We start from the raw sequence: 55,894 nt of genomic DNA on the forward strand, positions 1-55,894 counted from the left end.
TTTCTCGGCGGATGGCGGCGAGGATTTCGCCAAGGCCGCGATGGCAATGAGCGTCGCGGCGATGAAAAGCGCCTTCGAGGTCGCGCACAAGGCCCGCTTCGGCTTCATCGACGAGAGCAAAAGCCTGATCGTCGAGGCGATTTCGGTCGAAGCCGTCGGCGGCGGCTCCACCATCGCGGAGACCGAGCTGGCGCCGGACGATGCGCCCTTGCCGGAGCCAGCCCGCGCGACCCGTTTCTTCTCCGATGGCGCATGGCGCGACGCCGTCGTCTACACCCGCGCCCAGCTCAAGCCCGGTCACATCGTCAACGGCCCCGCCTTGCTGATCGAGGACCACCAGACCGTCGTCATCGAGCATGGCTGGCGCGCCGAGCTCACCGCGCTCGACCATCTCGTGCTCGACCGCGCCGTGCCGCTCCCGGCCCGCACGGCCATCGGCACCCATGCCGACCCGGTGATGCTGGAGATCTTCAACAATCTCTTCATGTCGATCGCCGAGCAGATGGGCGTGACGCTGCAGAACACCGCCTATTCCGTGAACATCAAGGAGCGGCTCGACTTCTCCTGCGCCGTGTTCGACCAGAATGCCGCGCTCGTCGCCAATGCGCCGCACATGCCGGTGCATCTGGGCTCGATGGACCGCTCGGTCGAAAGCGTGATCCGCAACAACGCCGTCATCCGCCCCGGCGACGTCTTCGCCATCAACGCTCCTTATAATGGCGGCACCCATCTGCCCGACATCACGGTCTGCTCGCCGGTCTTCGACGATGCCGGCGAGACGCTGCTGTTCTGGGTCGCCTCGCGCGGCCACCATGCCGATGTCGGCGGCATCGCGCCGGGCTCGATGTCGCCGCTCGCCACCACCATCGAGGAGGAAGGCGTCTATATCGACAATTTCAAGCTGGTCGATCAGGGCCATTTCCGCGAGGCGGAGCTGATCGCGCTGCTGACCGGCGCCAAATATCCCGTCCGCAACGTCGTGCAGAACGTCAACGACCTGAAGGCGCAGATCGCCGCCAATGCCAAGGGCGTCGCCGAACTGCGGCGGATGGTTGCGCATTTCGGGCTCGGCGTGGTCGAGGCTTATATGGGCCACGTGCAGGACAACGCGGCCGAAAGCGTGCGCAAGGTCTTGGAGCGCCTTCCGGCGGAAGCCGCCTTCGCCTATGAGATGGACCAGGGCTGCGTCATCAATCTGCGCATCACGGTCGACCGCGAGGCGCGCGAGGCGACCGTCGATTTCACTGGCACCTCGCCCCAGCGCGACGACAATTTCAACGCGCCCGAGCCGGTCGCCCGCGCGGCGGTGCTCTATGTCTTCCGCGTCATGGTCGAGGACAAGATCCCGATGAATGCCGGCTGTCTGCGCCCGATCCGCATCGTCATTCCCGACGGCACCATGCTGACGCCGCAATGGCCTGCTGCAGTCGTCGCCGGCAATGTCGAGGTCTCGCAGGCGGTGACCAACTGCCTGTTCGGCGCGCTGGGCGCGCTCGCTGCCGCGCAGGGCACCATGAACAATCTCAATTTCGGCAATGACCGCTACCAATATTACGAGACCATCTGCTCCGGCGCGCCGGCAGGCGACGGTTTCTCCGGCGCCGACGCCATCCACACCCACATGACCAACTCCCGGCTGACCGACCCGGAAATCCTTGAATGGCGCTTTCCGGTCGTGCTGGAGGATTTTCATATCCGGGCGGACTCCGGCGGCGAAGGCCGCTGGCACGCCGGCAACGGCACCAGCCGCACCATCCGCTTCCGCGAGCGGATGGAATGCGCGCTGCTCTCCGGCCACCGCCGCGTGCGGCCCTTCGGCCTCGCCGGCGGCGAACCGGGCCAGCTCGGGCGCAACATCGTCCGGCGTCTCGATGGCCGCATGGAGGAGCTTAAAGGCGCCGACCAGACCGTACTGGAAGCTGGCGAGGCCATCACTGTCATCACGCCGACGGGCGGCGGCTTCGGGCCGAAATCCGGCGGGTGAAAGCGCCGGAAGGGCCGGTGGCTGACACCGGCCCGTCGGCGTATCACAATCTAACAATATTATGGCAAACAACGCCGCTGACTCAAATCGCCTTATGCAATCTAAAGTTGCCAACATCGCGCGTTTCTTGTAGCGACCTTTTCCATCTTGACAAATTCATCGATCCAACGTCTCTAGCACTTCTCATCAATGCAGAAGCGGAAGTAACATGTTGGTTCGCCAAGAGTTTTTTCTGTGCAGCACCTCGCAACGACTTGACGCCTCTGCAGAAAAATCTTCATTTACTGGCGGCGCAGATCGCTAAAATGGAGAGTCTCCCGATGTTCCAAGTCATGCCGAGGCGGATGTATTTTGGCCCGAGCCGGGCGACATCCATCGATCTGTGCGTCCGCGATCTCGTCCGTGCAAGCCGCTTTGCGCCCTCAACGCGCATCTTCGCCGAGCGGATCGAAGAACCGTTCGAGGGATTCGACCTCAGCTATTTTCCTACCAGCGTGCGCTCGCGGACCTATAGCCGCGCCAATTACATCGCCAAGGTGGCGAGGGAACAGCGGCCCGATGTGATCGTGGTGCAGGCGCACCTGCCGACAGCGGCCGCCATCGCCTGGCGCTGTCCCGATGTCAATGTCGTGCTGCACACGCATAATTTTCAGAAATCCAATTACAATCGGCGATCGATCCCGGGCAAGATCCACCGCGCGCTGAAGCTCGGGCGCTACCGGCGGCTGGCCGGCCTGATCCATGTCAGCGAAGCCTGCGCGCGCGATTTCGCCGCCGCCTGGCCCGACATCACCATCCCGCAGGCGGTCATCTATAACGGTTTTGACTTCTCCGAATGGCGCCCGGCCGAGATCCGTGAGCCGGAAATCCTCTGCGTCGGCCGCGCCATTGCCACCAAGGGCATCATCGACGCCGCCCAGGCCGTCGCCCAGGCATTGCCGAGCCATCCCGGCTGGCGCGCACGCTTCATCCTCTCCACCGTCAAGGTCGAGCCGGAATATTTCGAAGCCGTCCGCAGCGCGCTTGCCCCGCTCGGCGAGCGGGCGCAAATCGAGATCCAGCAGCCATTTTCCGTGGTCAAGGAAGCTTATGAACGCGCCGCGATCGCGCTAGTGCCTTCGAAATGGGTCGAACCCTTCGGCCGCACCGCACTGGAGGCGCATGCCGGCGGCGCCGCGCTGATCAGCTCCGGGACCGGGGGCCTTAGGGAGGCGAGCCAGGAGCACGCTCATTATCTTCACGATGTCAGCCCCGGCGCCATCGCCGAGGCGATCGACACTCTGATTGCCTCGCCCGAGCTACGCGAAAAACTGGGCCGCGACGGCGCCGCCTGGTCGCGGACCAGGTTTTCGACCGGGCAGCAGGCGGCGCGGCTGGACGAATTTCTCGGCAGTCTGCCCAGGGCGGCACGGAGAAATTGACGGATTTTTGGAGCGACGGACATGAGAGACCGGGCATGATCGAATCTGGCGTTGCCAAGGAGGTCGTGAGCCCGTTTCCATTGGAAGATAGCCTTGACGCGGATTTCTACCCGATCGATGACACCGATGGCGTCCTATCCCATGCAGATCGCCTCAATGCCTATCTGACAAGGTTCCTTGATACGCTCCCTAACATTCGGGGCGAAGACGGACGTCGGAGAGCTTTCGTCACGCTTTGCACGCCGGACTATTTTTTTGGGATCGTCGGCCTCGCCCGTTCGCTCAACAACAATTCTGCAATCCCGCTCATTTGTCTGACCGACTCCGAGTTCAATTTCTCCGAGACCGTGGATTTACCGAATGTTTATTTCGTCCGCATCCCCCGACTGATCAACAAAGCCTACAAGCCGGGCCGCAAGGAATTTAGTAACGTGCTTTCGAAGCTTTGGGTTTTCGGACTCCATGCGTTCGACAAGCTGGTCTTCCTCGACAGTGATGTTTGCGTGGTCTCTTCCATCGACGCACTTTTCGAGCACCCCTCGCCCGCCTTCGCGGCCGATTATGCGGATCACACCGGCACGCAGCGCTTCAACAGCGGCGTTTTCGTCATCGAGCCCGACCGCGAGAGTTTTCAGAAGCTGATGCGATTTGCGCGCGAGGGCTATTCCTATGACGGCGCCGATCAGGGATTATTGAACAGCTATTTCGAAGCGAAGCATCGCTGGCTACCCCGAAAATACAATGTACTGCGCCACCATGCATACTACAGTGCAGATATAAACATGAATATGGATGAAATCGCTATCATCCACTATGTCGTAAAGAAGCCATGGGAAATGAAATATCGCGAAGCGTGCGACGCGTTTCTTGCTGAGTTTGATGATATTTGGACGCAGCAACTCACCAAAGACGATTTGCTGAAGCTCATACGGTACTGGCGGAAAGACATTTTTGCGTCGCACGAAGGGGACATGGCCTCGTTGCGAAAAATCAAGAAATATGCGCGTTCGATGCGGCTGACATTGTTTGCGGTAATCGCATGCTCCATCGCGACGATTGCCATGATTGGGATCGTATTGAGCGCCGCCCATTGAAGTTGTTACGCCATGTCATTTCGAATATTTGTTGAATGCACCGCCATTTCAAAGAAGACGAAGATCACCGGAATTCCACGTGTGACCCTCGAATATTTGCGGGCCGGATACAGGTTCGGGCACTCGGAGAAGCTTTCCGTGGTGCCGGTAACCGTCACGGAGCGCGGAATTTTTGATGCCCGCCACAAACTGCCCGCCTGGTTCCGCCAATGCCCGGATTTTGACGCATCGCTGCGGATCAAGGACCGGATCACCGACTACCGCAATGCCCGGCTGAAACGGATATTCGGCTCGATCGGCGCTGCCCTCAGCCTTGTGGCGGCGGACATTCTCCCGTTGGCGTGGGGCAAGACGAAGCCGCGCCGTCTGGCCGAAAAACTGCGGGCTCGTTCCAAGGCGCGTCGCGAGGCCTCTCAGCTCGCATTGAAAATCGATCCGAAGCCGGGTGATGTCCTGTTCATGCCGGCCTGGTGGCATGACAATCCCCCGTCCGCGTACGCCTCGCTTCTAGCCGCTCGGATGATCGTCGTTCCGCTGGTGCATGACGCGCTCCCGCTGACCATGCCGCACCACTACCAATTGCCGGTGTGGTTCAGGGCGCATTTTCTGACGACGCTTTCGATGGCCTCTCATGTCATGCATGTATCGAGGCAAACGCGGGAGGACGTCGAAGCCATCATGATGGCCGAGAATCTGAAGATCCCAGAGGGAAGTATTGCATATAATGGCTACAATTTCTCACCGAGCAGCAACCGACGCGCAATTCGCGATGGGCTCAGCGCGCGGTTTGGCGGTGGCCGTATCAACATCATCATGGTCGGCAGCTTGGAGCCTAAGAAGAATTACCAATTCGTTCTGGATAGTTGCGAACGGCTGTGGCGCGCGGGCGCAACCTTCAACCTTCTGATTTTCGGGCGTAAAGCGTGGATGTACCAAGATCTGGTGAAAACCCTGAACACCCATCCCCGGCGGAATGGTCAGCTATTCTGGTTCTCCGATGCCTCGGACGTAGAACTCCAATTCGCCTATGAGAACGCCGATCTCTGCCTGTCGGCGTCCCTCGCCGAAGGGTTCGGGCTTCCCGTCGTCGAGGCCTTGGCGCACAAGCTCCCGGTCGTCATCAGCGACATTCCGGTCTACAGGGAAATCGCCGCCGCCTCCGCTTGCTATTTTGATCCGACTTCCGAGGCATCTTTTACGTCCGCGTTGACGAAGGCGATGAACGAGCCGGAGTTTTTGGCCGAACTCAGAGCGAAGGCCGAAAATTTCAGGTGGAAGAGTTGGGAGGAGTGCGGCGATGAGGTTTTCCGCAAGCTGAAAAGCCTGCATGACGGTCAGAATCTCGCCGGCTCGGGCCGCGACATCGCTTCCGGCCCCGAGATCGGGCCCGTGCCCGCTATTTCGGCGCCCGCTTAGCCAAGATCCTCTGCAGCGTGCGCCGGTGCATGTTGAGCCGTCTTGCGGTCTCCGACACGTTCCTGTCGCAGAGCTCGTACACGCGCTGAATATGCTCCCAGCGCACCCGGTCGGCGGACATCGGGTTCTCCGGCGGCAGTGCCTTCTGGTTCGGCGAAGCCAGCAGGGCGGCGCAGATGTCGTCGGCGTCGGCGGGCTTGGCGAGGTAGTCCACCGCGCCCAGCTTCACCGCCGTCACGGCGGTGGCGATATTGCCGTAGCCGGTCAGCACGATGGCGCGGGCCTCCGGCTTCAGCGATTTCAGCAGCGCGATCACGTCGAGGCCGTTGCCGTCCTCGAGGCGCATGTCGACCACCGCATAGGACGGCGGCGCGCTGCGGATCATCGACAAGCCGTCCTGCACGGTCTCGGCGACCCGCACTTCGAAGCCACGCAGTTCCATGGCCCGGCTCAATCGCGACGAAAACGACTTGTCGTCATCGACGATCAGCAGCGTCTTTTCCTGCTGCGGCGAAACCCCCCCGCTCACCTGGCTAACCACGGTCTTCTCCCTGCGAATGCGGCCGATAGTGCCATCGGCATGTCTGTATCATTCCATAACGGCTTTAATTTCTGCCTACCGCCCAAGCGGAATTCCAACCCGCCCGCTTTAAGGTCACCTCAACGGTGGCCCCGGTCGCGGGGGCGGGCCGATTATCCAGCTTCAGCGTCGCGTTATAGCGCTCGAGCAAGGTCTTCGCGATGAAGAATCCGAGACCCATCCCTTCGCTGCCCGCGTCCTGTTCGGCATTTTGCTGGCGCGCCCGCGTCGTCACATAGGGCTCGCCCAAACGCCCCAATATATGGGGTGCAAAGCCGGGTCCGTCATCCATGATTGCCAAATGAATGTCGTCTTTGTTCCAATCCGCGATGATTTTCACCTTGGAGGAGGCATAGTCGACGGCATTTTCCACCAGATTGGTGAGCGCGTAGAGCACGCCGGCATTGCGGGCGATGACCGGCTCCGGCTCGGCGGCCTGGCCGTTGCGGGCCGGCGGCGGGCGCAGCATCACCTCGATCTCGATATCGAAGATGCGATAGGGCTCGACGACTTCCTCGATCAGATGGCCGAGCGACATCTGCGAATACATGGCGTCGGTCTCGCCGGTATTCTCCGACAGCGCGCCGAGGATGTCGCGGCAGCGGGCCGCCTGGGTGCGCAGCAGCAGGATGTCGTCGCGCAAGGGGCTGTCGGCGGGGACTTCGCGCTCCAGCTCCTTCGCGACGAGGGCGATAGTGGAGAGCGGCGTGCCCAATTCATGGGCAGCGGCGGCGGCGAGGCCGTCCAGCGCGGAAAGCTGCTGCTCGCGGGCCAGCAAAAGCTCTGTCGCGGCGAGGGCGTCGGACATTTGCCGCGTCTCCTGGGCCGTGCGCCAGGCATAGGTGGCCATGAAGGCGATGCAGGAAACGAGCGCGGTCCAGATACCGATCAGATAGACCAGCGGCATCGGCTCGCGCCCGACCGCGTGCCAGGGCAGGGGCTGATGCTTCAGCACCAGCAGCGTGGCGCAGGCGACGGCGAGCGTGCCGAGCGCCACGGTGATGCGCAAGGGCTGCGTCGAGGCCGACACCGAAACCGGCACAACCATCAGCAGCGCAAAGGGATTTTCGAGGCCGCCGGTCAGGTAGAGCAGGGCGGAAAGCTGCAGCACGTCATAGCCGAGCATCAGCATGGCGTGGGTGCTTTGCAGGCGGTGGCTGGGCGGAAAAGCGCGCTGCAGGGCGATGTTGGAGAGGGCGGAGAGGCTGATGACAGCGAGGCAGGCGGCAAGCGGAAGCGCGAATCCAAGGCCGAAATAGACGCCAAGCACGGTCAGCGTCTGACCGAGCACGGCAACCCATCGGAGCCGGATCAGCGTTTGCAGCCGCAAGCGACTTTCGCCGAAATCTAAGCGTTCACGCGCCATGGTTTTGTGGATCTTCGCAGCGAATTTGCGCTAAGCAGCGGTACAAGCCGCGCTTCACAGTGCCTATCTTACGGGCTGCACTATAAATATCTCATCCAACGAATGCCAGCCGCTTTGATAGGCAGGGCTTATTCCCAGATCGCATAGCGGTCCCCGAAAGAGTGACGTTCATGAACGAGATGGCGCCGATACACGTCCGCAATCTGGTGAAGCGCTATGGCGACATCACAGCGGTCGACGGCATCAGCTTCTCCGTCGAGGCCGGGTCGGTGACGGCGCTGCTGGGCGGCAATGGCGCCGGCAAGACCACGACGATCTCGATGCTGCTCGGCCTGGTGCTGCCGACCAGCGGCGAGGTGCGCGTCTTCGGCACCGACATGACCCGCGACCGCTACCGCGTGCTGCACCGGATGAATTTCCAGAGCCCATACGTCAACATCCCGATGCGGCTGACGGTTCGGCAGAACCTGCGCACCTTCGCCGACCTCTACGGCGTGCGCGATCCCGCTACACGAATCACGGCGCTGGCGGAGGAATTGCGGCTGCATGAGTTTCTGGAGCGCCCGGCCGGCGATCTGTCGGCGGGACAAAAGACACGCGCCGCGCTCGCCAAGGCGCTGATCAACGCGCCCGACCTTCTGCTGCTCGACGAGCCGACTGCCTCGCTCGATCCGGACACCGCCGACTGGGTGCGCGGGGCGCTGCTCGATTACCGCACCGGGCGCGGCGCCACCATTCTGCTCGCCTCGCATAATATGCTCGAAGTCGAGCGCATGGCCGACCGGGTGTTGATGCTGGACAAGGGCCGAGTCGTCGAGGACGCGAGTCCCGCCGAGCTGCTGCGCCGCTATGGCCGCGCCAATCTGGAGGACGTCTTCCTCGACATCACCAGGGGGCGCGGGCGCGGGGGGCTGCCGCGGCCTGAGCCGGCCGAAGAGGCGGAGCTGAAGGAGACCGGCGATGCACTATGACACCGCGCTCGACGTCGACGGCCCAGCCGCCTCGCTGCGCCGGATCGCGGCCATGGTGCGCCGCTACGCCTTCCTGATCCTCGGCTCGGTGCCGCGCATGGTCGAGCTGATGTATTGGCCGCTGGTGCAGATGCTGGTTTGGGGCTTCCTGCAAATGCATCTGGCCGCGACGACCTCGCTGTTCGCCAATGCCGCCGGCCTGCTGATCGGCTCGGTGCTCTTATGGGATATCCTGCTGCGCGGCCAATTCGGCTTCTCGCTGTCCTTCCTGGAGGAGATGTGGTCGCGCAACCTCGTCAACATCCTGATGAGCCCGTTGCGGCCGAATGAATATATCGCCGCGCTGATGGTGATCAGCCTGATCCGGCTCGCCATTTCCATGGTGCCGGTGGTGCTGCTGGCCTATCTGTTCTTCGACTTCAACCTGCTCGGGCTCGGCCTGCCGCTGGCGGGCTTCTTCGCCAATCTCGTCATCTGCGGCTGGACAATCGGTCTCGTCGCCAATGGAGTCATCATCCGCTATGGCATGGGCGCGGAGTCCTTCACCTGGGTGGCGGTGTTCTTTCTTTTGCCGCTGTGCTGCGTCTATTATCCGCTATCGACGCTGCCGCCCTGGCTGCAGCCGCTCGCCGCAGCGCTGCCGCCGACCCATGTCTTCGAGGGTCTGCGCGCGCTGGTGATGCATGGGGAGTTTCATCCCGAGCAGATGATTCGGGCCTTTGCCTTGAATGTCGTGTATTTCAGCGGGGCCTATATTTTGTTTCACTACTGCCTGCGCCTGGCGCGCATCAAAGGCACGCTGATGCAGATCGGCGAATAGCCCGGCCGCCATCCTCGACCGCCAAGGAGTACCATGTCGCCCCGTTTGCTGATTCTGATCCTGGTCGCCTTCGCCATCGGCGCGGTGGTCGCGGTGAGCGTACAGCCGCCGATGCAATCCGGCGTGGTCAGGACCGGCAAGGCGCTGATCGGCGGGCCGTTCACGCTGACCAATCAGAAGGGCGAGCGCGTCTCCGACACAGATTTTCGTGGCAAGTATATGCTGGTGGTGTTCGGCTACACCTATTGCCCGGACATCTGCCCGGCCGAATTGCAGCTCATCTCCAGCGCCCTGGACAAGCTCGGCACCTCCGCCGACAAGGTCGCGCCGATCTTCATCACCATCGATCCCCAGCGCGACACCGTCGAGCAGATCCGCCAATATATCGCCAATTTCTCGCCCCGAATCGTCGGCCTGACCGGCACGGAGGAAGAGATCCGCGCGGCAGCCAGCGCCTACCGCGTCTATTACACCAAGGCGGACGGCCCAGCCTCCGCCGACAGCTATCTGATGGATCACTCGACCTTCATCTATCTGATGAACGAGCAGGGTGAGTACGTCACCCACTTTCCCTATGGGGTGACGCCGGAGAAGCTGGCCGAGGGCATCGCCAAAGCCGCCGGCTAACCGGCCCGCATGGCCGAATCACCCTTCCGTCAACGGCGCTGCCATAGTGGAACTAAAGCGTCGGCCCCCGCTTTATCCACCTGAGAATGTTGCTTGACTGCGCTTTCCAGTTGAAAGCTGGTCATTATTGCACGCCGAATGATGATTTCCGTTGCTGTGCAACATATCCGCCGCCATTTCAGTTTGGGGGCGTGTTAGTTACGATTCGCGTGATGTTGCAATCGGGACGGATGCCGTGCTCTATCAGCTCTACGAACTCGCCCAGACCGCCATGAAACCCACGCGCTTCGCCGCGGGGTCGGCCAAATACTTCTTTCGCAATCCGTTCAACCCGATGGCGCACACGGCGCTCGGACGCAGCACGGCGGCCGCCGCCGAGCTGATCGAGCGCACCACCCGCCGCTATCAGAAGCCCGTCTTCGGCATCAACCGCACGAAAGCGGGCGGCCGCATCGTCGGCGTGCGCGAACTGGTGGTGCTGGAAAAGCCGTTCTGCCGCCTCATCCATTTCAGCCGCGCTCTGCCCGACAAGGAGGTCGCCAATACGCCGCGCGTCCTCATCGTCGCGCCGCTCTCGGGCCATCACGCGACGCTGCTGCGCGGCACCGTCGAGGGGCTGCTGCCCAATCATGAGGTCTATATCACCGACTGGACCGATGCGCGCATGGTGCCGGCCAAGCATGGCAGCTTCGGCCTCGACGACTATGTCGACTACCTCATCGAGATGATCCGGCTGTTCAAGGGCGATGTCCACGTTATGGGCGTCTGCCAGCCCTCCGTGCCGGTGCTGATGGCGGTCGCCCATATGGAAGCCTTGGGCGATCCGGAAGTGCCGCGCAGCATGATCCTGCTCGGCGGCCCGATCGACACGCGCATAAGCCCGACGGCCGTCAACAAGCTCGCCGTGGAAAAGGGCATCGACTGGTTCCGCAAACACGTCATCACCACAGTGCCATGGCGCTATCCGGGGCGCGGGCGCCGCGTCTATCCCGGCTTCCTGCAATTATCCGGCTTCATCGCCATGAACCCGGACAAGCATATGAGCGCGCATCAGCAGCTCTTCTTCAACCTGGTTAAGGGCGACGGCGAGTCGGCGGAGAAGACGCGCGAGTTCTACGACGAATATCTCGCCGTGATGGACATGGCGGCGGAATATTATCTCGAGACTGTCGATCAGATTTTCATCCAGCACGCCCTGGCGCGCGGACAAATGCGCTATCGCGGCGCGCTGATCGACCCTAGCGCCATCCGCAATGTCGCGCTGATGACCGTCGAAGGTGAGAAGGACGATATTACTGGTCTCGGCCAGTGCCGGGCCGCGCATGGACTTTGCGCGAACCTTGCGGGCGGAATGCGAAAGCACCATCTCCAAAGCAAGGTCGGGCATTACGGCATCTTTAACGGTTCGCGCTTCCGTGCGGACATCGTGCCGGCGATCTCCGCCTTCACCCGCCGCCATGATCCGCGCGGCGGTTTGCTGAAGCGAGTCTTCATGCAGATCCAGGACGCCCGCAAGATCGAAGTGGCGCCGCTGCCCCTCGCCGCCGGCAATGGCGGAACGGGCCTACCGATTGCCGGCCTCGATCGCAAGATTGATTCGGATTTGCCATTGGCGAGACGCAATGTCGCATTAACTGTGATCTCAGCGCCACAGGATGCGGGTCTGGCCAAGCGTTTCGACGCACCGCGCTGACCCTTGGATAAACTGTGAATTGTTGTCGGCAGCCATTTTCGTATCGCTTTGTTTACCCTGCGACAATCACACTGTGGTGATGGAACTTTGGTTATGATTTCCTACGCACTGTTCCAGGGTAAGACAGAAGGCGTATGGCGTCGGTGGGGATTTGTGGTACCATCGAGGTTTATTTCTCATACTGTCGTGCATCTGCAACAGCGTTTCGTTTGTATACATGATAGGCTTTCTCCTTTCTGGGGATCGGTTCTAACCCGTTATGGGTATTGGGGAATTAGGGGCCCATGCTTTTAACGCAGCTACATACACCGGAAGCGCCGCTCAAGTTGAAGCTTGTTGGGGTCGACTGTCCGCTTGAGTTGCGACGCTCGCGCAGGGCCCGGCGCTTCTCGCTCAAGGTGAGCCACACCGAGCGCGCGGCCATATTGACCCTCCCCCAGGAAGTGAAGATCGAAGAGGCCGGCGACTTTCTCGCGCGCCATATGGACTGGCTCAAGCGCCAGATTGACCGGCTGCCGGAGCCCGTTCCCTTCGACAATGGCGCCGTCCTGCCCTTGCGCGGCGTCTCGCATAAGGTTTCCTATGTTGGGGCCGTCCGCTATCAAGGCGTGGTATGGGTCGAGGAGGCCGACGCGCTGATGCCGGCCGAAGGCTGGAACGCCGCCGCCGCCCCGTGCAAAATTCAACAAAATCCGAGCAATTGGATCATGAGCGATACGCGGGCCGTCCCGCGTATTTGTGTTTCTGGCGGCGATACGCACGGCCCCCGACGACTTGCGGACTGGCTCCGCGCCGAGGCCAAGGCGGACCTCACCCGCCGCACCTACCATCACGCCGCCAATCTCGGCGTCCGTCCCAAGCGCATCAGCGTCCGCGACCAGAGCACCCGATGGGGCTCCTGTTCCTCCACCGGCACCATCTGCTATTCCTGGCGCCTGATCTTCGCTCCCGAATTCGTCCTCGACTATGTCGCTGCCCATGAAGTCGCCCATCTGCGCGAGATGAACCATGGGCCTCGCTTCTGGCGCCTCGTGCGCGAGACCATGCCGGAGATGCAGAAAGCCCGCGCCTGGCTGAAGCAGAACGGCGCCGAACTGCATCGCTTCGGCGCTTCCTCGTAAACCTCCGCCGCTCACCGGCGCTTCATCACCCTAACCGAGCCACCCGCGCGCCACAGCGCCCCGCTACCCCCAGCGATGGAAAGCGGAATCGCTCTTCTGATCCCCCGACAGACCGAATAGCGGCCCGAACACGATGCCGATCAGCGCGAATATAAACCGCGTCGCCAGCACGAATCCGAGCATCACCAGCTTGTCGCCGCTGAGCAGGATATCGGTCCAGACCAGATAGCGGTCGGACAGTCCCAATTGCGCCAGATAGGGCGGGAGATGCTGCGCGAGGTCGATGAGCTGGCGCATGATGGTGGGAAATTCGATGGCGGTCGCGGCAAAGGCGAGGGCACCGATGACGAGCGTCGCGAGGAAAGTGAAGGAGGAAAAAAGGATCCGCATGGCCTGGCTCTCTTCGATGCTTAGCGTCCGCAGCGGGGACGGGGTGGGACAGGAGGTGCCTGCAATCTGAAAAAAGAGACAATTTTATATGTTTTGCCGCTTTGGCATCATTATGGCTCGGGGCTTCGCCAGCGGAGTGGATACGAAGCCTTTCGAAAATGCGCCGGCGCAACTATAGCAGAAATCAAGGCGGCGGAAGAGGGGGGATGCGGATGCGCGATATGGGCGGGGTGGCCCTGGCGATCATCATGGCGGGCGTATTTGTGGGCTGGCTCGGCGGGCTGGTGACGGGGGGCAGCGGTTTCGGCTCCAGCGGCAATATCATCGCCGGCACCGCCGGGTCGATTGCCGGCTTTTACCTGCTGGATGCTGTGGGGGTCGGCTTCGGCGGCGGCCCGGCGGCGGCGGGACTGATGGGCGCGATCGGCGCGCTGTCGGTGCTGTTCATCGCCGGACGTCTGCGGCGGTGAGGCCCCGCGCATTCCGTATTCATTTTTGCAACTGCGAAATGCTACGCTATGATTGCTGCGCTGCCCCAAGCATTGGGGCAGGCTGATCGCAATCGAGGCGAGGATCATTCATGAGTGCCGAGCGTCCCACGCGCGACAAACCTTGGCTGATCCGCACCTATGCCGGTCATTCCACCGCCAAGGCGTCAAACACGCTCTACCGCAACAATCTCGCGAAGGGCCAGACCGGCCTGTCGGTCGCCTTCGACCTGCCCACACAGACCGGCTACGATCCCGACCACCCACTGGCGCGCGGCGAGGTCGGCAAGGTCGGCGTGCCGGTCTCGCATCTGGGCGACATGCGGGCGCTGTTCGACAGCATCCCGCTCGCCGAGATGAACACTTCGATGACCATCAATGCGACGGCGGCCTGGCTGCTGGCGCTCTACATCGCCGTCGCCGACGAGCAGGGCGCCCCGCGTGGCGCGCTGACCGGCACCGTGCAGAACGACATCATCAAGGAATATCTCTCGCGCGGCACCTATGTCTTCCCGCCCGAGCCGTCGATGCGGCTGATCAAGGACGTCATCGTCTATACGTGGCGCGAAGTGCCGAAATGGAATCCGACCAATGTCTGCTCCTACCATCTGCAGGAAGCCGGCGCGACGCCTGTGCAGGAACTCGCCTATGCGCTCGCCATCGCCGAGGCGGTGCTTGACACAGTGAAAGCTTCCGGCGAAGTCGATGCGAAGGATTTCCCGGAGGTCGTCGGCCGCATCTCGTTCTTCGTCAATGCGGGCGTGCGCTTCGTCACGGAGGTCTGCAAGATGCGCGCCTTCGTCGACCTGTGGGACGAGATTTGCCTGAAGCGCTACGGAGTCACCGACGAGAAGCTGCGCCGCTTCCGCTACGGCGTGCAGGTCAACAGCCTCGGCCTCACCGAGCAGCAGCCGGAAAACAACGTCTACCGCATCCTCCTGGAAATGCTGGCCGTGGTGCTGTCGAAGAAAGCGCGCGCCCGCGCCGTCCAGCTCCCGGCCTGGAACGAGGCGCTCGGCCTGCCGCGCCCCTGGGACCAGCAATGGTCGCTGCGCGTGCAGCAGATCGTCGCCTATGAGACGGACCTGCTCGAATTCGACGACATCTTCGACGGCTCGACCGCTATCGCCGCCAAGGTCGACCAGCTCAAGCGCGAGGCGCGGGAGGAGCTGGACCGCATCGAGGCGATGGGCGGCGCGGTGGCGGCCGTGGAGTCCAGCTATATGAAGCAGCGGCTGGTGGAGTCGAACTCGGCCCGGCTGCGCGCCATCGAGACCGGCGAGCAGGTCGTCGTCGGCGTCAACAGGTGGACCGAAACCGAGCCGTCGCCGCTCTCGGCCGCCGGCGATAGCGGCATTCTCACCGTGCCCGAAGGCGTCGAAGAGGAGCAGGTCGCCCAGCTACAGGCCTGGCGGGCGGCGCGCGATTCGGATGCAGTCGCCCGGACGCTGGCGGATCTGCGCGCGGCGGCGCAGGACGGTCGCAACATCATGGAGCCCTCGATCGCCTGCGCCAAAGCGGGCGTCACTACAGGCGAATGGGGCGAAACGCTGCGCTCGGTGTTCGGCGAATACCGCGCGCCGACCGGCGTCGGCAAGGTGCGCATCGGAACCAGCGAGGGCATCGCGCAGGTGCGGATCGAGGTCGAGCGCGTCTCGGCCAAGCTCGGCCGGCGGATCAAGTTCCTGGTCGGCAAGCCCGGCCTCGACGGCCATTCCAACGGCGCCGAGCAGATCGCCGTGCGCGCCCGCGATTGCGGAATGGAAGTCGTCTATGAAGGCATCCGCCTGACGCCGGCGGAAATCGTCAACGCCGCGCTCGAAGAGGGCGTGCATGTCGTCGGCCTGTCGATCCTGTCGGGCAGCCACGTGCCGCTGGTGCGCGACGTCATGGAGCGGATGCGCGCGGTCGGCCTCGTGGGCATCCCGGTCGTCGTCGGCGGCATCATCCCGCTCGAGGACGAGAAGGCGCTGAAGGCCGCCGGCGTCGCCGCCGTCTACACGCCGAAGGATTTCCAGCTCAACGACATCATGGCCGGCATCGTCCGGCTTGTTGATCCGGAAGTCCGCGCGGCCTAGGCACCCGATTTCTCCGGCGTCACATCGATAGGCCTTGCGGGGGCTGGTGCCGCTGGTTAAAGCTTTTTCCAGCTCTCTGTATTCTGAATTTGTTTGTGATCATGCGAGTTGCCGCCGAAAAGCTGCGCCAGTTGAGCGCCCGCCTCAAATCGGCTGGTAACGCACTGGGCCGGACGGCCCGCTCCAATCTCCAGGACGCAAAGACCGGCCTGCAACGCGCCAAGTCCTGGCCGGGCGAGCGCTGGGCGGCGCGTAAAGGCGGAATGCCTGCCGGCGAAAGCCTCTGGGGCGACAGCCCCCCGCTCGCCGTACCGGCTTCCGCCGAAACGGCCATGCCCGCGTCTTCCCCCGTCACCGGCTGGCGCGCGCGCTATCCCGGGCTGGCCAAGGGACTGCGCTGGGCGCTGATCGCCATCGCCGTCTATCTCGCCGCGCCCTATCCGCTGATCCTGATCTACCGCTTCGTCGACCCGCCGATCTCGGCCCTGATGCTGCGCAACGCGCTGCTCGGGCGCGGCGTCGATCAGCAATGGGTCGATTTCGCCGACATCTCGCCGAACCTGCCCACCGCCGCCATCATCGCCGAGGATGCCGCCTTCTGCCGCCATTGGGGCGTCGACTGGACCGCCGTCAGCGAAGCGCTCGAGGATCTGGTCGAGGACGGCGACACGCCGCGCGGCGCCAGCACCATTCCGATGCAGACCGCGAAAAACCTGTTCCTGTGGCCGGGGCAGGATTATTTCCGCAAGGCGCTCGAAGTGCCGCTGGCCTATTTTATGTCGCTGGTCTGGCCCAAGCAGCGGCTGATCGAGATCTATCTCAACATCGCCGAATGGGGGCCGGGCATCTATGGCGCCGAGGCCGCCGCCCGCTACCATTTCGGCAAGCCAGCCTCGGCCCTGACCGCCAGCGAATCCGCGTTGCTGGTCTCGGCCCTGCCAAGTCCGCTGAAGCGCAATGCCGGCCGCCCCAGCGCGCGCATGCAGCGGCTCGCCTCCCGCATCCAGGGCCGCGTCAGCCGCGAAGCGCCGGACGCCGCCTGCGTTTTCGACCGCTAGGGCAAATCCCGGCCAATTCGGCACGGAAAAGGCTCGGGGCAACGTTTCTGCACTGGCAAAAGCGGCTTGACACCATTATAAGACGGCTGATCGACGTCCACTGACGGCGTCCACAGGATTCCAACGATCGGCTCGCCGGAGTTTTGGCTCCTGGCAGGCTTGGGTATTTTGAAGGTGTAAGACAATGGCCGTTCCGAAACGAAAAACCTCCCGGATGAAGCGCGGCACCCGCCGCTCCGCCGACGGACTGACCGCGCCGACCTATGTCGAGGACAAGGAATCGGGCGAGTTGCGCCGTCCGCATCATATCGACCTGAAGTCCGGCAAATATCGCGGCAAGCAGATCCTGGAAGCCAAGGGCGATCTCTAGGGCTTGGCGGTCAGGCGCGGGTGCTGTTCGGCTTGCCGCGCCTGTTGCATTTTAAGGGCTGTTTCGCGCCGCCGGACCGGAAGGGAAGCCCCGGCGTTCATGTTGAACAGATGATGATCTCGCCTGTTATGATTTAGCGCGATTTTTGGGGGTTTATCGGCATCTGTATCCCGGTCGCGCCCTTGAGATGGAGATTGAGCAATGATCCTGAGCATCCCGTGGCTTATCGTCGCGATTATCCTTTACAATGTAATCGCCTTTTCGGCGTCCTGGCCCCCCGCCGGCGGGCAGACGGTGTTCGATGACCGGCTGTTCTCGCTCGACATGATCTCCGGCGCGACCTGGACCCTCACCGTTGGCGATCTCGTCACCATCATCACGCTGGTGCTGCTCTTCGTCGAGATCATCAAGGCGACCCGCACCGGCGGTTCCTCGATCGTCGACCATGGCCTGTCGACCGTGCTGTTCATGTTCTGCTTGGTGGAATTCCTCGTCGTGCGCCAGGCTGCCACGTCGGTGTTCTTCTTCATCCTGACCGTTGCGCTGATCGACGTGATCGCCGGCTTCTCGATTACCATTCGCGGCGCCCGGCGTGACTTCGGCTTCGGCGGCGCCCAAGGGGAATAACGGGGATTTGCCCGCCCTGCGCGTAAATTTGCGATTGCGAGAGGGCGCTTTTTAGCGCCCTTTATTTTTTTGAGAGCATGCCCATTGCCAGCCCCATCGATCATAGAACCGAGCGCGCTGCCCATCCCCTTGAACGGTGAAGTCGCCGTCGAGATCGGCTTGACGGCGGCCATCGTCTCGGTGGATGGCGACAATCCGCGCATCCTGGTGATGCGGTCCGGCGATCCCGGCCAGGAGCGCCGCGCCGCGCTGCCCTTTGGCCTGTTCGCCCCGCTCGACCACCGCACGCTGGAGATCGGCCTGCGCGCCTGGGTGAAGGACCAGACCGGCCTCGAACTGGGCTATGTCGAGCAGCTCTACACCTTCGCCGATCGCGGCCGGCACGCGCGGGCAGGCGATGTCGGCATGCAGGTGGTCTCCATCGGCTATCTGGCACTGACCGGCTCGGGTGCCATCCGCGGCCTCAAGCATGGCGACTGGCAGAGCTGGTATCACTATTTCCCCTGGGAGGACTGGCGCGCCGAAAAGCCGGCCATCCTCACCGACGAGATGCTGCCGCGCCTTGGCGCCTGGGCGGAGAGCCCCGAGCCGGACGATGCGCCCTTGCGGCCCCTGACGCGCGGCGAGCGGCTCGGCATCTGCTTTGGCGGCGAGCTCGGCTGGGACGAGGAGAAGGTGCTCGACCGTTACGAGCTGCTCTACGAAGCGGGCCTCGCGCAGGAATCGCTGACGGATGGCCGCGAGGCGGCGCGGCAATGGCAGAACCTGCCGCCCTTCGGCCTGCCGATGCAGTTCGACCACCGCCGCATCCTGGCGACCGCCATGAGCCGGCTGCGCGGCAAGATCAAATACCGCCCCGTCATTTTCGAGCTGATGCCGGAAAGTTTCACCCTGTTCGAGCTGCAACGGACGGTCGAGGCCATTTTGGGCACCCATCTGCATAAGCAGAACTTCCGGCGTCTGATTGCCGCATCCGGGCTGGTCGAGGCGACCGGAGACGTGCGCACCGCGACCGGCGGCCGTCCCGCCAAGGCCTACCGCTTCCGGCGCGACGTGGTGCTGGAGCGTCCCTCAGCGGGGGTTCGGGTCAGGGGCGGGCGCGGCTGATCCAATTCGCGGCGTAAATGCGTCAAATTGCAAGATATCTGTGGAGTTTGTTGTTTTTTTGCGGTCGTGGCCCTTTCACCACGGCAATCCCAAGCCTATATTACAAGCCTTATGTTTGGAGGCGACGAGACGACGGCTGATTTTTAGGGCTGCGGAAATGCCTCTGGCTGATCGCCATTGTTAACAATGTTGCGCAAATGCCTAGCCTATCCCGCTTTTTACCCCGGCCGGTTAAGAGCGTGGCTTCCAAAAAAATATGAATGTGGTATTATCGGCGCCACAAAAGCACACGGTTGGTGACAAAGCGCGAAACTTCCCGCTGCGCGGGCAAGTGTCTTTCTGATTTTTGCGTCTGTGACGAGCGATCTCGTGACTGAGTCGCTGTTGATGCCATCTATGCATCCACTGAAGCCATCTGTGAGCTTTTCGGCGTAACGCGGCCATAGCCGGACGGGGGCAGATGGCTGGTCGCGAAACAGCGCGTGCGGGATCACGGGCTGTTCCCACTCATTTCGTCGGCGATGGCGGAGACGACGTAGTCAAAGAAGCTTTCGGCATCCGCGCCGGGAAAGAAACGTGAGAATGAGTATGGCTGCGAAGAAAAAATCGACACATCGGAACGGCTTCCGGAAGGACGAGTACATCGTCTACCCGACCCATGGGGTTGGCCGCATTGTCGGCATCGAAGAGCAGGAAATCGCCGGGTACAAGCTTGAACTTTTCATCATCAATTTTGAAAAGGACAAGATGACCCTCCGCGTGCCGACTTCGAAATGCGAGAGTGCCGGAATGCGCAAGCTTTCGGACGATTCCATCGTCACCCGCGCGCTCGACACGCTGCGCGGCCGTGCGCGCGTCAAACGAACGATGTGGAGCCGCCGTGCTCAGGAATATGAAACCAAGATCAATTCCGGCAATCTGATCTCGATCGCCGAAGTGGTCCGCGATCTGTACCGGTCCGACAGCCAGCCGGAACAGTCCTATTCCGAACGCCAGCTCTATGAAGCCGCGCTCGACCGCATGGCCCGCGAAATCGCCGCCGTGCAGGATGTCGACGAGGTCATGGCGCTGCAGGCCATCAACGAGTCGCTCAACAAGAGCACCCGTCTGGTCCGCAAGGAAGTGATCGAGGAAGAGGAAGAGCAGGCCCAGGACGAAGCGGCCTGAGCGAACCCGGGCCTCTGGTTTGGATGAAATGGCGGCGGATGCCTCTGGGCGTTCGCCGCTTTTATTTTGCTGTCAAACGCCCGGCAGGCGCGAGGTGAAGGTCGCCCGCGTCACCGAGACCTTGGTGCCGAGGTCGCTGCTCGCCACCGCCACCTGGGCGTCGAGCTGCTGGGCAAGCGCGTTGACGATGCTTGTGCCGAGGCCGCGCACGGCGCCGCCGCTGCTCTCGAGCGGCTTGCCGACGCCGTTATCGGCGACGATCAGCATCCAGTCGGCGCCATTGACCTCGTAGCGGACAGTGATCGTACCGCCTGCATTCGCCGGAAAGGCATGCTTCAGCGCGTTGATGACCAGTTCGGTGACGATCAGCCCGAGGCTGACGGCCTTGGCCGAGAGCGCCGCGCCCTCGTCGCAGGCGACGCTCAGCGTGATCGGCCGCGTGTCGCCGATCATGGAGGCGGTAAGGCTGCGGCAAAGTTTTGACAGATACGGCCCGATCTCGATCAGGTCGCCCCGCCCGGCGACCCGCAGATGCTGCTGCACCGCCGCCACCGACATCACCCGCTGATGCGCGTCCTGCAGATGCTGGCGCGTCTCCTCGGAGGTGACGCTGCGCGACTTCAGCAGCAGGATGCTGGCGATCAGTTGCAGGCTGTTGGCGATGCGGTGCTGCATCTCCTGGATCAGCACCTCCTTCTGCCGCAGCAGCTCTTCGGTATGGCGCAGGAAGCTCGCCTTCTGGCGCTCGGCCGTCCGCCGCGCCGTGACGTCCTCCAGAGACAGCAGCAGGGATTTGTACGAGCCATGCGCGTAAAACACCTCACGGGCATTGAGCAGCATGATGCGGTGGCCGATGGCGGGGAATTCGTGCTCGATCTCGAAGCCGTCGATGGCGGTCTGATCGGGAATGATCTTCTCCAGCAGAAGCTGAAGCACCGGAATGTCCCAGGCCGCGCCGAGCGCCTCGAGCCGTTTGCCCTCGACGCTGTCGGGCGTCAGTTGAAAAGTCCGATAGAAGGACCGGCTGGCGACGACGACCCGCAGCCCCTCGTCAAGCACGAGCAGCGGCTCGCGCACCGTATCGACGATCGCACGCGCCAGGGTCCGGGAATCATCGATGTCACTGAACGCGAGAGCCAAGGGGGAAAGCCTTTCTAGGCAATACTCAACCTAGGCGTTACCTATGACAACGGCAAGACAATCCGTTCATCATTCGTGTCTGAACCGGGTGTTTCGCTCAGATCGCGGTAATCGCGGACAATTTCGCGGCTTTTGACGCGGGAACCCGCCTCGTCTAAACAGGACGGCAAAGGAAACGCCCTCCATGTCCCATAATAGTTTCGGCCATCTCTTCCGTGTCACCACCTGGGGCGAAAGCCACGGCCCCTCGATCGGCTGCGTCGTCGACGGCTGCCCGCCCGGCATCCCGCTGAACGAAGCCGACATCCAGCCCTATCTCGACAAACGCCGCCCCGGCCAGTCGCGCTTCACCACCCAGCGCCAGGAAGCGGACGCGGTGAAGATCCTCTCCGGAATCTTCGAGAATGCCGAAGGCGTGCAAGTGACGACGGGCACGCCGATCTCGCTGCTGATCGAGAACACCGATCAGCGCTCCAAGGATTACGGCGAGATCAAAGATAAATACCGGCCCGGCCACGCCGACTACACCTATATCGCCAAATACGGCATTCGCGACTATCGCGGCGGCGGCCGATCCTCGGCGCGTGAGACGGCGATGCGGGTGGCGGCGGGAGCGATCGCACGCAAGGTCGTGCCTGGCCTCAGCGTGCGCGGCGCGCTGGTGCAGCTCGGCACGCAGCATATCGACCGGGCGAACTGGAATTGGGACGAGGTCGAGCGCAACCCGTTCTTCTCGCCGGATCATGCCAGCGTGCAGGGCTGGGCGGCCTATCTGGACGGCGTGCGCAAGAGCGGGTCGTCCTGCGGCGCGGTGGTCGAGATCGTCGCCGAGGGCGTGCCGGCCGGGCTCGGCGCCCCGATCTACGCCAAGCTCGACCAGGATATCGCCAGCGCCTTGATGAGCATCAACGCAGTCAAGGGCGTCGAAATCGGCGCGGGGTTCGAAGCCGCCAGCTTGTCCGGCGAAGACAATGCCGACGAAATGCGCATTGGCCCCGACGGAAAACCTGCCTTCCTTTCGAACAATGCCGGCGGAATTTTGGGCGGCATCGCCACCGGGCAGCCGGTTATTGCGCGTTTTGCGGTAAAGCCCACATCATCGATCTTGACGCCGCGCCGGACAATCGACAGCCTTGGGGCTGAGACCGACATCGCCACCAAAGGGCGGCACGATCCTTGCGTCGGGATCAGGGCGGTGCCGGTCGGCGAGGCGATGGTGGCGATCGTTCTGGCCGATCATTACCTGCGCCATCGGGGGCAATGCGGATCGGTTTAGCGCGTGCGCTGGCGGATCGCTTGGGGGAGCGGGAGATCAGCCGATGCAGACCGATGCGCAAGTGCCCGAGTTCGTCGAACGGGGCTACCACCTTGCCTACGGCAAGGATGCCGGCGATTTCCGCTTCAACGTCATGGCGATCATCGCCATCCTGTCTTTCGGCATGTTCGCCGCCACCGGCTATGACGCGCTGGCGGCGGTCGGTGCGGCGACCGGGTGCGTCGCCTATTATTTCTATCCGCTGAAGGAGCGCAAGCCGCGCATCGGCGCCGGGCAGTACGGCATCTTCATCGATGGCTTCGGCCTGATCGCCTGGCGCGCCATCGGCGACATCCAGCTCGTCACCCACGCCTCCCGCTTCTCCGAAACCGATGAATTGCAGATCCGCCTGAAGACGCCGCTCGACAACGCGCTGCTGGTCGACTGGCGCCGCCTGCCGATCTGGCGCCTCTTGATGAAGCTGCCCTGGATGATGACCTACGACAATGTCGTCCGCATCCCGCTTCCGCCCTTCGCCTCCGCTCCGCAGGACATCCACTGGCAGTTCCAGCGGCTGTGGAAGTATTACCGCTGACGCCGGCGGCGGATTCCGCTCCCTCGCGGTCGCCCCGGATCGGGACTGTTCTCCTCCCCCACCCGTCACTATGGCCAAAATAGCGCAGACCGATAGGCAACAGGGGCGTTGCCGAAGTGTCACCCACTCGTGACTGGCATTTGTACAGGCGGCGCATGATACTCTCGTCAAGTGAGTTTATGGGTGGGATGAGGTCCCGAGATTGCATAAGTGGTTCGTTTCCAGTGAGGCGCCCGCAGGCGGCTCGACTGCCATGACAGCGCCATCCCGGTTTTGGACGGTCCTGATGCTCGGAGCCGCGCTGATCTGGCCGCAGGCCGATCCCGCCGCAGCCAGCGAGCAGAAGCGCATGGATGTGCTCGAACTTTTCACCAGCCAGGGCTGCTCCTCCTGTCCGCCCGCCGACCTCCTGCTCGGCAGCTACGCCAAGCGGCCCGATGTGCTGGCCCTCAGCTTCCCGGTCAGCTATTGGGACCATCTCGGCTGGAAGGACACGCTCGCCAAGGACAGCTACAACGACCGCCAGCGCTCCTATGCCGAGGCGCGCGGCGACCGCGAAATCTACACGCCGCAGCTCGTCGTCAACGGCATGGTGCACGCGGTCGGCAGCCAGCGCGGCGCGGTGGAGGCGGCGCTGAAGAAGAGCAGTCACGCGCTCGCCGAAAGCTGGGTCCCGGTGTCGATGAGCTATGCCGGCGGCTCGGTGCAGCTCGACGCCGGTGCGGCCCCCGCCGGCAGCCCCTATCGCTCCGGTACGCTGTGGCTCGCCTTCTACAGCGACAGCGTCACGGTGCCGATCGTCCGTGGCGAGAACAATGGCCGCGAGATCACCTACACCAATGTCGTGCGCCAGCTTTTGCCAGCCGGTCCCTGGAACGGACAGGCCGCGCGATACGACGTGAAGATCCCCCGCGCCCTGCCCTATGACGGCTGCGCGGCCCTGCTGCAATCCGACAAGACGCAGATGGTGATCGGAGCGGCCAAGATCACCTCGCCCGAGAAATGACGCACACGGACGATCTATACTGCGCCGATTCATTCGCGCTTCCTGCGTCAATATAAATCTGTATAAACTTGACAGTCCTGCGTGCCGCGAGCGCGTGACTCACGTAGTCTCGCGCCGGTGGACATTCGCGAGCGCTGAGGGTAATGGCTTATTGGCTTTTCAAAACCGAACCAGGCACTTGGTCCTGGGCCGATCAAGTAGGAAGAGGCGAAACGGGCGAGGAATGGAACGGGGTGCGCAATCACACCGCCAAGCTCAACATGCTGGCCATGACGATCGGCGAGCTGGGTTTCTTCTACCATTCGGTCGACGAGAAGAGCATTGTAGGCATTATCAAGATTATTTCTAAAGCGCATCCGGACTCTAAGGATGAGACGGGTACTTGGTTCTGCGTGGATGTCGCCGCGGTGATGGCATTGCCTGAGCCGGTGACGCTCGGTGAAATCAAGGCCGACCCTCGCCTCGGCGACATGGCCTTGGTGAAACAGTCGCGTCTGTCCGTACAGCCTGTAACTGAAGATGAATGGGAGATTATTTGCGAAATGGCTGGATTGAAAAAAGCGCCTAAGAGCGCCCCGACGAAGGCGGCTTCCGCCGCTAAGCCGGCTGCGAAAGCGGCTCCGAAGGCCGCCGCCAAAGAGGCGCCGAAACCTGCTGCGAAGACGGCCGCGAAGCCGGCGGCTAAGCCTGCCGCGAAGGCGCCCGCGAAAGCTGCGGCGGCTCCGAAGGCTGCTGCCAAGGCTGCGCCCAAGCCGGCGGCAAAGACGGCAGCAAAGACGGCAGCAAAGCCTGCGGCGAAGCCCGCTGCAAAGGCTGGCAAGAAGTAGGCTGCGTAGTTTCACGGACCAGCGTTTTAAGCTCTCCTTTACTCCGTGCGCATCCTATTGATCGCGCGAGGATCGCTTTAGTGCCGCAGGTCACCTCTCCCAAAAGGAGAAGCCGGAATGCGCCAGTATTCCGGGTGAGGGGCTTATTCTTCCGCGTAGGTGTTCTCCCCTCACGCCCACTTTCTCGGTGAGAAAGGGCGTGGTGAAGTCGGCTTGTGTCGAGCGGTTCCGCTCTGGCGTGTTTACGGGAAAGTCATGTCCTCGCTAAGGCGGGGATGGTCGGTGTTTTCCGTCCGCGAACGCGGCCAGAACCATGAGCGAGCGAAGTCCCTGCTGCATTGATCGGCATGGAACGCTTGAGGCTACGCTGTGGTGCGAGAGGCTGGGCCATGGTCCGCTTGGGCAGAATTTTTGCCGTCCTGCTGATGCTCTCGGCGGGCGAGTCTTTGTCGTCGCTTGCGGCCGAGATGGCGGCTCTCGACGTCAGCATCGATGAAGCGCGGCTGATCCGACTCGAAGCGGATGCGGCGCAGATCATCGTCGGCAATCCTGCCATCGCCGATGTGGCGGTGCAGAATCCGCGCCTGCTGGTCGTAACCGGCAAATCCTATGGCGCGACCAATTTGATCGCTCTCGACGGCGCGGGACAAGAGATCCTCGCCGCGCGTTTTGGCGTGCGCGAAGGCGATGCCCGGCAGGTCACCGTCTACAAGGGCACCGTCCGCCAATCCCTGCATTGCGCGCCGGACTGCCAGCGCGTGCTCTCGCTCGGCGACGACAAAGCCCAGTTCGACGCTCCCGCCGAAACGGTGGCAAAAAAATTCGGCGTGGTGAATTCGGCGATCGGAGGGAATTGAGCGCGGTTAGTTGGAATGACGTCTCCTCCTCATCGTCCCGGACGGCCGTCAGGCCGAGCCGGGACCCAATCATCTATCCGCGAGCGCTGCAGCAAGTGGAGAGGCGAGGGAGTCTCGGCTCTGACGGCCGTCCGGGGCGACGAATGGGGAGCACGCGGATCAATCACTTCGCTGACAGCAACCGCTCCACATAGGCCGGCACCACTTCGGTCGCCCGGCCGTGGATCGTTTCGTGGAAATAAGAGACGCCTTCGGACGGCTCCAGATTGAGTTCGACCGTATGCGCGCCCGCCGCCCGCGCCTCGGCGACGAAGCCGGCCGCCGGATAGACCGTCCCGCTCGTCCCCACCGAGACGAACAGATCGGCATCGCCCAGCGCCTGGTAGATCCGGTCCATGTGATAGGGCATCTCGCCGAACCAAACGACGTCCGGTCGCAGCGCGCCGACGGCAGCGCAAGCCTCGCAGCGGCTGCCGACCGTGAGCTCCGCTTCGCCCCAATCCGCGCGCTGACCGCAGGCATTGCACAGCATGCGCCCCAATTCGCCGTGCATGTGGATCAGCTTCCGGCTCCCCGCCGCCTCATGCAGCCGGTCGACATTCTGCGTGACCACCACCACCTCGCCGCCATGTTCCGCTTCGAGACGGGCGAGGGCCCGATGCGCGGCATTCGGCTGCACGCCGCGGTTCTGGGCCCGGCGCATATTGTAGAATTCGAGTACCAGCGCAGGGTTGCGGGCGAAGCCCTCTGGTGTGGCGACTTCGCGATAATCATATCTGGCCCAGACACCATCCTTGTCGCGGAAGGTGGAAATGCCGGATTCGGCGGACAATCCCGCTCCGGTCAGCACGACGATGTTACGAAATGCGGGCATGGTCGCTCGGCAATAGCTCAGCTCGACGAGTTCCAGATTAGCGGAGATTGGTGATGCCGAACAGTTTCGAAGCCTATGCCCATCTGGCGAGCAAGACCGCGCGCACCGGCTGGTACGCCGCCGTCGCGCGCATCATGGGGCGGCGCGTGGCCGAGCTGAGCTCCGGCGCGCCGCGCTTCCAGCCGACCCGGCCGACGCCCGGCGAAGGGGCGCTGTTCCGCGCGGCGCTCGCCCTGCAGCGGCGCGATGCGGAGAATGTCCGGCGCGGCCTCTACCCGGCCATGGAGGACGAGGAGTCGCTCTCCGGCCATATCGAAGCGCTGCGCCGCATGTTCGCCGACCTGCCCGCCTCCAACGAGCGCCGCCTTGCCGGCCGCGCCGAGGAAGCCGCCGCCCTGCCCGAAGCCGAGGGGCTGCCGGACTATTATGCCCGCAATTTCCACTACCAGACCGACGGCTATCTCAGCGAGGAATCGGCACGCATCTACGACATCCAGGTCGACACGCTGTTCATCGGCACGTCGGGCACGATGCGCCGCCAGGCCCTGCCGCCGATCGCCGCCTATGTGCACGGCAAGGACCAGCGCAATCTCGCCATGCTCGACGTCGCCTGCGGCACGGGCCGCTTCCTCGGTCAGGCCGCGCAGGCGTTCCCCGCCATGCCGATGACCGGCATCGATCTTTCCGCCGCCTATATCGACGCCGCCCGCGAACACCTCGCCGACCGCCGCACCATCACCTTGCAGCAAGGCAACGGCGAGGCGCTGCCGCTGCCCGACGCCAGCCAGGACATCGTAACCTCGATCTATCTCTATCACGAGCTGCCGGGCGAGGTCCGCCGCAAGGTCACGACGGAAATCCTGCGCGTGCTCAAGCCCGGCGGCATCTATGTGCTGGTCGATTCGTTGCAATGGGGCGACGAGCCGCGCTATGACGGGCTGCTGGAAGCCTTCCCCGAGCGCTTCCACGAGCCCTATTACGAACATTTCCTTGGCGACGATCTGGCCGCCTTGTTCGAGGCTTGCGGCTTCGAGCGCGTTGAAACGTCGCTGGCTTTTCTCTCCAAGGTCGTAGTAGGACGAAAGCCGATTTCGCCCACCGCCTGATCCGGAGAGACAATGCTACAATATGTTGCGCTGGCGGCGATCGCCGGCTTCTTCCTGCCGCTGCAGGGGCTGCTGAACGCGCGCGCCAGCGTCGTGCTCGGCGGTCCGCTGATCGGCACGCTGATCAATTTCGTCGGCGGCACGATCATGCTGGTGGTGCTGCTGCTGTTCACCCGCACGCCATGGCCGACCTCGGCGCAATTCGGCCAGATGCCGACGCTCGCCTGGTTCATGGGCCTCGCCGGCGTCTTCTTCGTCGGACAGGCGGCGGTGACGATGCCCAAGCTCGGCGCGGCGGCGATGATCGCCGTGGTGGTCGCCTCGCAGATGTTCGCCTCGATCCTCTTCGACCATTTCGGCATCCTGCAGCCGCCCCACCCAGTGACGCTGCAGAAGATCGCAGGCGCGATCCTGCTGCTGGCCGGCGTGTGGCTGATCCTGCGGCCGGGGCAGTGAGGCGCGGCGGGTAGAGGCGGTGCGGATGTGACTGGCCTCGGCTTGCATCCCTCCCGTCGTCCCGGGCGGCCGTCAGGCCGGACCGGGACCCAATCATATTTCCGCTATTGCTGCGGCAAGTGGCGAGGCGAGTAGGCCCCGGCTCTGGCGGCGGGGGCGACGGAATTAGAGTCGCGACGTTTGCAGAGGGTCTCTAAGGGAAGAAAGCTAAGGGGAGGGTTCGTGCCTCTCTGATAGGCAACACCCCCTCTCCCGAATTCTGACGCGCGCCGCCCTCCCACCACGGAAGAGGGGCGGAGCGCGTAGTCCCTATGCCGCCGATGCCAGGCCGCGAAGCACGTAGTGCAGGATGCCGCCATTGCGGAAATAGCTCATCTCGTCGAGCGTATCGATCCGGCAGAACAGCGGCACTTCCCGCTGCGAGCCGTCGGCGAAATCGATCTTCGCCGTCAGCCAGGCCTGCGGCTTGAGGTCGGTCAGCGAGATCGACACGCTCTCATTGCCGGTGATGCCGAGCGTCTGCCAGGACGTGCCCTCCTCGAAGACCAAGGGCAGCACGCCCATGCCGACGAGGTTGGAGCGGTGAATGCGCTCAAAGCTCTGGGCGATGACGGCGCGCACGCCGAGCAGCGTGGTGCCCTTGGCCGCCCAGTCGCGGCTGGAGCCGGTCCCATATTCCTTGCCGGCGAAGATCACCAGCGGCACGCCCTCGGCGCGGTAGCGCATGGCGGCCTCGTAAATCGGCAGTTCCTCGCCGTCCGGATAGTGGACGGTGACGCCGCCTTCCGTGCCCGGCACCATCTGGTTCTTGATGCGGATATTGGCGAAGGTGCCGCGCATCATGACTTCGTGGTTGCCGCGCCGCGCGCCATAGGAGTTGAAGTCGGTCACGGGCACGCCGTGTTCGATCAGATAGCGGCCGGCGGGGCCGGTGCGCGAGATCGAACCGGCCGGGCTTATGTGGTCGGTGGTGATCGAGTCGAGGAAGAGGCCGAGCACGCGGGCGCTTTCGATGTCGGCGATCGGGGCCGGCGCGCCTTCCAGGTGCTCGAAATAGGGCGGGTTCGCCACATAGGTCGAGCCATCCTGCCAGTCGTAGGTCAGGCCGAATTGCGAGGCGCCGAGAGCCTGCCAGCGCTCGTCGCCCTTGAACACGTCGCTGTAGCGGGTGGTGAACAATTGCGGCGTCACCGTCTCACGGATGATGTCGGCGACCTCCTGGCCGGTCGGCCAGATGTCCTTCAGGAACACCGGATTGCCGTCCTTGTCGGTGCCGAGCGGATCGAGCACGAGATTGACATGCATCGAGCCCGCCAGCGCGTAGGCGACGACCAGAGGCGGCGAGGCGAGATAGTTCGCCCGCACGTCCTGATTGACGCGGCCCTCGAAATTGCGGTTGCCCGAGAGCACGGCGGCGGCGACCAGATCGTGCTGGTTGATGGCCTTCGAGATCGGCTCGGGCAGCGGGCCCGAATTGCCGATGCAGGTGGTGCAGCCATAGCCGACGAGGTCGAAGCCGAGCGCGTCAAGATCGGATTGCAGGCCGGATTTGGTGAGGTAGTCGGTAACCACCTGGCTGCCCGGCGCGAGCGAGGTTTTCACCCACGGCTTGACCTTCAGCCCCTTCGCGTGCGCCTTGCGGGCGACGAGGCCGGCCGCGACCAGCACGTTCGGATTGGAGGTGTTGGTGCAGGAGGTGATCGCCGCGATCACCACATGGCCGTCGCTGAGCTTGTAATCGGCGCCTTCGACCTCGCCAGATTTCTCGAGCTGGATGGCGGCGCCGCCTTCGGCCGTCATGCGCGCTTCCTCGCTACCGGGCTTATAGCCGCGGATTTCGGCGAGCGCGGCTGTGAAACCCTCGGCGGCATTGGCGAGCGCGACGCGGTCCTGCGGACGTCGCGGACCGGCAAGGCTCGGCTCGACGCTTTCGAGATCGAGTTCCAGGGTATCGGTGAAATCAGGGTCGGGCGTCGTGTCGTCGCGCCACATTGCCTGCGCCTTGGCGTAAGCCTCGACCAGAGCGATACGGTGGGCGTCGCGGCCGGTCGCGCGCAGATAAGACAGCGTGTCCTTGTCGACGGGGAAGAAGCCGCAGGTCGCGCCATATTCCGGCGCCATGTTGCTGATGGTCGCCTGATCCTCCAGCGTCAGCCGTCCCAGGCCCGCGCCGAAGAAATCGACGAACTTGCCGACCACGCCCTTCTTGCGCAGCATCTGCGTGACGGTCAGCACGAGGTCCGTCGCGGTGACGCCTTCGCGCAGGCGGCCGGTCATGCGGAAGCCGATGACTTCGGGAATGACCATCGAGATCGGCTGGCCGAGCATCGCCGCCTCGGCCTCGATGCCGCCGACGCCCCAGCCCAGCACCGCAAGGCCGTTGACCATGGTGGTGTGGCTGTCCGTGCCCACGAGGGTGTCGGGGAATGCCTGCGTGACTTCGCCGTTCGGCCCCATCTGGGTCTTGGTCCAGACGGTCTGCGCCAGATATTCGAGATTGACCTGATGGCAGATGCCGGTGCCCGGCGGCACCACGCGGAAATTGTCGAACGCGCCCGCGCCCCAGCGCAGGAACTCGTAGCGCTCCTGGTTGCGGGCATATTCCATTTCGACATTGGTTTTGAACGCCATGCCGTTGCCGAAGGCGTCGACCATCACCGAATGGTCGATGACCAGATCGACCGGCACCAGCGGATTGATCTTGGCCGGATCGCCGCCCATCGCCTTCATCGCGTCACGCATGGCGGCGAGATCGACCACGGCGGGGACGCCGGTGAAATCCTGCATCAGCACGCGGGCGGGGCGGAAGGCGATCTCGCGCTCGGACTTGCGCTCGGCGAGCCAGGAAGCCATGGCGCGGATGTCGTCGGCTCGGACGGTTTGGCCGTCCTCGAAGCGCAGCAGATTTTCCAGCAGCACCTTCAGCGAGAAAGGAAGCCGCGAAATGCCCGTCAGCCCGTTCTTTTCCGCTTCCGGGAGGCTGAAATATTCGTATTGTCTGCCCTCCACCTCGAGGGTGCGGCGGCAGTTGAAGCTATCGGCGGAAATGATGTCTTTTGCGGTCACGGAAGCGCCTCCAGGTCAGTGCGCGGACAACCGGGGAGCGCCCCGCTGGTCTCCAAGGTCTCAGTGTCATATAGAGTTGGCAGCGCGATTCAGCTATATACATGAACGTTTTCTCACATGATAACGCATCCCGCCATACGACTCATCGTCAATGATCTTTCGGCGGCACGCGGGGCTCGGCGGATTTTCCGTGGCCTCAGCCTGGACGTCGGCGCCGGCGAAGCGCTGACGCTTACCGGGCCGAACGGCGTCGGCAAGACCACGCTCTTACGGACGCTGGCCGGGTTCATCCCGGCGGCGGAGGGAAGCGTGGCGCTGTCCGGCGGCGACGCGGAGAAAAGCGTTGGCGAACAGGCCCATTATATCGGCCACCTGAACGGCATCAAGCCGTCGCTCAGCGTATTGGAGAACCTGGAGTTCTTTGCCGAATTCTTGGGCGGCGCGCCGGATGCCGCTTTGGCGGTCGCGGATCGCCTGGGGCTTGGCGCGCTGGAGGATGTGCCCGCCGCCTATCTCTCGGCGGGGCAGAAGCGGCGGCTTGGGCTGGCGCGGCTGATCTGCGCGGCGCGGCCGCTCTGGCTGCTCGACGAGCCCGCCGTCTCGCTGGACGCCGCATCGCAGGCATTGCTCGGCGGCATGGTGGCGGAGCATCTGGCGGGCGGCGGCATCGTCATCGCCGCGACGCACACGCCGCTCGGCTGGGTGGAGAGCCGCAGCCTCGATCTTGGCCAGATGGCCGATGCCGCTCCGGCGGCCGCATGATGGGGCCGTTCCTCGCGCTCATCCGCCGCGACCTGCGCATCGCCCATCGCCAAGGCGGCGCGCTGGCGACCGCGCTCGGCTTCTATCTGGTCATCGTCGCGACCTTGCCGCTGGGCCTCGGGCCGGACCTCAATCTGCTGAGCCGCATCGCGCCGGGCGTGTTGTGGGTCGCGTTGCTGCTGTCATCGCTGCTCGCCGCCGACCGCATGTTCAACGACGATTACGAGGACGGCTCGCTCGAGGTGATCGCGCTCGGGCCGCTGCCGCTGGAACTGGTCGCCTTCGGCAAGGCCATCGCGCATTGGCTGAGCGTCGGCCTGCCGCTGGTGCTGCTCGCGCCGCTGCTGGCGCTATTGCTAAATATGGACGGCCGCGCCTATGTCCCGCTGATGCTGACGCTGCTCGCTGGCACGCCCGCCGTCAGCTTCCTAGCGGGCATCGGCGCCGCGCTGACGCTTGGGATGCGCAAGGGCGGGTTGCTGGTGCCCTTGCTGATCCTGCCGCTCTACGTGCCGATATTGATTTTCGGCGTCTCGGCAATTGACGCTGTCGTGACGGGGCCGGGCAGCTTCACCGCGCCGTTCTCGATCCTTTGCGCATTGACGCTGGCCTCGGCGGTACTGACCCCGCTCGCGACGGCGGCGGCGTTGCGGCTGAATTTGTCTTAAGATCGCGGCGCTTTATTCCCGCAGCCCGGCCTCGACATTATTTCCGTCCGGATCGATCACATAGGCGGCGTAATATCCCGCCTCGCCGCGCGGTCCGGGGGCGCCATTGTCCTTGCCGCCGGCGTCGAGTGCCGCCGCATGGAAGGCATTGACCGCCTCCCGGCTGTCGGCCTGAAAGCATAGATGCATCGGGCTCGCCGAAACCTGATGCGAGGCCGCCCAGAAATTGGGCCTCGCCGTCCCGATCCAGATGAATGGCATTGGCGTCCGGGCATCGCGCGCGACTAGAAATGATTGCTCGCCATTCCCGATCACCGCCAGCCTCAGCGCTCCGGCGCATGCCGTGTAAAAGCGCCGCGCCTTTGCCAGATCCTTCACCGCAAAGCCGATATGATCGAACATGTCTGTCTCCTCGCGTTTTCCGATCAGGGTTAACGCTGTTTAGCGAAAAAATGCTCCGCGCCACTCGCGAGTCGTCAGTCATCATGGAAATGCCATGCGGCCTGGGGGCCGTCCGGCTTGCAAACTCTCGCCGTATTGCGCAAATATGTTTGGCCATGCTCAGTTTCGCGACGCTCGCCAATCCCAGCTTTTTCATGCGGCTCACCGACCGCGTCCTGCCATGGCTCGCAGGCGTCTGGATCTTGCTGCTCGCGGCCGGACTCTACATGTCCTTCTTCGTCGCCCCAGCGGACTACCAGCAGGGCGAGACCGTGCGCATCATGTTCATCCATGTGCCCTTCGCCTGGCTGGCGATGTTCTGCTACATGATCATCGCCGTCTCGTCGATCGGCTCGCTGATCTGGCGCCACCCGCTCGCCGATGTCTCCGCCAAGGCCGCCGCCCCGATCGGCGCCGCCTTCACTCTGCTCGCGCTCGTCACCGGCAGCTTGTGGGGGAAGCCGATGTGGGGCGCCTATTGGGTCTGGGACGCGCGGCTGACTTCGGTACTGGTGCTCTTCTTCCTCTATCTCGGCCTGATCGCGCTGTGGGAGTCCATCGAGGACCCGTCCAGGGCCGGGCGCGCCGCCGCCATCCTCGCCATTGTCGGCGTCGTCAATATTCCGATCATCAAATTCTCGGTCGATTGGTGGAACACGCTGCACCAGCCCGCGAGCGTCATGCGCGCCGGAGGCCCGACCATTCATCCGACCATTCTCTGGCCGCTGCTGGTTATGGCGGTTGCCTTCAGCCTGATGTTTCTCTGGCTGCATTTGAAGGCGATGCGCGCAGAAATTCTGCGGCGGCGCGTCGAGACGATGATGATGACCCGCGTCAGCAGCGCGGTGGCACTCAAAGCCGCCGAATAGGAGGTTTTATGGATATGGGACCGCACGCGACTTTCATCTGGACCGCCTATGGCCTCAGCGCCACCGTGGTCAGCGCGCTGATCTTGCGGGCGATGCTCGACGAGCGGCGCCAGCGGCGGGCGTTGGCCCGGCTTGAAGCGCAGGGCATCCGGCGGCGCTCGGACGTCGCCCAAGAGCGGCGCGGATGAGCATCGAGCTTCCCGCGCAGCGCAGGTTCAGAGGCGGCTATCTGCTGCCTCTCGCCATTTTCGCGATCATGGCAGTGCTGTTCTACGCCGCCTTGCATTCGGGCGATCCGTCGCGCCTTCCCTCGGCCCTGATCGGCAAGCCGGTGCCGCAATTCTCCCTGCCGCCGATCGAGAATGTCGCCGATACCGGCAAAGCCACCCCCGGCTTCGCCACCGCCGACCTGGCCAATGGCGAGGTCAGCGTGGTGACGGTCTGGGCTTCCTGGTGCGCCCCTTGCGTCGAGGAAAATCCGAACCTGATCGCGCTGAAAGCGCAAGGGATGCGGCTGATCGGCATCAACTATAAGGACGACCCGGCGGCGGCGCGGCGCTTCCTGACGCGCTACGGCAACCCGTTCGACGCCATCGGGGCCGACACGACCGGCCGCGTCGCCATCGACTGGGGCGTCTACGGCGTCCCCGAGACTTATGTCGTCGACGGTCGTGGCCAGATCGTCCACAAGGTGGTCGGCCCGCTCGGCGCGGAGGTCATCAAATCCCAATTGCTCCCCGCCGTCGCCAAGGCGAAGGCGGACGCAAAGGGATGAAGACCGAGTGAGGCTCTGCCGAGATCGCTCAGCCGAGTTCTTGCGCGAGTCCGATGAAAAGCCTTTCAGGCCCTTCGATATCGCAGAGCCGGTAGGCATCCTTGTATTGTACGGCCTCGCCGAAGAGCTGCGCGCACTTTCCTTGCGGAACCGTTCGAGCGTCGCCGTGCCGTTCGGAGCTCCCGCGAAGCCAGCGAAAATAAAAGGGCGGCCCGAAGGCCGCCCAGTCTGTCTGCGTTAAGGAAAACTACGCGCTGTAATACATGTCGAATTCGATCGGGTGCGGCATCATCCGGTAGCGATCGGCCTCTTCCTTCTTCAGGTCGATATAGGCGCCGATCTGGTCGTTGGTGAACACGCCGCCCTTGGTCAGATATTCGTGGTCGGCCTCAAGGCTCTCCAGCGCCTCGGTCAGCGAACCGCAAACGGTCGGGATGTTCTTCAGCTCTTCCGGCGGCAGATCGTACAGGTTCTTGTCGATCGCCTCGCCCGGATGGATGCGGCTGGTGATGCCGTCGAGGCCGGCCATCAGCATCGCGGCGAAAGCCAGATAGGGATTGGCGGTCGGATCGGGGAAGCGGACTTCCACGCGCTTGGCCTTCGGGCTCGACACGACCGGGATGCGGCAGGACGCCGAACGGTTGCGCGAGGAATAGGCGCGCAGCACCGGCGCCTCATAGCCCGGCACCAGACGCTTGTAAGAGTTGGTGGTCGGGTTGGTGAAGGCGTTGATCGACTTGGCATGCTTCAGGATGCCGCCGATATAGAACAGGCAGGTCTCGGACAGGTCGGCATAGAGATTGCCGGCGAAAACCGGGCTGTCGCCCTTCCAGATCGACTGATGGCAATGCATGCCCGAGCCGTTGTCGCCGAACACCGGCTTCGGCATGAAGGTGGCCGTCTTGCCGTAGTTCTGCGCGACCATATGCACGACGTACTTATAGATCTGCATATTGTCGGCCATGCGGGTCATCGGGCCGAACTTGACGCCGAGTTCGTGCTGGGCCGAGGCCACTTCATGGTGATGCTTCTCGGTGTGCACGCCCATCTCGGACATGACGGAGAGCATCTCGGAGCGGATGTCCTGGGCGCTGTCGATCGGCGGGACGGGGAAGTAGCCGCCCTTGGTGCGCGGGCGGTGGCCCAGGTTGCCCATCTCATATTCGGTGCCGGTATTGGTCGGCAGTTCCGAAGAATCGAGGCGGAAGCCGCAATTATACGGATCGGACGAGAAGCGCACGTCGTCGAAGATGAAGAATTCGGCTTCCGGGCCGAAGAAGATCTTGTCGCCGATGCCGGTCTCTTTCAGATAGGCTTCGGCCTTGCGGGCGATGCCGCGCGGATCGCGCTCATAGCGCTCGCCGGTCAGGGGCTCGAGAATATCGCAGAAGATCGCCATGGTGGACTGGGCGAAGAAAGGGTCCATATGGGCGGTTTCGGTGTCGGGCATCAAGGTCATGTCGGACTCGTTGATGGCCTTCCAGCCGGCGATCGAGGAGCCGTCGAACATGATGCCTTCGGCGAAGGCGCCTTCGTCCATCTCGGCGGCTTCCATCGTCACGTGCTGCATCTTGCCGCGCGGATCGGTGAAGCGCAGATCGACGAATTTGACGTCCTGATCCTTAATCTTCTGAATGATTTCTGTAGCGCTAGTCATTATCGTCCCTCGTACACAGTTTTCTTGTCAGTTTAGCTCAAAACTTCAGCTAGATGTCCCAATCCGCCAAATGCGGATGACACGAAAACCTCGTCCGTTTAACGTGCTCTCGCGATGGTCTCTTGAGCTTCAGCTAGGACTTAGGTTGATCAGATCGCGTCCACGCCGGTCTCGCCCGTCCGAATGCGGATCGCGTCTTCAATTGCATAGACGAAGATCTTGCCGTCACCGATGCGGCCTGTTTTCGCAGCCGTCTGAATGGTTTCGATGGCTTTTTCCACCATGTCGTCAGCCAGGACAATCTCGATTTTGACCTTGGGCAGAAAATCGACAACATATTCCGCGCCGCGGTAGAGTTCGGTGTGGCCCTTCTGCCGGCCGAAACCTTTGGCCTCCGTCACCGTTATGCCCTGCAAACCGATCTCCTGGAGGGCTTCCTTCACCTCATCAAGCTTGAACGGCTTAATGATGGCTTCCACTTTTTTCATTTCGGCGTGTCCTCCCGGGTGAATAGGGATAGAGCGACATTGCGCGTCTAGTAGCATTCTTTGTGCCAAATTTCAGCAATGGGGCCGAATGCCGGATTCTCCAGCGCGGCACGCGGGCGGCCAAGCCACAATGTGTGAGCAAGAGGCAAAAAGATGCTTAATTGTTGGGCGAAAACCTAAAAAATAGGCAATCGCGGGGTTGTGCGCTAAATCACCGCACACGCCATTGTCGCCACAAACCAACACGGAATCGGAAACGAACTTCGTCCAAGCATTTTCTACACCTCGCCGTAAATTTCAGCTAAATTGCCCCCCGATACCTCTCCTGACGGCGCGCATTAGCAATCGGTAGGCACTCCTTGCTCGAACTTCTTACTGCGGACGAGATGAGCCGCGCTGAACAGATTACGATGGCCAGCGGCACGCCGAGCCTGACCTTGATGGAAGCTGCGGGCCGGGGCGTCACCGAGGAGGTCGTCCGGCGTTTTCCCAGAGGCAGCAAGGTGATCGTGCTGTGCGGGCCGGGCAAGAATGGCGGCGACGGTTTCGTGTGCGCGCGCAACCTGCGCGAGCGGGGCTATCAGGTCCGGGTGGCGCTGTTCTGCAAGCTCGACGAGCTGGGGCCGGACGCCAAGGAGATGGCGCGGCGGTGGGACGAGACCATCGAGCCGATGACCGCGCGCTCCCTCGAAGGCTCCGAAGTCATTGTCGACGCCGTCTGGGGCTCCGGTCTGAAAGGGCCGGTAAACGGCATCGTCGGCCAGTTGATCGAGCAGGCGACCGAGCGCGAAATGCCTGTCGTCGCCGTCGATGTACCGACCGGCATCGATCTCACCTACGGCAATGTGCATGGGGTCGCGTTCAAGGCGGTCTCCACCGTCACGTTCTTCCGCCGCAAGACCGGCCATGTGCTGCTACCGGGCAAGCGCTATTGCGGCGATGTGCGGGCCATCGACATTGGCATCCCGAATGCGGTTCTCGCCGAAATCGTGCCGCAAACCTTTCTCAATGAGCCCGATTTTTGGCTGCGCTACTTCCCGCGCCTGAAGAGCGACGGGCATAAATATGATCGCGGCCACGCCGTGGTGGTCTCCGGTCCGATGGAGAGCACGGGCGCGGCGCGGCTGGCGGCGCGGGCCTCGCTCCGGGTGGGTGCCGGGCTGGTATCGGTCGCGACCTCGAAGGCGGCTTTCTACATCAACGCGGCGCAACTCACCTCGATCATGGTCTCGGCCTTCGAGGGCGCCGGCGGGCTGGCGGAAATCCTGCATAGCGATCCGCGCCGCAACGCCGTGCTGATCGGCCCCGGCGCCGGGGCGACGCCCGAGACGCGCGAGAATGTGGCCGCCGTGCTGTCCAGCGACGCGACCACGGTGATCGACGCGGAGGGCCTGACAGCGTTCAGCGACAATCCGCAAGAGCTGTTCGGCCTGATCCAGCAGCGCACCGCCCCGACCATCCTGACGCCTCACAAGGGCGAGTTCGACCGGATCTTCCCCGAGCTCGGCAATGCGGAGTCGAAACTGGAGCAGGCCAAGCGCGCCGCCGAGATTTCCGGCGCCGTGGTGGTGTTCAAGGGCCCGGACACGGTGGTTTCCGCCCCGGATGGGCTTTCCGCCATCTCCGAGAATTCGCCGCCCTGGCTCGCGACCGCCGGCACCGGCGACGTGCTGGCCGGGCTGATTGTCGGCCTGTGCGCACAGGGCATGTCGCCGCTGGATGCGGCGGTGGCGGGGGTGTGGATCCACTCCGATCTGGCGCGGACTTACGGTCCCGGCCTGATCGCCGAAGACATGGCGGAAATGCTGCCCGCCCTGCTCCAGCGCATGAACAAGATGGCCAAACTGTTCTAGCCTGCGGACTACGTGAAAAGCGGCGGCCTCATCCGCCACGCGCGCCCGGTCTTCTCTGACGCGAGCTGCGATCTTCCGCTCCTGCCAGCCCAAGCAAAAGGCTGGCGCGGGGCCAGCCTTTTCATCATCTCCGAAGGTTGCGGGCAAGCTAGCCAATGGCGGCCACCTCGCTGCCCTCCTCCTCATCGCCCGATCCGGTCATCCGAATGCCGATATACCGGATCTTGCCCGCGATCTTGGCCTTCTGCACGCCGAGATCGGTGAGCTGGCGGCTGAAGATCGGCAGGCCGACGGGCTGGCGGCCGCTCTGCTCGCACCATTCGCAATAATTGTCGTAGAGCGCGAGGGCGGTGACGCTCGCTCCGTCATCCTGGCGGATGCGGTCGCCGAAATAGGCCTCGATGTCGCTCTTGGGCGCGCCGAGCTGAGCCGGCTGCTGCTGCGGCTGGTGCTGCTGCGGCAACTGATAGGCCGGCGGGATGATCTCCACCACCTTGACCGGCTCGGGCAGCGGACGGCGGGGGCCTTCATTGATGCGCCAGGTGCTGGTCGAGACATAGAGGCCGAGGCTGGAGCCGAGTTCCACCAGCAGGGTGACGAGGATGGTCAGCGCCACTTCGACATGGGCGATGTCGAGGCCCGACAGCGTCGAGATGATCGCGGCCTGCGGATCGGCGACCTTCACCGCCGCGCGCCCGTCCATGGTGCCGAGCTTGCCGCGGATCTCCTCGGCCTGCTTCTGCAGCACGTCATCCTTCTTGGCGGCGGCGAGTTCGGCCTGCAGCTTGTGATAGGACTCGCAGAACTCGCGGCTCTCTTTCACCGTAGCGTTGACGCAGGCTTCCGATGTCGTCCAGCGCACATTCTGCTTGGCCGCATCGATCTCGGCTTCGACCATGCCGACCGAGCGGTGCTTGTCCAGCCAGGCCTGCTGCTGGGTAATCTGGTGCAATTGCCCCCGCAGATCTTCGTATTTCTCCGCCTGGATGGTGCGGCCGCCCGTGGTGTCGGACCGGTTCAGCGCGGCAAAGCCGAGCGCCGAGGTCAGCGCATAGAGAATGCACACGGCCCACAGCGCCGCGCCGCCGAGAGCCTGCGACCAGTTGCGGTTGCGCCAGGCGGCGAAGATAAAGAACGGCAGCAGCGCCTTGAGCCCGTCGGCCGCAATGCTGGCCGCGCCGAACACATGCGAGTCGAACTGCGTCTTGCCGAGGCTATAGCCGAATTGCCAATTCATAGCGGCGGAAACGGCCAGCAGCATCAGAGCCGCCGCACATCCGAATGCGCCAAATACATGCCTCATAACTGCCCCCTTAAATCTGTCCTGGCCGCTTCCCCGCGGCTGTCGGCAATCTCAAGGGGCCTCCGGCATGACTCCCCGGCGGCGCGCGCGGGCGGCGCAGCCAGGCGACTCGCAAAGAGCCGTCCCATCCAGACAGGCCGGACAGGCTGTACAATCACAAAAATGGCCGTAATCCGCGACCCGATCAGCTCGAAAGCTGTGCGATCCGTCCCCACGGACCGGACCGGTTCCCGCCGCCACTCCACCGCAAGGAGCGACCGGGCACCAATCCCCGCATCGGGAAGCGAAATTCTGGCCCCCTCAGCGATAGATCTACCTGATTCGAAAGCCTAAACGAAAACTTAACGTGCAGCCACCAGGGGTGGTAGCGCCGGTGGAGAAAGTGACTCCATCTTGTGCATTTTTTGGGGCTAAACTGTTAATAACGATCAACGAAACGCCCCAGGATCTGGTAAGATTAGTCATTCCGGCACATCAGAATGTGGGAGGATGCTCTTGCGTCCTCCGGAGGATGGACCACCTTTCCAACGGCCATGGAAAAGGAGCCCGTATGCGTCGCTTCATTTTAGCCGCCTTGATCCTGGCGGCTGTCATCGTCTTCCTCTCGCCTAAACCCCGCCCGGCATTGTCACCCGCCGACCGCATCGCGGTTTCGATCCGCGAGGCCAAGCAAAGCCTGCCCTATTCCATACCGCCCCGCAGCACGCCGCCGCAGCCCGTCCAGGCCGCGGTGGTGACGGTCGAGCCCGTCGCGGCGCCGGAGAGCGCCCCCGCCGCCCCGGCTCCGGCAGCGGAACCGGCCGGGCAGCAAGCGGCCGAGACGCCCGCCGCGACCGAAGTGGAAGCGCCGGCGCATGCGCTCTCCTCCGCTAAGGTGGCCGCGCTCGACGCCGCCCGCGCCGACCCGCCGGTCGCGACAGGCGATCTGGCGTCGGCCGCGCAGCGCGAGTTGACCCGGCTCGGCTGCTACCGGGCAGGCGTCGACGGCGTCTGGGGTCCGCGCAGCCGCGCGGCGGCGAAGGTGTTCAGCGACCGCGCCAATGGCGACTGGGACGCGACGCCCAGCCGCGAATTGATCTCCGCCCTGCGCGCCGCTCCTGACGGGTTCTGCAAGGGCGCCGTGGCAGCCGCAAGGAAAGACGCCAAGCCCGCCAAGGCTCCGGAGCCGGGCGGCGATAGCGAGGCCTCCTATCTGCCGCCTTGGATGCGCGGCGGAAAGGTCGCCAGCAACGAGGCGGGCACGACCGACTCCGACGGCCGGCCGGTAATTTCCGACGCCGTCCGGACCGAGCGCCGCCCCCGCGCCCGCGCCGAACGCCGCCGCTCCGGCGAGCGCCGCGCCGCCGCCCAGCGTCCGCAGCGAGCGAGGTCAAACAATTGGTGGCAAGGCCCCGAAGGCTGGCGGTGGTGACGTCGGGCCGTTGAGGCGAGACGCCGCAGCCGCGGGCAACAGCCGCCTGGCCCCGGCGAAGCCTCCGTTCTTGATGAAAAAACCGTGAGCTTTAGCGCTGCCCGTACGGTCCGCCTTAGCCCCTGAAGCGGCAATCTAAACCTTTGATTGCGCCACCCCATCCGCTATAAGACAGCGCACAGTTTTTAAGCTCAGGCCGCCCGGCCCTTTCCCGAAAAAGCCGTCGGCTACCCACCCAAACCTCATCCGAGGGGAATGAAATGCGCGTTTATTACGATAGGGATGCCGATCTCAACCTCATCAAGGGCAAGAAAATTGCCGTTGTCGGCTATGGCTCGCAGGGTCATGCGCATGTGCTCAACCTGCGCGATAGCGGCGTCGCCGACGTCGTCGTTGCCCTGCGCGAAGGCTCCGGCTCCGCCAAGAAGGCGCAGGCCGAGGGCCTGAAGGTGATGAGCGTCGCCGAGGCCGGCGCCTGGGCCGATGTGGTCATGATGCTGACGCCCGACGAATTGCAGGGCGAGATCTACCGCGACCATCTGCAAAAGACCATGAAGGACGGCTCGGCCCTGCTGTTCGCGCACGGCCTGAACATCCATTTCAACCTGATCGAGCCGCGCTCCGGCATCGACATCGCCATGGTGGCCCCCAAGGGCCCCGGCCACACGGTGCGTTCCGAATATAAGCGCGGCGCGGGCGTGCCCTGCCTGATCGCCATCGCCAACGACGCCAGCGGCAATGCGCATGAAATCGCGCTCTCCTACGCGACCGCCATCGGCGGCGGCCGCGCCGGCATCATCGAGACCAGCTTCAAGGAAGAGGTCGAGACCGATCTGTTCGGCGAGCAGACCGTGCTTTGCGGCGGCGTCGTGGAGCTGATGCGGGCCGGGTTCGAAACGCTGGTCGAAGCCGGCTATGCGCCGGAAATGGCCTATTTCGAATGCGTGCACGAGATGAAGCTGATCGTCGACCTGATCTACGAGGGCGGCATCGCGAATATGAACTATTCGATCTCCAACACGGCCGAATATGGCGAATACGTCACCGGCCCGCGCATCGTCAACGCCGAGACCAAGGCGCGCATGAAGGAGGTGCTGGACGACATCCAGACCGGCCGCTTCACCCGCGACTGGATGCTGGAGAACCGCGTCAACCAGACCAGCTTCAAGGCCATGCGCGCCAAGGTCGCCGCCCATCCGATCGAGGAGACCGGCAAAAAGCTGCGCGGCATGATGCCCTGGATCGCCGAGCGCGCCCTGGTCGACAAGTCCAAGAACTAAGGCGTTCGGCCCGGACTCTTCCGACTTACAAAAACGTCGCCCCGGCCGTAGAGCCGGGGCGACGGAGGGATATGGCCCTGCGGCGGGTTCGCTCACAGCCGGGGATAGTCGGCGCGGTGTCTGGCATTGCGCCTCGCATGTGATATAAGCCGCTGATGGCCATTACACTTCACAGGGGCGATCTTCCCGACGGGCTGAGCTTCGGCGACATCGTTGCCGTGGACAGCGAGACCATGGGCCTCGACCCGCATCGCGACCGGCTCTGCCTGGTGCAGCTCTCCAGCGGCGACGGCGATGCGCATCTGGTCCAGTTCGGTCACACCTTCGACGCGCCGAACCTGGTCAAGCTGCTCGCCGATCCGGCCGTGACGAAGCTGTTCCACTATGGCCGCTTCGACATCGCCATGTTCTACCAGCATCTCGGCGTGCTGACCGAGCCGGTCTATTGCACCAAGATCGCCTCGAAGCTAACCCGCACCTATACCGACCGCCACGGCCTGCGCGATCTCTGCCGCGAACTGCTCGGCGTCGAGATCTCCAAGCAGCAGCAGACTTCGGATTGGGGCGCGCCCCTGCTCACCGACGAGCAATTGGCCTATGCCGCCTCGGACGTGCTGCATCTGCACCGGCTGAAGACCATTTTCGACGGCCTGATCGACCGCGAAGGCCGCCGCGACATCGCCGACGCCGCCTTCCGCTTCCTGCCGACCCGCGCCAAGCTCGATCTGCTCGGCTGGGACACGGAAGAGATTTACGCGCATTAGCGCGGGGCCAAACGGGCCGCGTTGCGGTAGCTGCGGCGCGGACGGAATTCCGTGCAGCGATTTCCACCTGACATTCTTATGCGACGGGGACGGAGTTTCCGGCCAGGAAGACGCGCGGACGCCCTAGAACTGCCGCGACGCGCGGCGTAGACCGCACGAGGCTCGCCAGCCAGAGCGTCGACCTGAATGTCGGATGGAATGGTGGGCGCACAAGGATTCGAACCTTGGACCCGCTGATTAAGAGTCAGCTGCTCTACCAACTGAGCTATGCGCCCTGAGATGGGCTCGGTGGGCGAGCCATCACAGTCCGCGCCGCATGGGCAGCGGAATTGGGCTAAGGGGTAACATGCTTCTTCGGGAAAATCCAACTCCCTTTTCGGCGGAGGGAGGCGGTCAGCGATATTTCTTTCGGATCCCTCCGATCCGCCACAGCTGCCGTCAGAACCTTAAGATTTGATCCGCAGCACTTGGCCCGCCACCACCAGTTCGACGCTGTCCACCGCCTCGGCCACCGCCTGATTCAAGCGCCCCTGCTCGTCGCGGAAAGCGCGGCCGAGCGGGGTTTCCGGCACAAGACCAAGGCCGATTTCGTTCGACACCAGTACCAGTGCCGGCCGCGACGCCGTAACCGCGCGGCAGAGTTCCGCCGTCGCCTCGCGGACGTCCCGGCCTGCGCCGAACAGGTTCGACAGCCACAAGGTCAGGCAATCGACGACGCAGACGGCCTCGCGCGAGGCAACCGAGCGGATCGCGCCGGCAAGATCCAGCGGCGCCTCGATGGTCGTCCAGGCGCCGCCGCGCTCGTCCTTGTGCCGGGCGATGCGGTCGGCCATCTCGACGTCCAGCGCCTCGGCGGTCGCGATGTAATAGCGCTCGGCAAAGCCCTCGCCGATCGCCAGCGCACGGCGGGTCTTGCCCGAACGCGCGCCGCCGAGGACCAGGGTCGACCGCACTGTCACGGCGTCATCGCGAGCGTCAGGGCGGCGAGCGCGGCAAGCCGGGCGGTCACGGCGGAAGCGCCGAGCACATCGCCGGTGAAGCCGCCGAGGAAATACCAGGCCAGCAGCACGACCGACCCGGCGCCCAGCAGGGCTCCCACGATCAGCGCCACCGCCAGCGTGCCGAGCAGCAGCACTGGGATGACGATGGCGAGCGCGATGCCGCCGAGCAGCGCGCCCTGCCGCAGTGTCCCCATCGACGCGCCGAGTCCGTCGGACCGGGCTGGATCGAGATAGGCGACCGGCAGCGCGATGGCGCCGCGCGCCACGGTTTCGGCCGCGATCATCGCGGCCATGACGGCGGCGAGGCCGGCATAATGCTGCAGGCTGACCAGGAACGACGCTTGCAGGCCGAGCGCCAGCATCAGCGCCAGGGCGCCGAACGTGCCGATGCGGCTGTCGCGCATGATCTCGAGCTTCTCCTCGCGCTCATAGCCGCCGCCGAGGCCATCCCAGAAATCGCTGAGGCCGTCCTCGTGAAAGCCGCCGCCGGCAATCAGCGCGGCGGTCATGGCCAGGAGGGCGGCGGCTGTTGCGGAGAAGCCCGCCGAGACGCTGAGCCAGAGCACGATGGCCGCAGGAATCCCGATCAGCGCGCCGGCGAGCGGATAGGCCCAGAAGGCGGAGCCGATGGTCGCCGCCGAACGGGTCGGGAAACGGGGCAGCGGATATCTTGTGAGAAGGCCGATGGCGAGGCCGAGTTCCTCGGCGCGGCGGCGGGCAGGTCCAGCAAGAGGGCCGCTCATGACGCGACATGATCCCGATTGGCGACGCGCGCTTCGGCGAAGGTCGCCATCTCATTATGGGCGGCGGCGGCGGCGCGGATCAGCGCGATGGCGAGCGTCGCGCCGGTGCCTTCGCCGAGCCGCATGCCGAGATCGATGAGCGGCGGCAGTCCGAGGGCTTGCAGCAGCCGGATATGGGCGGGCTCGGCGGAGCGGTGGCCGGCGAGGCAATGGGCAAGGATGGCCGGATTCTGCCGGAACAGCGGAGCGAGGCTTGCGGTCATTACGTAGCCGTCGAGCACCACCGGAATGAGCGCATGGCGGGCCGCGACCACCGCCCCGGCGATGGCCGCGGTTTCGCGTCCGCCGAAATGGCGCATGATTTCAAGCGCGTCCAGGCCGGTCGCGGCGTGCAGAGCCAGCGCCTCGTCGATCACCGCCGCCTTATGCAAAACACCTTCGCTCGAAAGCCCAGTGCCCGGTCCCGCCCAGTCGGCGCCGGTGCCGCCCAGCGAGCGGGCGGCCAGCGCAGCGGCAATGGTCGTATTGCCGATGCCCATTTCGCCGAAGGCCAGGATGTCGGCACGCCCGCGCACGGCGTCCGCCCCCGCATTCAACGCCTCCAGCAGCTCGGCCTCACTCATCGCGGGGCCACGCGAAATATCCCCGGTCGGCCGTTCAAGTGCCAGCGGTACAACGGAAAATTCGACCGCGCAGGCTTTGGCGATGGCGTTGATCGCCGCCCCGCCACGCGCGAAATTGGCAATCATCTGCTCCGTCACATCGGCCGGATAGGGGCTGACGCCGCGCTCCGTCACGCCGTGATTTCCCGCGAACACGATCACCCTGGCCGATGCCGCGCGCGGCTCGGGCGCCTCTCCCCAGCCGGCGAGAAAGACGGCGATCTCCTCCAGGCGGCCGAGCGATCCGGCCGGTTTCGTCAGCTCGGTCTGCCGGCGGCGGGCGGTCTCGCGCCAGGCTTCGTTGGCGGGTGGAAGGTCGTGCAACGCATCGGAAAAAGCGGCCAAGCTTGGGTACATCGATGATCACCGCATCAAGGTTAGTCGAACGGGCGAGAGCATAGCGTGTCGCTGCGCGATTGACAGATCAAAACGTCACTCCTACAAACGCCAAACCGGTTGCCCATCAAGCGCAAAGCGCTGGGCATGAAAAGGGAACGCGGATCAGGATCACCCCATCCGGGGGTCCAAAACCGCGGCCGCCCCCGCGACTGTGTGCAGCGAGCGTTTTTTCCGGAATGCCACTGGTTTGAGGCCGAAAGGCTAAGGCTGGGAAGGCGGATGAACGCTGTGACCTGCGAGCCAGGAGACCTGCCGGTCTGTGAGAGAACGTGTTCGGACGGGGTGTTCCGCAGCGCGCTTTCGCGGCCCGGTTTGGCTGCGGTCGTCGCCGATGGGCGCCTCCTTTTGGGAGCTCCGCAATCATGCCTATGTTGCATTGCCGCCACGGCGGGACAGCCATCCGGGCGGAGGCGCCGCGCTCATGACCGGCCGTATCCCCACCACCATCATCACCGGCTTTCTCGGCGCCGGGAAGACCACCCTCATCCGCCATCTGCTCGGCAATACCAACGGGCGGCGCATCGCGCTGATCGTCAATGAGTTCGGCGATGTCGGCGTCGACCGCGATCTGCTGACCGATTGCGGCGAGGAGGCCTGTCGCCCGGAGGACGTGGTCGAGCTGGCGAATGGCTGCATCTGCTGCACCGTCGCCGATGATTTCATTCCGACCATGACCATGCTGCTCGCCCGCAATCCCGCGCCGGACCATATCGTCATCGAAACCTCGGGGCTCGCACTGCCGCAGCCGCTGGTGCGGGCGTTCAACTGGCCGGAAGTGCGCGCGAAAGTGACCGTGGACGGCGTCGTCACGGTGATCGATGCGCGCGCCGTCGCCGACGGGCGCTTTGCCGAGGACGAAGCCGCCATCGCCACGCTGCGCGAGATCGACCCCAATCTGGATCACGACAGCCCGCTGCACGAGCTGTTCGAGGATCAGCTTTCCTGCGCGGACCTCATCATTCTCAACAAGACCGACCTCGTGGACGCCGACGAACTCGCGCGCGTGACGCAGATCGTCAGCGAGGAAAAGCGCCCCGCCGCGCAGATCGTGCGCTCGGTGCGCGGTCGGCTGTCGTCCGACGTGCTGATCGGGCTCGGCATCGGGGCCGAGGACGATGCGGCGAACCGGCTGTCGCATCATGAGCAGGAAGGCGAGGCGGAGCACGATCACGACGATTTCGAGAGTTTCGTCGTGGCGATGCCGCCGATCGCCGATCCGCGTGGGCTATCGGACAAGCTGATCGAGGCGGCGGGCGAATTGGCCATTCTGCGCGCGAAAGGCTTCATATCCGTCGAGAACAAGCCGATGCGGCTGGCGGTGCAGAGCGTCGGCTCACGCGTCGACAGCTATTTCGACCGGCCGCTGCGCGAAGGCGAGCGCGGCAAGGGCCATCTGGTCATCATCGGGCTGAAGGGGCTCGATCGGCAGGCCATCGCGGACAAGCTCGGAGGCGTCGTTCATTGAGCCTCGCCCCTCCGGCGGACGCGCCTGTCAGCTCAGTGCCGACACCGTGCATCAACGTCTGCAAGATCGACGAGCCGTCCGGCTTTTGCCTCGGCTGCGCCCGCAGCAAGGACGAGATCGGCGCGTGGCAAAATGCCGGCGCGGATTATAAGCGCGCGGTCTGGGCGATGTTGCCGCCGCGCCGGGCGGGCCTGCGGCTGACGGCGTACCGGCTGCCATGGTCGCCAGACGAGATCGCCGGGATGATCGAGCGGACGCTGCGGCGGCGCTGGGGGCGATGGACGCTCGGCATCGAGGGCGCGTCGGCGAGTTTCGAGATCGGGCCGCAGGAGGATGCGGACATCGTGAGCGGCGCCGGCGCGGTGACCGCGATCACGGCGCGCGGCGCGCTGCGGCTGGTCCGGCATGAGAAGGTGATCGCCCTCGCGTATGGCAACGCCGCCGATGCCTGCGGGCCGGAGGCGATCGCGCTGGTGATGCCGCGCGGACGGCTGGATTTACGACGCGGGGACGTGGTGCAGAGCGTCGGGCCGGACACGGCGTCGGTCTGCGAGTCGCATCGGCGGGCTGGGCTGTATGATCTGGGCGTGGCGGGGAACAGCGCGGCAAGGCTTTGTCTGCGCAGCGCGGATGCGGGCTTTGTCGAGGCGATGAATGCCGGGCTGGGAATGCCCTGGCGGCAGGCGCTCGACGGCGCGGCGGAGGCACTGACGAACGCCGCAACGCATGTCGTTGTGGAGACCGGGCTCGGCCGCGTCGAGGCTTTTACGTCCGCGATGCCGGATGCCGCCCGCCTTGCTACCCGCCGCGAAATGCCCGATGGCAGGGCGCTCGACGCAATCTTCGCGCCTTGCGCCATCTTCTACCCGGCCTCGCGCAAACCCGCCGCCGCGCTGCTCGACGGGCATTTCTAGAACAGGATCAGTTGAGATGGACCCAGCCTATCTTGATCCGCTGCCAGACTCCCTCTCCCTTGGGGAGAGGGTTGGGGTGAGGGGTTCGTGCCTCACCGACAGTCCGCAACCCCTCACCCGGCACGCTTCGCGCGCCGACCTCTCCCCTGGGAGAGGTTGCGCTGCGGCAAGCGGGGGGGTCTTGCACCCTCCTCAGCCGATCGTGCTCTAGTGCATCTGCTCGTCACAGAATCCGGCGCGATCGACGACGGCGCCGAGCCGCGCGATTTGCGCCAGACGCCCGGCGCCATCGTCGTGCTCTCCTCCGCCGACACCGAATTGGCGCTGCTGGCCGGTGCCCATGGCGCGCTCGCGGCGGTCTCCCCCCAGCCCACGATGCGGCTGGTCAACCTGATGCAGCTCAAGCACAATTTCTCCGTCGATCTCTATGCCGAGAAGACGCTGACCGGCGCGCGTATTGTCGTGCTTCGCCTGCTTGGGGGGCGCAGCTATTGGCCCTACGGCCTGGAGCGCCTGACCGAGATGGCGCGTGACGGCGCCTTCCAACTGGTCGTGCTACCCGGCGACGACAAGCCGGATTTGCTGCTCGAAGGGCTGTCCACGGTCGACGACACCCAGCGCGAGGCTTTGTGGGCCTATCTGCGCGAGGGCGGTACGGAGAATGCCTCCGGCTTCCTGCTCAGCCTCGCCGCGATGCTGAATGGCAGCGCCGAGCCGCCGCCTGCGCGACCGCTGATGAAAGCCGGCCTCTATTGGCCCGGCGCGGTAACTGCGCGGCTTGAAACCATCCGCCAGCACTGGCGTCCCGGCTGGCCGGCCGCCGCGATCATCTTCTACCGCGCCCTGATGCAATCCGGCGATCTGGCCGCCGTCGATGCCCTCATCGCCGGCCTCGCCGCGCGCGGCCTGAACCCGCTCCCCGTCTTCGTCACCAGCCTGCGCGAGGAGATCTGCATCCAGACTCTGCGCGCGCTGTTTCGCCAAGCGCCGCCAGACATCATCCTCAACAGCACGGCCTTTGCCGCCAATATCGGCGCGGGTGCCGAAGCTTCGCCCTTCGCCGGACTCGACGCGATGGTGCTGCAAATCGTCTGCTCTGGCGAGACCGAGGAAGCCTGGGCGAGCCGCACACGCGGGCTGTCGCCGCATTACATCGCCATGCATGTTGCCCTGCCCGAGATCGACGGCCGCGTGCTGACGCGTGCCATCTCGTTCAAATCCGACAGCGGCTTCGATGCTGCGACCCAGCATTACCTCACGCGCGCCGTGCCAAAACCCGACCGCGTTGATTTCGTCGCCGACCTCACCGCCGCCTGGGTGCGCCTGCGCCGGACGCCACCACCCGGGCGCAAGTGGGGGCTGATCCTCGCCAATTATCCGAACCGCGACGCGCGCCTCGCCAACGGCGTCGGCCTCGACACGCCGCAAAGCGCGATCGAAATTCTGACGGCGCTGGAAGGCGCTGGCTATGCGGTCGGAGACATCCCGGCGGACGGCAATGCGCTGATCGCCGCCCTGCGCGAAGGGCCGACCAACGCCGGGCTCGAAGGCCGCGCCATCACCGAGCGCCTGCCGCTCGCCGACTACCTCGCCGGTTTCGCCGCCCTCCCCGAGCGCATCCGCGCCGAAATCACCGCCCGCTGGGGACCGCCCGACGCCGACCCGCATTTCACACACGGCGCCTTCGCCATCCCCGCCCTGCGCCTCGGGAATGTCGCCATCGGCGTCCAGCCCGCGCGCGGCTACAACCTCGACCCCAAGGGCAGCTACCACGACCCGGCCCTCGTCCCGCCGCACAGCTATTTTGCCTTTTACATCTGGCTGCGCGCCGCGCTCGGCGCTCATGCCGTCATTCATCTCGGCAAGCACGGCAATCTCGAATGGCTGCCCGGCAAGGCGCTGGCGCTTTCGGCCGAGTGCTACCCGGAAGCCGCGCTCGGCCCGCTGCCGAACATCTACCCCTTCATCGTCAACGACCCCGGCGAAGGCAGCCAGGCCAAGCGCCGAACCTCCGCCGTCATCATTGACCATCTCACGCCCCCTCTCACCCGCGCCGAGACCTACGGCCCGCTGAAGGAGTTGGAGGCGCTGGTCGATGAATATTTCGAGGCAGCGAATGTCGACGAGCCGCGCCGCGTGCATCTGGCCGGCGAAATCCTGGCGACCAGCGCCCGCCTCGGCCTCGACCGCGATTGCGGCATAGACCCGACCGCGCCGCAGGAGACGGCGCTGGCCGCGCTCGACAACCACCTCTGCGAGCTGAAGGAAATGCAGATCCGCGACGGGCTGCATATTTTCGGCCGTTCTCCGGAGGGTGGGATGCGGACGGATTTGCTTGTCGCGCTGGCGAGGGTGCCGCGCGGCGATGGGGCAGGGGGCAATGCCTCGCTAATCGGCGCGCTGGCGGCGGATTTGGGGCTGGACGGTTTCGATCCGTTGGCCTGTACGCTAGGCGGGGCGTGGTCCGGCGCGAGACCGGACACGCTCGCCGCTCTCAGCAACGAGCCTTGGCGCACAGCAGGCGATACCGTTGAACGGCTCGAAATCCTGGCCCAGCGCCTTGTCTCCGGCGAAGCCCCTGCCGCTCCCGGCACACGTAGCCAAGTAGTGCTCGACGAAATCCGTGCGACTCTTGCGCCGAGCGTCGAAGCCTGCGGCACCGCCGAAATCGCCGGCATCCTTACCGCCCTCAACGGCCGCTTCGTTCCACCCGGCCCCTCCGGCGCGCCGACGCGCGGCCGCCCCGACGTCCTCCCCACCGGGCGCAATTTCTACTCGCTCGACGGCCGCACCGTCCCGACGCCGGCCGCCTGGGAGCTCGGCCGCAAATCCGCCGACCTCGTCATCGCCCGCTACCTGCAGGACCACGGCGACTGGCCGCGCGCTCTCGCTATCAGCGCCTGGGGCACGGCTAACATGCGCACCGGCGGCGATGATGTCGCCCAGGCCCTCGCGCTGATGGGCGTGCGTCCGCGCTGGGAACCGGCCTCGCGCCGCGTCACCGGCTTCGAGATCATCCCGCTCGTAAAACTCGAGCGCCCGCGCGTCGACGTCACCTTCCGCGTCTCAGGCTTTTTCCGCGACGCCTTCCCCGCGCAGATGGACCTGCTCGACAGCGCCGTCCGCGCCGTCGCCGCGCTGGACGAGGCGGCGGACGAAAACCCGATCGCCGCCCATGTCGCCGTTGAAGCCGCCAAACTCATCGCGATCGGCGCCGCGCCCGATGCCGCGCGCCGCCTCGCCAGCGCTCGCATCTTCGGCTCCAAACCCGGCGCTTACGGAGCGGGCCTGCAAACGCTGATCGACGAAAGCCTCTGGCGGACGGAGGCCGATTTCGCCGAGAGCTACATCCAATGGGGCCAATATGCCTATGGCGCGGGCCTCGAAGGCCGGCCCGAGCGCGGCGCTCTGGAACGCCGCCTCGCCGGGCTAGACGCGATTGTCCACAATCAGGACAACCACGAACATGACATCCTCGACAGCGACGATTACTACCAGTTCGAAGGCGGTCTGGCGGCGTCAGTGAAAGCCCTGAAGGGCGCGGCGGTGCGCGTCTATCACGGCGACCATTCGCGTCCCGAGCGGCCCGTCATCCGCTCGCTGGAGGAGGAGATCGGCCGCATCGTGCGCGGGCGCGCGGCGAATCCGAAATGGATCGCCGGCGTGATGCGGCACGGCTATAAGGGCGCCTTCGAGATCGCCGCGACTGTGGATTACCTCTTCGCCTTCGCCGCGACCACCGACGCTGTGGGCGACCATCATTTCGAGGCGCTTTACGACGCCTATATCGGCGATGATAGAGTGCGGTCGTTCCTCGCCGAAAATAATGACGCGGCCTTGACCGACATCGCCGCCCGCTTCAGCGAGGCCATCGAGCGCGGCCTGTGGTCGCCGCGCAGCAACAGCGCCGGAGCGCTGCTCGGCCAGTTGGCCAAGGCGCGGCAAAGGGAGGTTTCCACATGAGCGATGATAGTATCTCGCCCGGCGCGGAGGACGGCAATGCCCGCCACGCCGAAAAAATGGCGAAGAAGAAGGCCTCGCGCGACAAGATCATGGCCGCCAAGACCGAGGAGCGCGGCCTGCTGATCGTGCATACCGGCAAGGGCAAGGGCAAATCGACGGCGGCTTTCGGCATGGTATTCCGCGCCATCGCACACAAAATGCCCTGCGCCGTGGTGCAGTTCATCAAGGGGGGCTGGGAGACCGGCGAGCGCGCCCTGATCGCCGAGCATTTTGCCGGCATCTGCCAGTTCCACACGATGGGCGAGGGCTTTACCTGGGAAACGCAGGACCGCGAACGCGACATCGCCCACGCCCGCGCCGCCTGGGAGAAGGCCAAAGAGCTGATCCGCGAGCCGGCCATCAAGCTGGTGCTGCTCGACGAACTGAACATCGCGTTGCGCTATGATTATGTGCCTATGGATGAAGTGCTTGCCTTCATGGCGGAAGAGAAGCCTACGGACACGCATGTCATCATCACGGGCCGGAACGCCCCGGATGCACTGGTCGAGGCGGCCGATCTCGCGACGGAAATGACGCTGCTGAAGCACCCCTTCCGCTCCGGCGTGAAGGCCCAAGCCGGGATCGAGTTTTAAAGTGCAACCCATCCGCAAGGCGCCGCCTGGCGCCCGGCCTTCCTTCCGCACCCCGAGCCGCCCGCCACATAGCAAGCCCTCTCATTCCGTCGCCCCGGCCGTTAGGGCCGGGGCCTACTCGCCTATCCACTCGCCGCAGTGCTTGCAGATGCGGGATTGGGTCCCGGCTCGGCCTGAGGGCCGTCCCGGACGACGCGAATCACGGAGGCCGCTGCCAGCCGATCGGTCGCGCCGCCAATGACCGCCTCCCGCATCCCCGCGATCATGATCCAGGGCACCGGCTCCAACGTCGGCAAATCCCTTATCGTCGCCGGGCTTTGCCGCGCCTTCATGCTGCGCGGCCTCGCCGTCCGCCCCTTCAAACCGCAGAACATGTCCAACAACGCCGCCGCGACCCCGGACGGCGGCGAAATCGGACGCGCTCAAGCGCTGCAAGCGCTCGCCGCCCGGGTCCCGCTCAGCGTCCACATGAACCCCGTGCTGCTCAAGCCCGAAGCGGATTCCACCAGCCAGATCATCGTGCAAGGCCACCGCTTCGGACGCATGCGCGCCCGCGAATTCGGCCAGCGCAAATCCGAACTGCTGCCGCGCGTGCTCGAAAGCTTTGCAATCCTCTCCCGCGAGGCCGAGCTCATCGTCGTCGAAGGCGCGGGCAGCCCGGCCGAGGTCAATCTGCGCGCCGGCGACATCGCCAATATGGGTTTTGCCGAAGCCGCCGACCTGCCCGTCATCCTCGCAGGCGACATCGACCGCGGCGGTGTCATCGCCAGCCTCGTCGGCACGCACGCCCTGCTGAGCGAGGCCGAACGCCGCCGCATCCAGGGCTTCCTCATCAACAAATTCCGCGGCGACGCCGCGCTTTTCGCCGAGGGCGCGCGCATCATCGCCGAGCGCACCGGCTGGACCGACCTCGGCATCATCCCCCATTTCGCCGCCGCCGCGCGCCTCCCTGCCGAAGACTCCGTCGGCATCCTCTCGGCCGGATCACGCGATGCCGAAGGCCGCCTCAAGATCGTCGTCCCCGTCATCTCCCGCATTGCCAATTTCGACGACCTCGACCCGCTTAAGCTCGAGCCCGGCGTCGCCATTCACTTCGCAACGCCCGGAGCGCCGCTGCCGCGCGACGCCGGCCTGATCTTCCTGCCCGGCTCGAAATCCACTATTGACGACCTCGCGGGCCTGCGCCGCGAGGGCTGGGACATCGACATTGCCGCGCATGTCCGCCAGCGCGGCGCGGTGATCGGCATTTGCGGCGGCTATCAGATGCTCGGCCGCACCATCGCCGACCCGGACGGCATCGAAGGCGCCCCCGGCACCCATCCCGGCCTCGGCCTGCTCGACGCCGAAACCGTGCTGACGCCGGACAAGCGCGTGCGGCCCGTCCTGGGCGGCGAAATTGGCAGCGGCCTGCCCGTCACCGGCTATGAAATTCACCTCGGCCGCACCACCGGCCCAGCGACCGGCCGCCCCTGGCTCCGCATCGAGGGCGAACCGGACGGCGCGATCAGCCCCGATGGCCGCGTCTTCGGCAGCTATGTCCACGGCCTGTTCCAGAGCGACGAGTTCCGCCGTGCCTTCCTCGCCCGTCTCGGCGCGGCGGCCGATGGTGACATCCATTACGGTGCGTTGCTCGATGCCACGCTGGACAGCCTCGCCGCGCATCTGGAGGCGCATCTGGACCTCGACCGCCTCCTCGCCATAGCCCGCGCGCGATAGCTTAGGTCACCATCAGCGCGATGGCCAAAACGACCACCAGCAGCACCCCGCAAGCGACCACAAACACCCTGAGCGCCCGAGCGATATCCTCCGGCCGCGCCTCAACCCGCCCGCCCTCATTCATCCACGCATCCTCTATACGCCCGCTCGCGTAAACGCGCGGCCCCGCGAGCGCCAGACCCAGCGCCCCCGCCATGGCCGCCTCCGGCCAGCCCGCATTCGGCGAACGGTGCCCCCCCGCATCCCGCCACATTGCGCGCCAGGCGCCGCGCGCATCACCGCCCGCGAAGGCCGCCGCAACCACCATCAGACCTCCCGACAGCCGCGCCGGAAGGAGATTCATCGCATCATCCGCTCGTGCAGACGCCCAGCCGAACGCCGCATGGCGCGGCGTGCGGTGCCCGATCATGCTGTCGGCGGTATTGACCGCCTTATAGATCGCGATGCCGGGCAACCCCGCGACCAGATACCAAAGGGCCGGCGCGACGACACCATCGGAAAAATTCTCCGCCGTGGTCTCGATTGCCGCACGGCAGACGCCCGCCTCGTCCAGCGCGTTGGGATCGCG

Annotated in this window: 50 protein-coding genes, 1 tRNA gene, 1 pseudogene and 1 riboswitch (2 of these 53 cut by a window edge); of the genes and pseudogenes, 37 read left to right on the plus strand and 15 right to left on the minus strand. The window is 64.5% G+C overall.

Going from position 1 to position 55,894, the window contains the following annotated elements:
* From BLEFHOIH_RS22735 to BLEFHOIH_RS22750, 4 genes are all read left to right on the plus strand, one after another.
* A protein-coding gene (locus BLEFHOIH_RS22735) for a hydantoinase B/oxoprolinase family protein (protein ID WP_088348325.1) crosses the window boundary here: on the plus strand, nt 1-1,984 show its 3' portion. The gene continues 1,670 nt to the left of window position 1, outside the view; 1,984 of the gene's 3,654 nt are visible here — the last part of the coding sequence; the start codon falls outside the window, past its left edge; the stop codon is at nt 1,982-1,984.
* Between the two features lie 320 nt (nt 1,985-2,304).
* The gene (locus BLEFHOIH_RS22740) at nt 2,305-3,405 is read left to right on the plus strand and encodes a glycosyltransferase family 4 protein (protein ID WP_170937336.1); all 1,101 of its coding nucleotides are present in this window, start codon (nt 2,305-2,307) and stop codon (nt 3,403-3,405) included.
* Between the two features lie 35 nt (nt 3,406-3,440).
* Entirely contained in the window at nt 3,441-4,499 is a 1,059-nt protein-coding gene (locus tag BLEFHOIH_RS22745; RefSeq protein WP_088348327.1) for a glycosyltransferase, read from the plus strand.
* 12 nt (nt 4,500-4,511) lie between these two features.
* Nucleotides 4,512-5,915, plus strand: a complete 1,404-nt coding sequence (locus BLEFHOIH_RS22750; protein WP_088348328.1) for a glycosyltransferase family 1 protein — start codon at nt 4,512-4,514, stop codon at nt 5,913-5,915.
* Here BLEFHOIH_RS22750 and BLEFHOIH_RS22755 read toward each other — a convergent pair.
* The gene (locus BLEFHOIH_RS22755) at nt 5,896-6,456 is read right to left on the minus strand and encodes an ActR/PrrA/RegA family redox response regulator transcription factor (RefSeq protein WP_088348329.1); all 561 of its coding nucleotides are present in this window, start codon (nt 6,454-6,456) and stop codon (nt 5,896-5,898) included. The genes BLEFHOIH_RS22750 and BLEFHOIH_RS22755 overlap by 20 nt on opposite strands.
* A 64-nt stretch (nt 6,457-6,520) precedes the next feature.
* Nucleotides 6,521-7,861, minus strand: a complete 1,341-nt coding sequence (locus tag BLEFHOIH_RS22760) for an ActS/PrrB/RegB family redox-sensitive histidine kinase (protein WP_088348330.1) — start codon at nt 7,859-7,861, stop codon at nt 6,521-6,523.
* 170 nt (nt 7,862-8,031) lie between these two features.
* Here BLEFHOIH_RS22760 and BLEFHOIH_RS22765 point away from each other — a divergent pair, with 170 nt between their 5' ends.
* The 5 genes from BLEFHOIH_RS22765 (at nt 8,032) to BLEFHOIH_RS22785 (ending at nt 13,093) form a co-directional block, all read left to right on the plus strand.
* A complete protein-coding gene (locus tag BLEFHOIH_RS22765; protein ID WP_088348331.1) occupies nt 8,032-8,832 on the plus strand; it encodes an ABC transporter ATP-binding protein in 801 nt (266 codons plus the stop codon).
* The gene (locus BLEFHOIH_RS22770; RefSeq protein WP_088348332.1) at nt 8,822-9,652 is read left to right on the plus strand and encodes an ABC transporter permease; all 831 of its coding nucleotides are present in this window, start codon (nt 8,822-8,824) and stop codon (nt 9,650-9,652) included. The genes BLEFHOIH_RS22765 and BLEFHOIH_RS22770 overlap by 11 nt, the downstream gene beginning before the upstream one ends.
* A gap of 33 nt (nt 9,653-9,685) precedes the next feature.
* Nucleotides 9,686-10,279 carry an SCO family protein gene (locus BLEFHOIH_RS22775; RefSeq protein WP_088348333.1) on the plus strand — a complete coding sequence of 198 codons (594 nt, stop codon included), beginning with the start codon at nt 9,686-9,688 and terminating at the stop codon, nt 10,277-10,279.
* A gap of 235 nt (nt 10,280-10,514) precedes the next feature.
* The gene (gene phaZ, locus BLEFHOIH_RS22780) at nt 10,515-11,972 is read left to right on the plus strand and encodes a polyhydroxyalkanoate depolymerase (RefSeq protein WP_088348334.1); all 1,458 of its coding nucleotides are present in this window, start codon (nt 10,515-10,517) and stop codon (nt 11,970-11,972) included.
* Between the two features lie 425 nt (nt 11,973-12,397).
* Nucleotides 12,398-13,093: a SprT family zinc-dependent metalloprotease gene (locus BLEFHOIH_RS22785; protein ID WP_245297155.1), complete on the plus strand. Its 696-nt coding sequence runs from the start codon at nt 12,398-12,400 to the stop codon at nt 13,091-13,093.
* A 63-nt stretch (nt 13,094-13,156) separates the two neighbouring features.
* Here BLEFHOIH_RS22785 and BLEFHOIH_RS22790 read toward each other — a convergent pair whose 3' ends face one another.
* Nucleotides 13,157-13,483, minus strand: a complete 327-nt coding sequence (locus BLEFHOIH_RS22790) for a hypothetical protein (RefSeq protein ID WP_088348336.1) — start codon at nt 13,481-13,483, stop codon at nt 13,157-13,159.
* A 212-nt stretch (nt 13,484-13,695) separates the two neighbouring features.
* Between BLEFHOIH_RS22790 and BLEFHOIH_RS22795 the strand changes: the two genes are divergently transcribed.
* The 7 genes from BLEFHOIH_RS22795 to BLEFHOIH_RS22825 all read left to right on the plus strand — a co-directional run bounded on the left by BLEFHOIH_RS22795 (nt 13,696) and on the right by BLEFHOIH_RS22825 (nt 20,378).
* Nucleotides 13,696-13,953 (plus strand): GlsB/YeaQ/YmgE family stress response membrane protein, encoded by a 258-nt coding sequence (locus tag BLEFHOIH_RS22795; RefSeq protein WP_210191856.1) that lies wholly within the window; start codon nt 13,696-13,698, stop codon nt 13,951-13,953.
* 110 nt (nt 13,954-14,063) lie between these two features.
* Nucleotides 14,064-16,049 (plus strand): protein meaA, encoded by a 1,986-nt coding sequence (locus BLEFHOIH_RS22800; protein WP_088348337.1) that lies wholly within the window; start codon nt 14,064-14,066, stop codon nt 16,047-16,049.
* Between the two features lie 101 nt (nt 16,050-16,150).
* A complete protein-coding gene (gene mtgA / locus BLEFHOIH_RS22805) occupies nt 16,151-17,107 on the plus strand; it encodes a monofunctional biosynthetic peptidoglycan transglycosylase (protein WP_245297165.1) in 957 nt (318 codons plus the stop codon).
* Nucleotides 17,108-17,291: 184 nt separating this feature from the next.
* Nucleotides 17,292-17,477 (plus strand): 50S ribosomal protein L32, encoded by a 186-nt coding sequence (gene rpmF, locus BLEFHOIH_RS22810; RefSeq protein WP_088348338.1) that lies wholly within the window; start codon nt 17,292-17,294, stop codon nt 17,475-17,477.
* A gap of 201 nt (nt 17,478-17,678) precedes the next feature.
* Complete coding sequence (locus tag BLEFHOIH_RS22815; RefSeq protein WP_088348339.1) at nt 17,679-18,104, plus strand: hypothetical protein; 426 nt, start codon at nt 17,679-17,681, stop codon at nt 18,102-18,104.
* Nucleotides 18,105-18,227: 123 nt separating this feature from the next.
* Nucleotides 18,228-19,211 (plus strand): NAD regulator, encoded by a 984-nt coding sequence (locus BLEFHOIH_RS22820; protein WP_088348485.1) that lies wholly within the window; start codon nt 18,228-18,230, stop codon nt 19,209-19,211.
* Nucleotides 19,212-19,799: 588 nt separating this feature from the next.
* Nucleotides 19,800-20,378 (plus strand): CarD family transcriptional regulator, encoded by a 579-nt coding sequence (locus tag BLEFHOIH_RS22825; protein WP_088348340.1) that lies wholly within the window; start codon nt 19,800-19,802, stop codon nt 20,376-20,378.
* A 72-nt stretch (nt 20,379-20,450) separates the two neighbouring features.
* Here the strand turns inward: BLEFHOIH_RS22825 and BLEFHOIH_RS22830 are convergent, their stop codons facing one another.
* Entirely contained in the window at nt 20,451-21,518 is a 1,068-nt protein-coding gene (locus BLEFHOIH_RS22830) for a histidine kinase dimerization/phosphoacceptor domain -containing protein (RefSeq protein WP_088348341.1), read from the minus strand.
* Between the two features lie 184 nt (nt 21,519-21,702).
* On the opposite strand from BLEFHOIH_RS22830, the gene aroC reads away from it, so the two are divergent.
* The 5 genes and pseudogenes from aroC to BLEFHOIH_RS22855 all read left to right on the plus strand — a co-directional run bounded on the left by aroC (nt 21,703) and on the right by BLEFHOIH_RS22855 (nt 26,058).
* Entirely contained in the window at nt 21,703-22,794 is a 1,092-nt protein-coding gene (aroC, locus tag BLEFHOIH_RS22835; protein ID WP_088348342.1) for a chorismate synthase, read from the plus strand.
* Between the two features lie 43 nt (nt 22,795-22,837).
* A complete protein-coding gene (locus BLEFHOIH_RS22840) occupies nt 22,838-23,368 on the plus strand; it encodes a hypothetical protein (protein WP_088348343.1) in 531 nt (176 codons plus the stop codon).
* Between the two features lie 286 nt (nt 23,369-23,654).
* Complete coding sequence (locus BLEFHOIH_RS22845) at nt 23,655-24,374, plus strand: DUF1223 domain-containing protein (protein WP_170937338.1); 720 nt, start codon at nt 23,655-23,657, stop codon at nt 24,372-24,374.
* Between the two features lie 143 nt (nt 24,375-24,517).
* Nucleotides 24,518-24,931, plus strand: a pseudogene (locus BLEFHOIH_RS27450) (EVE domain-containing protein); the annotation flags it as partial.
* 659 nt (nt 24,932-25,590) lie between these two features.
* A complete protein-coding gene (locus BLEFHOIH_RS22855) occupies nt 25,591-26,058 on the plus strand; it encodes a pilus assembly protein N-terminal domain-containing protein (protein ID WP_170937339.1) in 468 nt (155 codons plus the stop codon).
* 163 nt (nt 26,059-26,221) lie between these two features.
* On the opposite strand, the gene BLEFHOIH_RS22860 is transcribed toward BLEFHOIH_RS22855, so the two are convergent.
* Nucleotides 26,222-26,932 carry an NAD-dependent deacylase gene (locus tag BLEFHOIH_RS22860; protein ID WP_088348347.1) on the minus strand — a complete coding sequence of 237 codons (711 nt, stop codon included), beginning with the start codon at nt 26,930-26,932 and terminating at the stop codon, nt 26,222-26,224.
* Between the two features lie 53 nt (nt 26,933-26,985).
* On the opposite strand from BLEFHOIH_RS22860, the gene BLEFHOIH_RS22865 reads away from it, so the two are divergent.
* Together BLEFHOIH_RS22865 and BLEFHOIH_RS22870 are read left to right on the plus strand one after the other, a co-directional pair.
* Complete coding sequence (locus BLEFHOIH_RS22865) at nt 26,986-28,038, plus strand: class I SAM-dependent methyltransferase (RefSeq protein ID WP_088348348.1); 1,053 nt, start codon at nt 26,986-26,988, stop codon at nt 28,036-28,038.
* Nucleotides 28,039-28,050: 12 nt separating this feature from the next.
* The gene (locus BLEFHOIH_RS22870) at nt 28,051-28,494 is read left to right on the plus strand and encodes a DMT family transporter (protein ID WP_088348349.1); all 444 of its coding nucleotides are present in this window, start codon (nt 28,051-28,053) and stop codon (nt 28,492-28,494) included.
* Nucleotides 28,495-28,803: 309 nt separating this feature from the next.
* On the opposite strand, the gene acnA is transcribed toward BLEFHOIH_RS22870, so the two are convergent.
* Entirely contained in the window at nt 28,804-31,560 is a 2,757-nt protein-coding gene (gene acnA / locus BLEFHOIH_RS22875; RefSeq protein WP_125461867.1) for an aconitate hydratase AcnA, read from the minus strand.
* Nucleotides 31,561-31,677: 117 nt separating this feature from the next.
* Between acnA and ccmA the strand changes: the two genes are divergently transcribed.
* On the plus strand, nt 31,678-32,322 hold the full coding sequence (ccmA, locus tag BLEFHOIH_RS22880) for a heme ABC exporter ATP-binding protein CcmA (RefSeq protein ID WP_088348350.1): 645 nt from the start codon (nt 31,678-31,680) through the stop codon (nt 32,320-32,322).
* Entirely contained in the window at nt 32,322-32,990 is a 669-nt protein-coding gene (ccmB, locus tag BLEFHOIH_RS22885; protein WP_088348351.1) for a heme exporter protein CcmB, read from the plus strand. Before ccmA ends, ccmB begins: the two co-directional genes overlap by 1 nt.
* A 12-nt stretch (nt 32,991-33,002) precedes the next feature.
* Here ccmB and BLEFHOIH_RS22890 read toward each other — a convergent pair whose 3' ends face one another.
* The gene (locus tag BLEFHOIH_RS22890) at nt 33,003-33,392 is read right to left on the minus strand and encodes a VOC family protein (protein WP_088348352.1); all 390 of its coding nucleotides are present in this window, start codon (nt 33,390-33,392) and stop codon (nt 33,003-33,005) included.
* A 155-nt stretch (nt 33,393-33,547) separates the two neighbouring features.
* Here BLEFHOIH_RS22890 and BLEFHOIH_RS22895 point away from each other — a divergent pair, with 155 nt between their 5' ends.
* The 3 genes from BLEFHOIH_RS22895 to BLEFHOIH_RS22905 are packed head-to-tail and all read left to right on the plus strand — an operon-like array spanning nt 33,548 to nt 35,075.
* A complete protein-coding gene (locus BLEFHOIH_RS22895; protein ID WP_088348353.1) occupies nt 33,548-34,300 on the plus strand; it encodes a heme ABC transporter permease in 753 nt (250 codons plus the stop codon).
* A gap of 8 nt (nt 34,301-34,308) precedes the next feature.
* On the plus strand, nt 34,309-34,488 hold the full coding sequence (ccmD, locus tag BLEFHOIH_RS22900; RefSeq protein WP_088348354.1) for a heme exporter protein CcmD: 180 nt from the start codon (nt 34,309-34,311) through the stop codon (nt 34,486-34,488).
* A complete protein-coding gene (locus BLEFHOIH_RS22905) occupies nt 34,485-35,075 on the plus strand; it encodes a DsbE family thiol:disulfide interchange protein (RefSeq protein ID WP_088348355.1) in 591 nt (196 codons plus the stop codon). The genes ccmD and BLEFHOIH_RS22905 overlap by 4 nt, the downstream gene beginning before the upstream one ends.
* Before the next feature lie 247 nt (nt 35,076-35,322).
* Here the strand turns inward: BLEFHOIH_RS22905 and glnA are convergent, their stop codons facing one another.
* Together glnA and BLEFHOIH_RS22920 are read right to left on the minus strand one after the other, a co-directional pair.
* Nucleotides 35,323-36,732: a type I glutamate--ammonia ligase gene (glnA, locus tag BLEFHOIH_RS22915; RefSeq protein ID WP_088348356.1), complete on the minus strand. Its 1,410-nt coding sequence runs from the start codon at nt 36,730-36,732 to the stop codon at nt 35,323-35,325.
* Between the two features lie 149 nt (nt 36,733-36,881).
* Entirely contained in the window at nt 36,882-37,220 is a 339-nt protein-coding gene (locus tag BLEFHOIH_RS22920) for a P-II family nitrogen regulator (protein ID WP_088348357.1), read from the minus strand.
* A gap of 386 nt (nt 37,221-37,606) precedes the next feature.
* Here BLEFHOIH_RS22920 and BLEFHOIH_RS22925 point away from each other — a divergent pair, with 386 nt between their 5' ends.
* Nucleotides 37,607-39,073, plus strand: a complete 1,467-nt coding sequence (locus BLEFHOIH_RS22925) for an NAD(P)H-hydrate dehydratase (RefSeq protein WP_245297156.1) — start codon at nt 37,607-37,609, stop codon at nt 39,071-39,073.
* Nucleotides 39,074-39,221: 148 nt separating this feature from the next.
* Here BLEFHOIH_RS22925 and BLEFHOIH_RS22930 read toward each other — a convergent pair whose 3' ends face one another.
* Entirely contained in the window at nt 39,222-40,334 is a 1,113-nt protein-coding gene (locus BLEFHOIH_RS22930; RefSeq protein ID WP_088348359.1) for a hypothetical protein, read from the minus strand.
* A gap of 592 nt (nt 40,335-40,926) precedes the next feature.
* On the opposite strand from BLEFHOIH_RS22930, the gene BLEFHOIH_RS22935 reads away from it, so the two are divergent.
* The 3 genes from BLEFHOIH_RS22935 (at nt 40,927) to BLEFHOIH_RS22945 (ending at nt 43,831) form a co-directional block, all read left to right on the plus strand.
* Complete coding sequence (locus BLEFHOIH_RS22935) at nt 40,927-41,787, plus strand: hypothetical protein (RefSeq protein ID WP_088348360.1); 861 nt, start codon at nt 40,927-40,929, stop codon at nt 41,785-41,787.
* A gap of 260 nt (nt 41,788-42,047) precedes the next feature.
* Nucleotides 42,048-43,067, plus strand: coding sequence for a ketol-acid reductoisomerase (ilvC, locus tag BLEFHOIH_RS22940; protein ID WP_088348361.1), 1,020 nt, complete (start codon nt 42,048-42,050; stop codon nt 43,065-43,067).
* Between the two features lie 155 nt (nt 43,068-43,222).
* A complete protein-coding gene (locus BLEFHOIH_RS22945; RefSeq protein WP_088348362.1) occupies nt 43,223-43,831 on the plus strand; it encodes a ribonuclease D in 609 nt (202 codons plus the stop codon).
* 199 nt (nt 43,832-44,030) lie between these two features.
* On the opposite strand, the gene BLEFHOIH_RS22950 is transcribed toward BLEFHOIH_RS22945, so the two are convergent.
* The 4 genes from BLEFHOIH_RS22950 to cobT form a co-directional block, all read right to left on the minus strand.
* Nucleotides 44,031-44,106, minus strand: a tRNA-Lys gene (locus BLEFHOIH_RS22950).
* A 171-nt stretch (nt 44,107-44,277) separates the two neighbouring features.
* On the minus strand, nt 44,278-44,790 hold the full coding sequence (gene cobU, locus BLEFHOIH_RS22955; protein WP_348626066.1) for a bifunctional adenosylcobinamide kinase/adenosylcobinamide-phosphate guanylyltransferase: 513 nt from the start codon (nt 44,788-44,790) through the stop codon (nt 44,278-44,280).
* A complete protein-coding gene (locus tag BLEFHOIH_RS22960) occupies nt 44,787-45,575 on the minus strand; it encodes an adenosylcobinamide-GDP ribazoletransferase (RefSeq protein WP_088348364.1) in 789 nt (262 codons plus the stop codon). The genes cobU and BLEFHOIH_RS22960 overlap by 4 nt, the downstream gene beginning before the upstream one ends.
* Nucleotides 45,572-46,594 carry a nicotinate-nucleotide--dimethylbenzimidazole phosphoribosyltransferase gene (gene cobT / locus BLEFHOIH_RS22965; protein ID WP_088348365.1) on the minus strand — a complete coding sequence of 341 codons (1,023 nt, stop codon included), beginning with the start codon at nt 46,592-46,594 and terminating at the stop codon, nt 45,572-45,574. Before cobT ends, BLEFHOIH_RS22960 begins: the two co-directional genes overlap by 4 nt.
* Nucleotides 46,595-46,673: 79 nt before the next feature.
* Nucleotides 46,674-46,908: riboswitch (cobalamin riboswitch) on the plus strand.
* 149 nt (nt 46,909-47,057) lie between these two features.
* Here cobT and cobW point away from each other — a divergent pair.
* From cobW to BLEFHOIH_RS22990, 5 genes are all read left to right on the plus strand, one after another.
* The gene (gene cobW, locus BLEFHOIH_RS22970) at nt 47,058-48,101 is read left to right on the plus strand and encodes a cobalamin biosynthesis protein CobW (RefSeq protein WP_088348487.1); all 1,044 of its coding nucleotides are present in this window, start codon (nt 47,058-47,060) and stop codon (nt 48,099-48,101) included.
* Nucleotides 48,098-49,015 carry a DUF1289 domain-containing protein gene (locus tag BLEFHOIH_RS22975; protein WP_088348366.1) on the plus strand — a complete coding sequence of 306 codons (918 nt, stop codon included), beginning with the start codon at nt 48,098-48,100 and terminating at the stop codon, nt 49,013-49,015. The genes cobW and BLEFHOIH_RS22975 overlap by 4 nt, the downstream gene beginning before the upstream one ends.
* Nucleotides 49,016-49,225: 210 nt before the next feature.
* Nucleotides 49,226-52,978: a cobaltochelatase subunit CobN gene (gene cobN, locus BLEFHOIH_RS22980; RefSeq protein WP_088348367.1), complete on the plus strand. Its 3,753-nt coding sequence runs from the start codon at nt 49,226-49,228 to the stop codon at nt 52,976-52,978.
* The gene (gene cobO, locus BLEFHOIH_RS22985; protein ID WP_088348368.1) at nt 52,975-53,610 is read left to right on the plus strand and encodes a cob(I)yrinic acid a,c-diamide adenosyltransferase; all 636 of its coding nucleotides are present in this window, start codon (nt 52,975-52,977) and stop codon (nt 53,608-53,610) included. Before cobN ends, cobO begins: the two co-directional genes overlap by 4 nt.
* A 237-nt stretch (nt 53,611-53,847) precedes the next feature.
* The gene (locus tag BLEFHOIH_RS22990; RefSeq protein WP_088348369.1) at nt 53,848-55,326 is read left to right on the plus strand and encodes a cobyric acid synthase; all 1,479 of its coding nucleotides are present in this window, start codon (nt 53,848-53,850) and stop codon (nt 55,324-55,326) included.
* A gap of 1 nt (nt 55,327) precedes the next feature.
* Here the strand turns inward: BLEFHOIH_RS22990 and cbiB are convergent, their stop codons facing one another.
* Nucleotides 55,328-55,894: the 3' portion of an adenosylcobinamide-phosphate synthase CbiB gene (gene cbiB, locus BLEFHOIH_RS22995; RefSeq protein WP_088348370.1), read on the minus strand. The gene runs 396 nt beyond the window's last position; 567 of the gene's 963 nt are visible here — the last part of the coding sequence; its start codon lies beyond the right edge, outside the window; it ends in the stop codon at nt 55,328-55,330.

Origin of the sequence: Rhodomicrobium sp. R_RK_3, assembly GCF_002198715.1 — a bacterium.
Taxonomy (GTDB): Bacteria; Pseudomonadota; Alphaproteobacteria; order Rhizobiales; family Rhodomicrobiaceae; genus R-RK-3.

What these genes read in the sequence shown, in the direction of transcription:
- BLEFHOIH_RS22740 (WP_170937336.1), top strand. Translation starts at nt 2,305, where the DNA reads ATGTTCCAAGTCATGCCGAGGCGGATGTATTTTGGCCCGAGCCGGGCG.
- BLEFHOIH_RS22745 (WP_088348327.1), top strand. Translation starts at nt 3,441, where the DNA reads ATGATCGAATCTGGCGTTGCCAAGGAGGTCGTGAGCCCGTTTCCATTG.
- BLEFHOIH_RS22750 (WP_088348328.1), top strand. Translation starts at nt 4,512, where the DNA reads ATGTCATTTCGAATATTTGTTGAATGCACCGCCATTTCAAAGAAGACG.
- BLEFHOIH_RS22760 (WP_088348330.1), bottom strand. Translation starts at nt 7,861, where the DNA reads ATGGCGCGTGAACGCTTAGATTTCGGCGAAAGTCGCTTGCGGCTGCAA.
- BLEFHOIH_RS22765 (WP_088348331.1), top strand. Translation starts at nt 8,032, where the DNA reads ATGAACGAGATGGCGCCGATACACGTCCGCAATCTGGTGAAGCGCTAT.
- BLEFHOIH_RS22770 (WP_088348332.1), top strand. Translation starts at nt 8,822, where the DNA reads ATGCACTATGACACCGCGCTCGACGTCGACGGCCCAGCCGCCTCGCTG.
- BLEFHOIH_RS22775 (WP_088348333.1), top strand. Translation starts at nt 9,686, where the DNA reads ATGTCGCCCCGTTTGCTGATTCTGATCCTGGTCGCCTTCGCCATCGGC.
- BLEFHOIH_RS22790 (WP_088348336.1), bottom strand. Translation starts at nt 13,483, where the DNA reads ATGCGGATCCTTTTTTCCTCCTTCACTTTCCTCGCGACGCTCGTCATC.
- BLEFHOIH_RS22795 (WP_210191856.1), top strand. Translation starts at nt 13,696, where the DNA reads ATGCGCGATATGGGCGGGGTGGCCCTGGCGATCATCATGGCGGGCGTA.
- BLEFHOIH_RS22800 (WP_088348337.1), top strand. Translation starts at nt 14,064, where the DNA reads ATGAGTGCCGAGCGTCCCACGCGCGACAAACCTTGGCTGATCCGCACC.
- mtgA (WP_245297165.1), top strand. Translation starts at nt 16,151, where the DNA reads ATGCGAGTTGCCGCCGAAAAGCTGCGCCAGTTGAGCGCCCGCCTCAAA.
- rpmF (WP_088348338.1), top strand. Translation starts at nt 17,292, where the DNA reads ATGGCCGTTCCGAAACGAAAAACCTCCCGGATGAAGCGCGGCACCCGC.
- BLEFHOIH_RS22815 (WP_088348339.1), top strand. Translation starts at nt 17,679, where the DNA reads ATGATCCTGAGCATCCCGTGGCTTATCGTCGCGATTATCCTTTACAAT.
- BLEFHOIH_RS22825 (WP_088348340.1), top strand. Translation starts at nt 19,800, where the DNA reads ATGGCTGCGAAGAAAAAATCGACACATCGGAACGGCTTCCGGAAGGAC.
- aroC (WP_088348342.1), top strand. Translation starts at nt 21,703, where the DNA reads ATGTCCCATAATAGTTTCGGCCATCTCTTCCGTGTCACCACCTGGGGC.
- BLEFHOIH_RS22840 (WP_088348343.1), top strand. Translation starts at nt 22,838, where the DNA reads ATGCAGACCGATGCGCAAGTGCCCGAGTTCGTCGAACGGGGCTACCAC.
- BLEFHOIH_RS22845 (WP_170937338.1), top strand. Translation starts at nt 23,655, where the DNA reads ATGCTCGGAGCCGCGCTGATCTGGCCGCAGGCCGATCCCGCCGCAGCC.
- BLEFHOIH_RS22855 (WP_170937339.1), top strand. Translation starts at nt 25,591, where the DNA reads ATGGTCCGCTTGGGCAGAATTTTTGCCGTCCTGCTGATGCTCTCGGCG.
- BLEFHOIH_RS22860 (WP_088348347.1), bottom strand. Translation starts at nt 26,932, where the DNA reads ATGCCCGCATTTCGTAACATCGTCGTGCTGACCGGAGCGGGATTGTCC.
- BLEFHOIH_RS22865 (WP_088348348.1), top strand. Translation starts at nt 26,986, where the DNA reads ATGCCGAACAGTTTCGAAGCCTATGCCCATCTGGCGAGCAAGACCGCG.
- BLEFHOIH_RS22870 (WP_088348349.1), top strand. Translation starts at nt 28,051, where the DNA reads ATGCTACAATATGTTGCGCTGGCGGCGATCGCCGGCTTCTTCCTGCCG.
- ccmA (WP_088348350.1), top strand. Translation starts at nt 31,678, where the DNA reads ATGATAACGCATCCCGCCATACGACTCATCGTCAATGATCTTTCGGCG.
- ccmB (WP_088348351.1), top strand. Translation starts at nt 32,322, where the DNA reads ATGGGGCCGTTCCTCGCGCTCATCCGCCGCGACCTGCGCATCGCCCAT.
- BLEFHOIH_RS22890 (WP_088348352.1), bottom strand. Translation starts at nt 33,392, where the DNA reads ATGTTCGATCATATCGGCTTTGCGGTGAAGGATCTGGCAAAGGCGCGG.
- BLEFHOIH_RS22895 (WP_088348353.1), top strand. Translation starts at nt 33,548, where the DNA reads ATGCTCAGTTTCGCGACGCTCGCCAATCCCAGCTTTTTCATGCGGCTC.
- ccmD (WP_088348354.1), top strand. Translation starts at nt 34,309, where the DNA reads ATGGATATGGGACCGCACGCGACTTTCATCTGGACCGCCTATGGCCTC.
- BLEFHOIH_RS22905 (WP_088348355.1), top strand. Translation starts at nt 34,485, where the DNA reads ATGAGCATCGAGCTTCCCGCGCAGCGCAGGTTCAGAGGCGGCTATCTG.
- glnA (WP_088348356.1), bottom strand. Translation starts at nt 36,732, where the DNA reads ATGACTAGCGCTACAGAAATCATTCAGAAGATTAAGGATCAGGACGTC.
- BLEFHOIH_RS22920 (WP_088348357.1), bottom strand. Translation starts at nt 37,220, where the DNA reads ATGAAAAAAGTGGAAGCCATCATTAAGCCGTTCAAGCTTGATGAGGTG.
- BLEFHOIH_RS22925 (WP_245297156.1), top strand. Translation starts at nt 37,607, where the DNA reads ATGAGCCGCGCTGAACAGATTACGATGGCCAGCGGCACGCCGAGCCTG.
- BLEFHOIH_RS22930 (WP_088348359.1), bottom strand. Translation starts at nt 40,334, where the DNA reads ATGCTGCTGGCCGTTTCCGCCGCTATGAATTGGCAATTCGGCTATAGC.
- BLEFHOIH_RS22935 (WP_088348360.1), top strand. Translation starts at nt 40,927, where the DNA reads ATGCGTCGCTTCATTTTAGCCGCCTTGATCCTGGCGGCTGTCATCGTC.
- ilvC (WP_088348361.1), top strand. Translation starts at nt 42,048, where the DNA reads ATGCGCGTTTATTACGATAGGGATGCCGATCTCAACCTCATCAAGGGC.
- BLEFHOIH_RS22945 (WP_088348362.1), top strand. Translation starts at nt 43,223, where the DNA reads ATGGCCATTACACTTCACAGGGGCGATCTTCCCGACGGGCTGAGCTTC.
- BLEFHOIH_RS22960 (WP_088348364.1), bottom strand. Translation starts at nt 45,575, where the DNA reads ATGAGCGGCCCTCTTGCTGGACCTGCCCGCCGCCGCGCCGAGGAACTC.
- cobT (WP_088348365.1), bottom strand. Translation starts at nt 46,594, where the DNA reads ATGTACCCAAGCTTGGCCGCTTTTTCCGATGCGTTGCACGACCTTCCA.
- cobW (WP_088348487.1), top strand. Translation starts at nt 47,058, where the DNA reads ATGACCGGCCGTATCCCCACCACCATCATCACCGGCTTTCTCGGCGCC.
- cobO (WP_088348368.1), top strand. Translation starts at nt 52,975, where the DNA reads ATGAGCGATGATAGTATCTCGCCCGGCGCGGAGGACGGCAATGCCCGC.
- BLEFHOIH_RS22990 (WP_088348369.1), top strand. Translation starts at nt 53,848, where the DNA reads ATGACCGCCTCCCGCATCCCCGCGATCATGATCCAGGGCACCGGCTCC.